Here is a 55,565-nt window from a genome sequence, read left to right on the forward strand (position 1 = left end):
CCACGGCGACAAGGCGACGACGCTCACCGTGAGCCACCTCGCGCCGACCATCCCCGAGACCGTGTACTTCGTCTATCAGATGACGTTCGCGATCATCACGCCGGCGCTCATTACCGGCGCGTTCGCCGACCGCATGAAGTTCTCGGCGATGCTCGTGTTCATGTCGTTGTGGTCGATCATCGTCTACTCGCCGATCGCGCACATGGTGTGGGAGCCGACCGGCTGGCTCGCGAGCGCAGGCATCCTCGACTTCGCGGGCGGCACGGTGGTGCACATCAACGCCGGCATCGCGGGTCTCGTGTGCTGTCTCGTGCTCGGCAAGCGCGTGGGCTATGGCCGTGAAGCCATGGCGCCGCACAACCTCGTGCTCACGCTGATCGGCGCGGCCATGCTGTGGGTGGGCTGGTTCGGCTTCAACGCGGGTTCGGCAGTCGCGGCAGACGGCCGTGCCGGCTTCGCGATGCTCACGACGCAAGTGGCCACCGCGTGCGCTGCGCTCGGCTGGATGTTCGCGGAGTGGATCGCCAAGGGCAAGCCTTCGGTGCTCGGCATCGCCTCGGGCGCCGTGGCGGGTCTCGTGGCCGTGACGCCGGCATCGGGTTTCGTCGGCGTGATGGGCGCGATCGTGATCGGCGTGGTTGCGGGCGTGGTCTGCTTCTGGTCGGCCACCTGGCTCAAGCACAAGTTCAACTACGACGACTCGCTCGACGCGTTCGGCGTGCACGGCATCGGCGGCATCATCGGCGCGCTCCTGACCGGCGTGTTCGCTGTGAAGGACATCGGCGGCGCGGACGGCAGCCTCATCCTCCAGGCCAAGGGCGTGCTCACGACCCTCGTCTACAGCGGCGTGGTGAGCTTCATCCTGCTCAAGGTGATCGACATGGTGATGGGCCTGCGTGTCTCCGAGGAGGAAGAGCGCGAAGGCCTCGACGTGGTGCTGCACGGCGAGCGCGTGGAGTAATAAGCGTGACGCGCGCTGCGGCGCGCGGTTCACAGTGTGCTTCGAAGCGCATTGTGCAGGTTTGCAGCCAGTTTGAAGTGGCAAGCAGTAACGAGTAGCACGGAGTACAGCGACTTGGGCCCGCCTTTATGGCGGGCCCTTTCTTTTTCCGGGCACTGGCGCCGGGCTTGCGGGAATAAGCCCGATTTCGTCTGCGTTAGCTTCAGTGTCCCTTCTTTTCGTGTGTCTCCATTGCGCGGGACCACGCGCGCGGTCCAGAATGGATATTCGATATGGATCGTACGGGACGCCCCGGTCAGGGACGCCAGGCTGGGGAGCCGTAGCCGGGGCCGGTGGGACGTCGAGTAACCCTATGGTCCGTAAGGGAAAAGCCGGCTTGCAACCGCTGCAATCGTCCCCAGATAAGCTCCCGGTTTTCCCTACCTCAATCAGCTTTTGTCTGCGAGTATTACCTTATGGTCCCGCATCTGGTTACGGCGTTGAACGGTCCGCTCCTCGAGCTCGAGCAGCGCATCCTTGACGCGACGCCGTCCATCGAGCGCTGGTTCCGCCTCGAATGGCAGGAGCACACGCCGCCGTTCTACTGTTCTGTGGACCTGCGCAACGCCGGCTTCAAGCTCGCGCCGGTCGACACCAATCTCTTTCCCGGCGCCTTCAACTGCCTGCCGCAGGAAGTGCTGCCGCTCGCCGTGCAGGCCGCCATGGCGGCCATCGAAAAGATCTGCCCGGACGCCAAGAACCTGCTCGTGATTCCCGAGATGCACACGCGCAACGCGTTCTATCTGGAGAATGTCGCGCGGCTCGCCACGATCATGCGCCAGGCCGGCCTGAATGTGCGCTTCGGCACGCTCGACGACACCATCGCCGGGCCGGTCACGATCTCGCTGGCGGATGGCCAGAAGATCGTGCTCGAGCCGCTCGAGCGCTCGCAGCGGCGCCTGGGTCTCAAGAACTTCGACCCGTGCTCGATCCTGCTGAACAACGACCTCTCGGGCGGCATTCCGCCGGTGCTCGAGAACCTGCACGAGCAATACCTGCTGCCGCCGCTGCACGCGGGCTGGGCGGTGCGCCGCAAGTCCACGCACTTCTCCTGCTATGACGACGTGGCAAAGAAGTTCGCGAAGATGGTCGGCGTCGATCCGTGGATGATCAATCCGTACTTCGCACACGTGGAGGGCGTCGACTTCGAGGCGCGCACGGGCGAGGAGAAACTCGCCGCCGCCATCGACGCGGTGCTCAAGAAGATCGCGAAGAAGTATCGCGAGTACGGCATCACCGAAAAGCCCTACGTGGTCATCAAGTCCGACGCCGGCACGGACGGCCGTGGCGTGATGACGGTGCACGACGCCTCCGAAGTCGCCGCGCTCACGAAGCGCGAACGTGCGAAGATGTCGGCCACGAAGGACGGGCTGGAGATGCGCGACGTGATCGTGCAGGAGGGCGTCTACACGTTCGAGCATATCGGCGACGAAGTGGCCGAGCCGGTCGTCTACATGATCGACCGCTACGTGGTGGGCGGCTTCTACCGCGCGCACGGCAGCCGCGAGCGCGACCAGAACCTGAACGCGCCGGGCATGCACTACGTGCCGCTCGGCTTCGAGCACACGGCGCTGCCGGACACGCGCGCGAAGCCAGGCGCCGCGCCGCCCAACCGCTTCTACATGTACGGCGTGGTCGCGCGTCTCGGGCTGCTGGCGGCGTCGGTCGAGCTGGAGAAGACCGACCCCGAGGCGATCCAGGTGTAAGCCGCGCGCGCACCGCTTTTCGCACAATTCAACGCAGCGCCCGCCCCGAGCGGGCGTTGCCGTCATAACACCAGGCATCCAGCAGGGACAAGGCAGGGACGATATGGACATTCTCTTCATCGCCGATCCGCTCGAGCGGTTCAAGATCTACAAGGACTCGACCTACGCGATGATGGCCGAGGCCGCGAAGCGCGGCCACACGCTGTTCGCGTGCGAGCCGCAGCATCTGGCCTGGGTGAGCCGGCGCGTCGAGGCCGACGTGCGGCGCTTCGAGATCGTCGGCGACACGGCGGACCTGCATCGCGAGACCTGGTTCAAGGCCACGCCCGACGCACGCGAGCTCACCGGCTTCGACGCGGTCATCATGCGCAAGGACCCGCCGTTCGACATGGAGTACGTCACCTCCACGTGGCTGCTCGAAATCGCCGAGCGCGCGGGCGCGAAGATCTTCAACAAGCCCCAGTCGATTCGCGATCACTCGGAAAAGCTCGCCATCGGCGAATTTCCGCAGTTCGTCGCGCCCACGCTCGTCACGCGCAGCGCGGCGCGCCTGCGCAAGTTCCACGAAGAGCACAAGGACGTGATCCTCAAGCCGCTCGACGGCATGGGCGGCATGGGCGTGTTCCGCGTGAAGGCGGACGGCATGAACCTCGGCTCGATCATCGAGATGCTGAGCCACGACGGCGCGCGCAGCGTGATGGCGCAGAAGTTCATCCCCGAGATCAAGGAGGGCGACAAGCGCATCTTGCTGATCGGCGGCGAGCCGGTGCCGTATTCGCTCGCGCGCATTCCGCAGGGCAACGAGGTGCGCGGCAACCTGGCGGCGGGCGGGCTGGGCGTCGCGCAGCCGCTCACCGCGCGTGACCTGGAGATCGCGAGAGCCCTCGGGCCGACGCTCGCGGCACGCGGCCTGCTGCTCGTGGGGCTCGATGCGATCGGCGACTGGCTCACCGAGGTCAACGTCACGAGCCCGACGTGCTTTCGCGAGATCATGGAGCAGACCGGCTTCGACGTGGCGGCGATGTTCGTCGACGCGCTGGAGCGCGCGGCGGCCTGAGCGCCGCGGGGTGGAGGGTGGGCTCGAATCACGCCTTGCCACACTTGATTCGAGCCGCTGCGGCGGCATTTAGCCGATGTGAAGGCGCAAATCCAGTGAGCAAATTCGCATGGTCTGCGCGAAAATGACCCTGCTACAATGCCGCGAGCCCGCGTTCCGGGCTGGCTGTCCGGCTTGCCGGAATGGCCGCGCGGCGCGTGTTCCGACCCTGCTGGCCCACGGCTGGCCGCAGGCTCGGCGCTGCCGGACGCGATCGATGGGTTCGGCACCGGCCGGGAAGGTCCCGGCATCAACTGAAGCCGCTATTTGCAGTCAGGCTGAAATGAAACTACCCCCACACGCCCTTTGGTCGCTGCGCCCCGAGCGGGTGTCGGCACTCCTGGGACGGCCCGGCGAGTACTGACATGGCAGGAATTCTGATCATCGCCCACGCACCGCTCGCCACCGCGCTGCGCGAGTGCATCGCCCATATCTACGGCGGCTGCCCTGCGCGCATCGGCGCGCTCGACGTGCTGCCCGATAGCGATCCCGTCGAAGTGGTTAACCAGGCCACGGCCGAAATCGAGCGTCTGCGCGAGGAGAACGGCGCGCTCGTGCTCACCGACATGTTCGGCGCCACGCCTTCGAATATCGCCGCCCGGCTCGCTACCGTGCCGCAGGTGCGCGTGCTGGCGGGCGTCAATCTGCCGATGCTCGTGCGCGCAGTCTGCTACCGCACGACGCCGCTCGACGTGTTGGTGGAAAAGGCGCTCGCAGGCGCGAGCAAGGGCGTTCAGGCGATCGGGCCGAGCACGCCGGCACCCGCCGAATGCGCTTGCGCGCCCACGCCGTGCGCCGAGGCGGCCGCCGATGCCGTGGCCAAGGCCGCAGCAGGCGCGGCGGGCGGGGTGGAGAGCGGCCAGGCCGCGGCCCTGCCGCTTGGCGCACTCAAGCCCGCTGGCGCGGCCTGAGTGGGCACTGAGCGGTCGCTGAGTGGGCCAAGCCGACGCATTGGCGGAGCGCGGCGATTTCACCGCCCGCGGATGCGCACAACGCCCTCGTACCGTAAAACGAACCGTTTGTATCACCGGCATCATCAACGCATCGACGCGGATGGACACGCAGCGCGCGTGTCCCGCGCGCGCGACGCACAATCACTGAGCATCACATCAACACACTGCGCCTGGATCGACGAACTATGCTGCAACAAGAAACGACCATCGTGAACAAACTCGGCCTGCATGCGCGTGCGTCGGCGAAGCTGACGCAGCTGGCGGGCAACTATCAGTCGGAAATCTGGATGAGCCGCAATGGTCGCCGGATCAACGCCAAGAGCATCATGGGCGTGATGATGCTGGCGGCAGGCATCGGCAGCACGGTGCTGATCGAAACCGAAGGCCCGGACGAAGGCGACGCCATGAGCGCGCTGCTCAAGCTCATCGCCGACAAGTTCGGCGAAGGCCAGTGAGCTTCGCGCTTCGGCGCGCGAGGCTCGCGCGGCGCTTGCCGCCGGCCTGACGCTTATTTGCCGTTACCGACGGCTGCCGCGGCATCGACTGCCGCGCCCGAACTCCATGACGCCGCGCTCGCCCGCGGCGTTTTCATTGCTGGATGCCGGGCGCGAGGCGTAAGGCGCAGTGCGGCGGCGCGAAAGCTCGCAATCCCTTATGGCAAGGGCCATCGGGCAACTATGGAGCAACCTCGGAGCAACTTCGCAGCGCTGCGGAATTTATAATGAAGCCCGGGGTCTGAGAGAGCGCATTGCAGCGGTTTGCCGCGGCATCACATAACCAGAGGAGGTGCGCGTGCCGTTCACGCTGCATGGAATTCCCGTATCACGCGGTATTGCCATCGGGCGAGCGTATCTGATCGCCCCGGCTGCGCTCGACGTCGACCATTATTTGATCGAGCCGCCGCAGATCGAAGGCGAAATCGAGCGCTTTCGCGCCGGGCTTGCGCTCGTCGAGCAGGAGCTCGATACGCTGCGCGCCGACCTCGCCGCCGACGCGCCCACCGAAATGGGCGCCTTTATCGACGTGCACCTCATGATCCTGAAAGACGTCATGCTCGTTCAGGAGACCATCGACCTCATCCGCACGCGCCGCTTTAACGTGGAATGGGCGCTCACCGAGCAGCTCGAGCGCCTCACGCGCCACTTCGACGACATCGAGGACGCCTACCTGCGCGAGCGCAAGGCCGACATCGAGCAAGTGGTCGAGCGCGTGCTGAAGGCGCTCGTGGGCGCCTCGCCTGCGACGCTGCACGGCGGCTGCGACGAGATGATCGTGGTCGCGCACGACATCGCGCCCGCCGACATGCTGCAGTTCAAGGGGCAGACGTTTCAGGGCTTCGTCACCGATCTGGGCGGGCGCACCTCGCACACGGCGATCGTCGCGCGCAGTCTCGGCATTCCGGCCGCCGTGGGCGTGCAGCAGGCGAGCGCGCTGATTCGCCAGGACGACCTCATCATCGTCGATGGCGACCACGGCGTCGTGATCGTCGACCCCGCGCCCATCGTGCTCGAGGAGTACACCTACCGCCAAAGCGAGATGGCGCTCGAGCGGCGCAAGCTGCAGCGCCTGAAGTTCTCGCCCACGCAAACATTGTGCGGTGCGAAGATCCAGCTCTACGCGAACATCGAGCTGCCCGAGGACGCCCAGGCGGCGCTCGACGCGGGCGCGACGGGCGTGGGCCTGTTTCGCACCGAGTTCCTGTTCATGAACCACAAGGACCAGTTGCCGGAGGAGGAAGAGCAGTTCGCCGCCTATCGCCGCGCAGCCGAGCTGATGAACGGGCTGCCCGTGACGATCCGCACGATCGACGTGGGCGCGGACAAGCCGCTCGACTCGATGAGCAGCGGCGACGGCTACGAAACCGCCGCCAACCCGGCGCTCGGCCTGCGCGCGATCCGCTGGAGTCTTTCCGAGCCGCAGATGTTCCTCACGCAGTTGCGCGCGATCCTGCGCGCGTCGGCGTTCGGCACGGTCAAGATCCTGATCCCGATGCTCGCGCACGCGCAGCAGATCGACCAGACGCTCGACCTGATTCGCGAAGCCAAGCGCCAGCTCGACGACGCGGGGCTCGCGTACGACCCGAACGTGCAGGTGGGCGCGATGATCGAGATCCCGGCGGCGGCGCTCGCGCTGCCGATGTTCCTGCGGCGCCTCGATTTCCTCTCGATCGGCACCAACGACCTGATCCAGTACACGCTCGCGATCGACCGCGCCGACAACGCCGTGGCCGATCTCTACGACCCGCTGCATCCGGCCGTGCTGCAGTTGATCTCGCATACGCTGCGCGAGGCGAAGCGCGTGGGCGTGCCGGTTTCGGTGTGCGGGGAGATGGCGGGCGATCCGCAGCTCACGCGCTTGCTGCTCGGCATGGGGCTCACCGAATTCTCGATGCATCCGAGCCAGTTGCTGGTGGTGAAGCAGGAGATCCTGCGCTCGCAACTCAAGGCGCTGGACAAGCCCGTGGCCGACGTGCTGGCCGCCTATGAGCCCGAGGAGCTGGAGGCGGCGCTCGGGCGGCTCGCGCACGCGTAGCGGGCTGTATCTAGCGTTTGCAAGCGCGGCAGGCGGCTTGCAACGATCGACAAGAAAAAGCCCCGGTGCGAACTGCACCGGGGCTTTTCACCATCTGGCGCCTGTAACGCGCTCAGGCGTGCCGCTCGCCGCAGACCGGGCAATCGGGCTGACGCGCCACGCGCATGGTGTTCCATTCCATGCGCAGCGAATCGAGCATCATCAGCCGGCCGACCAGCGGTGTGCCGATGCCGCCGATCACGCGCAGCGCCTCGGCGGCCTGCATCGCGCCGATGATGCCCACCGTGGGCGCGAAAACACCCATCGTCGCGCACGCCACTTCCTCGAAGGGCTGATCCTCGGGGAACACGCAGGCGTAGCAGGGCGAGGCCGCGTCGCGGAAATCGAAGGTGCTGATCTGCCCGTCGAAGCGCAGCGCCGCGCCCGAGACGAGTGGCACGCCGTGCCTCACGCACGCGCGGTTGATGGCGTGGCGCGTGGCGAAGTTGTCGGTGCAGTCGAGCACGACGCTTGCGCCCGGCACGTGTGCGTCGAGCCATGCATCGTCGATGCGAGCCTGCACGGCGTTGACCTTCACCTCGGGATTCAGGCGTGCGATCGCGGCGCGGCCCGACTCGACCTTCGCGTGACCCACCGACGCCGTCTCGTGCATGATCTGCCGCTGCAGGTTGGTGAGGTCGACGGTGTCGTTGTCCACGAGGGTGAGCGTGCCCACGCCCGAGGCCGCGAGATACATGGCCGCGGGCGAGCCGAGGCCGCCCGCGCCGATCACGAGCGCATGCGCGTCGAGAAAGCGCTGCTGCGCCTCAATGCCGATCTCGTCGACGAGGATATGGCGGGAATAGCGGAGGAGTTGGTCGTCGTTCATCGCGATGCCCACGGGGCTTGGGCGCTGCGATGGGCGTAAGAGCCGTGACGCGCGCCGTGAGTACAGAGTGCTTATTGTACTGGCGCGGGGAGCTTCGTTCTCGCGGCCCACGTTGGGCGGGCCGCGAGACGGGTGAGGGCGAGGCGGCTGACTGCAAACCGCGAGCAAGCGACGGGCAAGCTGCGCTCAGGCAGCTTGCCGGGTGCCCGCGTTACTTCGCCGGTGCGGAGGCCGCAGCGGGAGCGGAGGCCGCGGCGCCAGGCACCACCGAGGCCGACGGCTTCACGGCGATCGGCGCGGAAGCCGAGGTGGGCGGCTTCTGCTGCGCGAGACGGCGCTCCATCGGCGACTTCGATTCCGTCACCGGCTTGCCCTCGAGCTTGTTCAGCGCCTGCTGGAGCATGAAATCGTCCGGCGTGCCGAACTCGACGGGCTTGCGGTCGCGGTCCTTCTGGCGCTGCTCCGGCGTCTTCTTGTCGTTCTGCTCCTCGAGCTGGCGCAGCATGTCCATGCGCTCCTGCTCGCGCGCGTCCTGCTCCTTCTTCTCGTCCGGGTCCTGCGTGTTCGCGAGGTGGTTCTGGTAGTCCACTTCGCGCGTGACGAGTGCGTCGTCCGGATCGCCGTCGGCGTACTGGTCGACCGCAATGTCAGGACGGATGCCCTTGTTCTGGATCGAGCGGCCGCTCGGCGTGTAGTAATACGCCGTGGTCAGGCGCAGCGCCGTGTCGGCCGTCATCGGGCGCACGGTCTGCACCGAGCCCTTGCCGAAGGTCGTCTTGCCGACGATGAGCGCGCGCTTCTGGTCCTGCAGCGCGCCCGCCACAATTTCCGAGGCCGACGCCGAATAGGCGTTGGTCAGCACGATCATCGGCACGGTCTTGAACTCGGCCGCCTCGCCCTTGAGCGGGTCGCCGTCGAACGAAGGCAGGCGGTAGTTCTCATAGGTGTCGCGGTAGACCTGCTTGGAGTCCGGGATCTGGCCGTTCGTGGAGACCACGACCGAGTCCGGCGGCAGGAACGCGCCCGCCACGCCCACGGCGCTCTGCAAGAGCCCGCCGCCGTTGTTGCGCAGGTCGAGAATGAAGCCCTTGAGGTTCGGCTCCTGGCGTGCGATGTCCTGCAGCTTCGTGGCGAGGTCGGGGACCGTGCGCTCCTGGAAGCTCGTGATGCGCACGTACGCGTAGCCTGGCGCCAGGATCTTCGACTTCACGCTCTGCACCTTGATGATGGCGCGCGTGATGGTGAGCGGGAAGGTGCGGTCGTCGGTCTTGCGGAAGATCGTGAGCGTGACCTTCGTGCCCGGGTCGCCGCGCATCTGCTTGACGGCCTGGTCGAGCGTCATGCCGCGCACGGGCTTGTCGTTGATGCGCGTGATGAGGTCGCCCGGACGGATGCCGGCGCGAAACGCGGGCGTGTCCTCGATCGGCGAAATGACCTTGATCAAGCCGTCTTCCGACGAAATCTCGATGCCGAGCCCTGCGAAGCGGCCCTTGGTCTGCTCCTGGAGCTCTTGATAGTCGGTCTTGTCGAGATACGACGAGTGCGGGTCGAGGCTCGACACCATGCCCTTGATGGCGGCGGTGAGGAGCTTCTTGTCGTCGACCGGCGTGACGTACTCATGCTTGATCTGACCGAACACCTCGGCGAAGAGCCGGAGCTGGTCGAGCGGCAGCGGCTCGATCACGGTTTGCTGGGTTTGCTGCGCCGAGGCGGAAATCTGCAAGGTGGCAAATACGCCGGTCGCGAGGCCAGCTGCGATCAGGCCGATGTTTTTGAGGTTCTTTCGCATAGAGGTTGTTGCGTGCGGTCGAAAGGCGCGTTGCAGCGTCTAATGGAAAAGCGACGGACAAGTATAACTGCACACTTGGCCGCTCTGTGTATAAGGCGCGCTCGATCCCGGTGGAGGAAGCGCCCACGAGGGCAATTCGAGCGGGGAAGCGGGGACGAACGTTGCGGGTTCGACAGTCCGAACCCGCCTGGGTTCGCACGTTGTGTGCCGCAAAGCCTTGCTGGGCGCGGAGCTGGCGCGAAACTGGCGCTGCGCTGACCGCGGGTTGGCTGCGAGCTGATCGCGAACTGACCGCGAGCTGATCGATTTGTCAGCGAAGGTGGAGAAGTGGAAGGAGGGACACGCTATTAGCGCAATTGATGCGCGGATCACGCGCATCGTGCGCCTGATCCGCGACCTGAGCGCCGGCCCCGTGCGGCTGCTGGGGCTGGTGCTCAGGATGCAAAACGGGGATGGAAACGGGACGAGGAAGGGCTTAGCCCGCCTTCTTGCCCTGGTTCGCGACGGCGGCCTGCGCCTTCGCGATGGCATCGGCGTCGCCCAGATAGTAGTGCTTGAGGGGCTTGAGGTTCTCGTCGAGCTCGTAGACGAGCGGCACGCCGTTCGGGATGTTCAGGCCGACGATGTCCGAGTCCGAGATGTTGTCGAGATACTTCACGAGCGCGCGAATCGAGTTGCCGTGCGCGGCGATCACGATCTTCTTGCCCGACTTGATGGCCGGCGCGATCGACTCGTTCCACAGCGGCAGCACGCGCGCCACCGTGTCCTTCAGGCACTCGGTGAGCGGCAGCTCCTCGCGCGGGACCTTCGCGTAGCGCGGGTCGTCGTAGGCCGTGCGCGAGTCGGTGGCCTCGAGCGCGGGCGGCGGCGTGTCGTAGCTGCGGCGCCAGACCAGCACCTGCTCGTCGCCGTACTTCGCGGCGGTTTCCGCCTTGTTCAGGCCCGAGAGCGCACCGTAGTGACGCTCGTTCAGGCGCCACGAGTGGACCACGGGCAGGTACATCTGGTCCATCTGGTCCTGCACGTGCCAGAGCGTGCGGATCGCGCGCTTGAGCACCGACGTGTAGGCGATGTCGAACGAATAGCCGGACGCCTTGAGCAACTGGCCGGCCTGCTGGGCCTCGCGGTTGCCCTGCTCGGTCAGATCGACGTCGACCCAGCCGGTGAAGCGGTTTTCCTTGTTCCACGTCGATTCGCCGTGGCGGATGAGTACGAGTTTGAACATGAAGATGACGGTCGGTAGTGAAGGAAGCGGTAATCGGGGACGGGGTCCGTCTGGAATGCGGCCGCAGGCGCGCTGCTCATGTGGCTGCCTCGCGGCGACGGTCCGGCCCCGTGGGTCGCATGCCCGGCTGCACACCCGGGCTGGGGGGCGGCAACCTTGCGACAAACGGTTATTTTATAATGAGCGGATTGCCTGAATCAGTTTTCCCCCGATTTCTCTTTTTCCCGGCGGATCATCCGTGACGTTCTTTACTAATTACATCAACCTTGTACTCATCGCGATCGTCCTCATCTCGGGAGGGTTGCTACTGTGGCCGACGCTCAAGCGCGGCGGGCGCGGCGGCGTTTCCGCCGCCGAGGCGACGCAGCTCATCAACCGCCGCAACGCGGTGGTGATCGATCTGCGTTCCGCGGACGACTTTGCGAAGGGCCATCTGCCCGCCGCCCGCCATCTGGAATTCGGCGAGTTGCAGGCCAAGGTCGCCCAGTTCGTGAAGAACAAGAGCAACCCGGTTTTGCTGGTCTGCCAGACGGGCCAGCAGTCGCACAAGGCGCTGCGCGTCGTGAAGGATGCCGGTTTTGCCGAGGTCCACGTGCTGGACGGCGGCGTGAACGCCTGGCAGCAGGCCGGCATGCCGGTCGTGAAACAAGGAGCTTCGAAGTGAGCAAGGTAGTCATGTACAGCACCCAGGTGTGCCCGTATTGCCAGATGGCCGAACGTCTTTTAAAGTCGCGCGGCGTCGACCATGTGGAGAAGGTGCTGATCGACCGGGACCCCGCGCGGCGTGAAGAGATGATGACGCGCACCGGCCGGCGGACCGTGCCGCAGGTTTTCATCGGCGAGACGCACGTGGGCGGCTACGATGACCTCTCCGCGCTCGATCGCGCGGGCGGCCTGATGCCGCTGCTCGAAGCTGCAGCCTGAAGCGGTTCTGGCTGGCTCGACGTCGCGCTTTGGCGTCGTGCTTTGACGTAGTGCGTTGACGTTGTTTCAGGCGGCGCGTCGCTGCGCCGCAGTTTTTCGCCCGCGCGAGCCGGTAAGGGTCGCGCGGGCGCGTTGTCGTCTGTTGCTGCTCATTGCGGCTGCGCCGCGTTGCCTCGACATTGCGAGACGACGCGATACTGTGCGGTTGCAACTCAATTTAATCAGGAAGCCAAACACCATGTCTGACGAGAACAACCAGCCGTTCTTCAACATCCAGCGCATCTACCTCAAAGACCTGTCGCTAGAGCAGCCGAACTCGCCGGCCATCTTCCTCGAGCAGGACATGCCTTCGGTGGAAGTGGAAGTCGACGTGAAGGCCGAGCGTCTCGCGGAGTCGGTGTTCGAGATTCTCGTGACTGGCACGGTCACCGCAAAGGTCAAGGACAAGATCGCGTTCCTGATCGAAGCCAAGCAAGCTGGCATCTTCGACATCCGCAATATTCCGGCGGAACAGGTCGACCCGCTCGTCGGCATCGCCTGCCCGACCATCCTGTTCCCGTACCTGCGCTCGAACATCGCCGACGCCATCACGCGTGCGGGCTTCCCGCCGATCCATCTGGCCGAGATCAACTTCCAGGCGCTCTACGAGCAACGTCTGCAGCAAATCGCGCAGCAGCAGGAAGGCGCCAGCAGCGCAACGCATTGATTGAGCGCTGAAACGAAACCACCGGTGCGGAGTATCGGAATGAAAGTCGCCGTTCTCGGCGCCGGAGCGTGGGGCACCGCGCTGGCAGGGCACCTGGCCCAGGCGCATGACACGGTGTTGTGGGCGCGCGATGCCGCGCTCGTCAACGCAATGCGCCAGACGCACGAGAACGCCCGCTATCTCGCGGGCGTCTCGCTGCCGAAAAAGCTCCACTACGAAACAGATCTTGCCGCCGCGCTCGACCATGCGTCGGGCGAGGCGGATCTCGTCGTGCTCGGCACGCCGGTGGCGGGTCTGCGCGACATGCTGCGCACCATGCGCGGCATGAGCCGCTCGCCCGCGCACTTCGTGTGGCTCTGCAAGGGCTTCGAAGCCGACTCACAACTGATGCCGCATCAGGTCGTGGCGGCCGAGCTGCCCGGGCACAAGAGCAACGGCGTGCTCTCGGGGCCGAGCTTCGCGCGCGAGGTGGGCGAGGGCCTGCCTGTCGCGCTCACCATTGCGAGCCCGTCGGCCGACTGCCGCGAGCGTACGCTCGCCGCGTTCCATCACCGCGCGATGCGCATCTACACCGGCGACGACATCGTGGGCGTGGAAGTGGGCGGCGCGGTCAAGAACGTGCTCGCGATCGCGACCGGCATTTCCGATGGACTCGGCCTCGGCCTGAACGCGCGCGCCGCGCTCATCACGCGCGGTCTTGCGGAGATGACGCGCCTGGGCGTGACGCTCGGCGGGCGCGCGGAGACCTTCACCGGCCTTACGGGCTTGGGTGACCTCATCCTCACCGCCACGGGCGACCTCTCGCGCAACCGCACCGTGGGCAAGCAGCTCGCGAGCGGGCGCACGCTCGACGACATCCTCGGTGCGCTCGGCCATGTGGCCGAAGGCGTGCGCTGCGCGCGCGCCGTGCTCGCCATCGCGCGAGAGCACAATATCGAAATGCCGATCACCCAGGCGGTATGTGCCGTGCTGTTCGACGGCGTGGCTTCGCGCGATGCCGTGAGCGCCCTGCTCAGGCGCGACGCGAAGGCGGAGTAAGTGCTAAACCGCTAACCCCGATCGACAGCTAAAGCGCAAACTCCGTATCGCAAGGAGGACCGTCATGCTCACCATCGGAAACTGCCGCATCGAAGCGCAAGTCGTCGACATCACGACACTGCACGTCGATGCCATCGTGAACGCCGCGAACACGTCGCTGCTCGGCGGCGGCGGCGTTGACGGCGCGATCCATCGCGCGGCCGGCCCGGATCTGCTGCGCGAATGCCAAACGCTGAACGGCTGCCCGACCGGCGACGCGAAGCTCACCGCCGGCTACCGGCTTCCCGCAAAACACGTGATTCACACCGTCGGGCCCGTCTGGAACGGCGGCGCGCGCGACGAGGCGTCTTTGCTCGCGTCGTGCTACCGGTGCTCGCTCGAATGTGCGCGCGCGGCCGCCGTGAAGAGCATTGCGTTTCCGGCGATCAGTTGCGGCGTTTATCGCTTTCCCCCTGACGAGGCAGTGAAGATCGCGGTACAGACCGTGATCGACGCGCTGAGTGCCGATCCGTCGCTCGAGCGCGTCGTGTTCGCCTGCTTCGACGACGCGATGCTCGCGCGCTACGAGCGCGAGTTGAGTGCGCGCGCTTCCGGCTGACGCGTCCGCGCGCGTATTCGCGCACATTCGCGCCTCGTTGGCCCTTCCTTCATTTGCCTGTTTTGCCTATTACTCGCCGCCTTCGAAGCCGGCCTGTCGCCACGCCTCGAACACCACGACGGCCACCGTGTTGGACAGATTGAGGCTGCGGTTGCCCGGCCGCATCGGCAGGCGCACGCGCTGTGCCGGCACGAAACGCTCGAGCACGGCGTCGGGCAGCCCGCGCGTTTCCGCGCCGAACACGAACCAGTCGCCGGGCAAGAACGCGTGATCGTGAAAGCGTCCCGAGCCGCGCGTCGTGAACGCGAACATGCGCAACGGATCGGGCGTCTCGGCGGCGATGAAGGCATCCCAGTCGCGATGCACGTGCATCTGGGCGTACTCGTGGTAGTCGAGGCCCGCGCGGCGCATTTTCGTGTCGTCGAGTGGGAACCCGAGCGGCTCGATCAGATGCAGCCGCGCGCCCGTGTTCGCGCACAGGCGGATCACGTTGCCGGTGTTCGGCGGAATTTCCGGTTCGACGAGAACGACGTTGAACATGACGATGAAAGTCCTGAAAAAGCAGTAAAAACGAGAAAGAGGCGTTCAGTCTTTCGGCGTGCGCAGCGCGACGAAATTCGTCACGCGCCGTGCGCCGGCTGCCTTGAGCGTATGCGCGAGCGCGTCGAGCGTTGCGCCCGAGGTCATCACGTCGTCGACCACGCCGACATGCAGGCCGGAAAGACCATGGCTCGCGCGTGTGAGCGCGAACGCGCGGCCCACGTTGCGGCGGCGCGTCTCGCGATCGAGCTTCGATTGCGCCGCCGTATGCTGCGTGCGGCGCACCAGCGTGGCGTCGGCACGCGTGCCGAGCGTGCGGGCGAGCGGCCTCGCGATCTCCCACGCCTGGTTGTAGCCGCGCTCGATCAGGCGCTCGCGCGAGAGCGGCACCGGCACGATGAGCACGGGCGCGTCGGCATTATCGAGAACGTCGGCCGCCGCTTGCGCGAGACGCCGCGCGAACTCCTCGCCGAGCGCGAGCCGGGCGCGAAACTTCAGGCCGAGCACGAGGGCATCGAGCGGTGCGCGATAGTCCGCAAGCGCGAACGTGGCGTCGAAAGCGGGTGGCGCTTTCACGCAAGCGTCACATCGGTAGCGATCGTGCGCGTGCCGCATCGCGCGACGCATGCCCGACAGCGGCAGCGCGCAAACGCTGCAACGCAGGCGCGCCTCGTTCCAGTACGCCGCATCGCAAGCCGCACACAGCACGGCGCGCACATCGTTGTGCACATTGCGACTTTGACGCGACAAATTGCCGCATAATGGGCACAGATCAGGCAGCACGAACTGGGCGAGCCGCGGCCAATGTGCCCTTACGCTCCGATGGACGCGCGCCGCTGCGTGCCGCATGGCTTGCAGTCTTGCCGGGTGTTTGACCGCAAGATTTGCGCGCCGCGAGGCGGACGACTGGCTTGACGCCGAAGTGGGGGGCGGTGCGCTCTGCTGCGGCATCGAAGGACGGCCCGAAGCGGGTTCGGGGCTCGCGACTGAAAGGATGGGAGTGAGCGAGTATACTTCGCAGACTTCGCCAATACGACCGACATGTCTCCGTCTCACACAAGACCCGGCCGTCCGGCCTACGATTCCCGCTATCTGCGACGGATTTTCGACCGTCGCGCGGCGACGTTCGATGGAGTCGCGTTCTTGCCGCGCGAAATCGCTCAACGCATGCGCGAGCGCCTCGAGTACATCAAGGTGAGTCCAGCGAGCGTGCTCGACATGGGCTGCGGGCCCGGCGACGATCTCCCCAATCTGCGCGAGCGCTTTCCCGAAGCGCCCGTATTCGGCACCGACCTCTCTTTCGCGATGCTCGAGCGCGCCCGTGCGCACGACGCCGGCGACACGAGCTGGCGGCGCTTTCTTCCTGCCTCCATCGGCCGTGCGCTCGGCGCACGCGGTCCGCGTTTCGCGCAGGCCGACTTCGCCGAGCTGCCGTTTGCACACGGCGCGTTCGAGTTGCTCTGGTCCAATCTCGCCTTGCATTGGCATCCGCGTCCCGACCTCGTGTTCGGCGAGTGGCAGCGCGTGCTCAAGGTCAATGGCCTGCTCATGTTCAGCACGCTCGGCCCCGACACGCTCAAGGAACTGCGCGGCGCGTGGGCCGAAGTCGAAGCGGCGCACGGCGTGCCCACGCGGCCCCACGTAATCGATTTCGTCGACATGCACGATCTCGGCGACATGCTCGTCGAGAACGGCTTCGAGATTCCCGTGATGGACCAGGAGACGCTCACCGTCACCTACAAGACGCCTGAGAAGCTGCTCGCCGATGTGCGCCGCTGGGGCGCTTACCCGTTTAACCGCGCCTTCTCGCACGAAGGCAATGAAGGCGATGAGGCCGATGGGCTCGCATCGCGGCGTCTCTATCGCGCGCTCGCGGCTGCGCTCGAGGCACGCCGTTTGAAGGACGGGCCGAACGCCGGTACGATTCCCCTCACCTTCGAAATCATCTACGGCCATGCGTGGAAAGCCGTGCCGCGCACGACGGCGGAAGGCCACGGCATTGTGCGCATCGAAGATATCGGGCGCGGTCCGGCAAGGAATCGCTAACGTGGTAAGGGGGCTTTCGTTATGCCTGAAATTAGCGCCTGAAAAGCCCTCGAAAAATTATCGAAAAATCGCGCAAAGCCACGCCAGTATTGGGTTTTCGGCAGATTGCAGCTTGCTTGTGAGTGCTTGAGATCACGCCTATAATGCGTCGGTTGCTGCGATTGATTGCCGTCCCCAAATCTGACGCAGCAAGTCCAGATCTCCCGCAGTTGTGTAAGGCGTGAAGCGGCGATAGTCTGAACAAGTTGCGTTGGGGGGAGCGAGCGATGCAGACGTCTGATCTGCTGGCGAGTCCGGAGCCGGTCCTGAAAGACTGGATCATGAAGCGCAACTGTTCGGTTTCGCCCAGGCAATTCGTGTTGTTCTATGTATCGCTGGCGCTGGTATCCATCGCGATCGCCGTTCTGTTGTTGATCCGCGGCGCCTGGCTGGTATTGCCGTTCACCGGCATCGATCTGTTGGTAGTAGGGGGCGCCTTTGTCATATACGCGCGCCATGCTGTCGATTACGAACGTATCAAGCTTTATCCGAACCGGCTGGTGATCGAGCAGATGAGCGCCGACGCGCTCACGCAGTTCGAATTCAATCCCCGCTGGGTCCGGGTCGAACCGGGCGCGACCCCACGCGACCCGGTGCGTCTCGTGGCTCGCGGCCAGGCGGTCGCAGTCGGGTTGCATTTGCCGCAGTATCGGCGTGCGCAGTTCGCGCGGGAACTGCGCACGTGGCTCGCGCGCGCCGGTTGAGACTCGGCGCGTGGCAGGGGCTGGTTCAGAGTGCGAGTCATCATTCGACGCGCACCCAGGGCGTAACCTGGTTGCAGAACCTTCCTGCGGGGTCGAGGGTTTGAATGGAAATTATGGGTAAGGAAGCTATGAAAACAATCAAGCGAGCCCTACAGGGCGTGCTGGCGTGCAGCGGACTCCTCGTCGCCGGCGCGGCACTCGCAGTCGGAGACAGTCCGGGCGGCCCAGCGGTGAATGAAATCAATTTTCAGCCGCCCGTCACGCGCATCGCAGAAGAGCTTTACAACCTGCACATGATGATGCTGTTGTTGTGCACCGTGATTTTTATCGGTGTATTCGGCGTCATGTTCTATTCGATCTACGCGCACCGTAAATCGAAGGGCCACAAGGCCGCGCATTTCCACGAGAGCACGACCGTCGAAATCATCTGGACGATCGTGCCGTTCGTCATCGTCGTGCTGATGGCGCTGCCGGCCACCAAGGCCGTCGTGGCCATGAAGGACACGACCAACGCCGACCTCACCGTGAAAGTCACCGGCTACCAGTGGAAATGGGGCTACGACTACGTGAAGGGGCCGGGCGAGGGCATCAGCTTCCTCTCGACGCTTACGACGCCGCGCGCGCAAGTGAACGGCCAGGCGCCGATCACCGACACCTATTTGCAGGAAGTCGATAACCCGCTCGTCGTGCCGGTCAACAAGAAGATTCGCATCATCACCACCGCCAACGACGTCGTGCACTCGTGGTACGTGCCCGCGTTCGGCGTGAAGCAGGATGCGATTCCGGGCTTCGTGCGCGACACGTGGTTCAAGGCCGAGAAGGTGGGCACGTTTCGCGGCTTCTGTACCGAGCTGTGCGGCAAGGAGCACGCGTTCATGCCGGTCGTGGTCGAGGTGCTCTCCGACGACGACTATGCGAAGTGGGTGGACACGCAGAAGGCGAAGATGGCCTCTGCGAACGACGACCCCAACAAGACCTACACGCTGGCTGAGCTCAAGGAGCGCGGTGAGAAGGTGTACACCTCGAACTGCGCGGTGTGTCACCAGCCCAACGGCAAGGGTGCGGGCGCGTTCCCGGCGCTCGACGGCAGCAAGATCGCCAACGGTCCGATCGCCGAGCACGTGAGCATCGTCCTGCACGGCAAGGCGGCGATGCCTGCCTGGGCGCCTACGCTGAACGACGTCGAGATCGCTTCGGTCATCACGTTCGAGCGCAACGCGTGGGGCAACCATACCGGCGACGTGCTGCAACCGCGCCAGGTCATCGATGCGCGCAACGGCAAAATGCCCGAGGGCGGCGACCATACGGCGGGCGCGGGCGCTGCGCCGGCAAGCGGCGCCGATCAGGCAGCCGCGGCCAGCGGCGCGAGCGCAGCGGCGCCCGCCGCGGCCAGCGGCGCAGAGCAGGCTTCGGGCGCGGCGCAAAGCACAGCAGCGGCTGCACCTGGCGCAGCGGCGCTGCCGGCCAGCATCTACTTCGAAGTCGGCAAGAGCACGCTGCCCGCCGACGCGAAAGACGCAATCCAGGCGGCAGCCGACTATGCGAAGGCGCATCCCGACGCGAAGTTTGCGCTCTCGGGCTTCACCGACGCGAGCGGCAAGGCCGACGCCAATGCGGAGCTCGCCAAGCATCGCGCGCAGGCTGTGCGCGACGCGCTGAAGGCGGCGGGCATCGCCGAGGATCACATCATTCTGAAGAAGCCGGAGACGGTCACCGGTGGCGCCGATGCGAAGGAAGCCCGGCGCGTGGAGATCAGTCCGGCAGCCTGAACAGGTTGAACCGAGCCGGTGCGCGAGAAGCAGGAACGTGGCGCGCAACGAGCAGGCAAGAAAAAGACGCAGTCAAGCAGGCCAACGCTGCAGTAAGAGACGCAAAGCAATTCGCTTCAGGAGAGACTCATGTCTAGCATCGGACACGATGTAGCCGGCGGGCACGGTCACGTGCACGGCGATCACGCCCACGAGACCCCCCACGGCTGGCGGCGCTGGCTGTTCGCCACCAACCACAAGGACATCGGAACGCTGTATCTGATTTTTTCGTTCGTGATGTTCCTGTCGGGCGGTGTGATGGCGCTCGCCATCCGTGCCGAGCTGTTCGAGCCCGGGCTGCAGATCATGCGCCCCGAGTTCTTCAATCAGCTCACCACGATGCACGGCTTGATCATGGTGTTCGGCGCGATCATGCCGGCCTTCGTGGGCTTCGCGAACTGGATGGTGCCGCTGCAGGTTGGCGCATCGGACATGGCCTTCGCGCGCATGAACAACTTCAGCTTCTGGCTGCTGCCGGCCGCCGCGTGCCTGCTGGTCGGCTCGTTCTTCTCGCCCGGCGGCGCGACCGCCGCGGGCTGGACGCTCTATGCGCCGCTTTCCACGCAGATGGGCCCGGGCATGGACTTCGCGATCTTCGCGCTGCACATGATGGGTGCGTCGTCGATCATGGGCGGCATCAACATCGTCGTGACGATCCTGAATATGCGCGCGCCCGGCATGACGCTCATGAAGATGCCGATGTTCGCGTGGACGTGGCTGATCACCGCCTACCTGCTGATTGCCGTGATGCCGGTGCTCGCGGGCGCGATCACGATGCTGCTGTTCGACCGCCACTTCGGCACGAGCTTCTTCAACGCGGCAGGCGGCGGCGACCCGGTCATGTACCAGCACATCTTCTGGTTCTTCGGCCACCCCGAGGTCTACATCATGATCTTGCCGGCGTTCGGGATCGTTTCGCAGGTGATTCCGGCGTTCTCGCGCAAGCCGCTGTTCGGCTATAGCTCGATGGTGTACGCCACGGCGTCGATCGCGATTCTCTCGTTCATGGTCTGGGCGCACCACATGTTCGCGACCGGCATGCCGGTCACGGGCCAGCTGTTCTTCATGTACGCGACCATGCTGATCGCGGTGCCCACGGGCGTGAAGGTGTTCAACTGGGTGGCCACGATGTGGCGCGGCTCGCTCACGTTCGAAACGCCGATGCTGTGGGCGGTGGGCTTCTTGATCGTGTTCACGTTCGGCGGTCTGTCGGGCCTGATGCTCGCAATGGCGCCGCTCGACATCCAGTATCACGGCACCTACTTCGTCGTCGCGCACTTCCATTACGTGCTGGTGGCGGGGTCGCTCTTTGCGTTGTTCTCAGGGTGGTATTACTGGTCACCAAAATGGACCGGCTGGATGTACAACGAGATGCGCGGCAAGATCCACTTCTGGTGCTCGCTGTTCTTCTTCAACCTCGCGTTCCTGCCGATGCACTTCGTTGGCCTCGCTGGCATGCCGCGTCGCTATGCCGACTATCCGGCCCAGTTCACCGACTGGAACCAGGTGATCACGATCGGCGCATTCGGCTTCGGCCTCTCGCAGGTGTACTTCCTGTTCTTCGTGGCGCTGCCGGCCTACCGTGGCGGCGGCGAGCTCGAAAAGGCCGGCGACAAGCCGTGGGACGGCGCAACCGGCCTCGAGTGGACCGTGCCGAGCCCGGCGCCGTTCCACACCTTCGAAAATCCGCCGACGGTCGAATAAGCCATCGGTCCTGGGTGTCCGGCCGCGCCGGCCGGGCACCGATGAAAGTCGCGGCTGCGCATGATGCTCAGCATGGCGTTGTAGACATGAGGGCGATCACGAGCATGAGCACGCAACCCGCGGCCACTGGCAACACCAGCAACACTGGCAACGCAAGCATGACCCGGAATCCACAAAAAAGACGTACGCCCGAACAGATCCGAGCGGGCAACCTGCGGCTCGGCCTCATTTTGCTGGCCATCGTCGCCGTCTTTTTTCTGGGTGCCGTTGTGAAGCAGGTGTATTTCGGCGGCCTGGCGCAGTGAAGCCATTGGCAGTGAGGCGCAACGCAACGGCGTGAGCGCTGCTGTTCGTACGAGGAAGTCCGATGTCTACGCAGCACTCTCGCAGCGATCGCGCGTTCAACCGCTCGATGCTTATCAAGCTCGTCGTTGTCGCGTTCTTGATGTTCGGTTTCGGTTTCGCGCTCATCCCGATGTATCGCGCGATCTGCCAGTTCAGCGGCGTCAACAACCTCGTGAAGCGCGACGCCTCCGAGAGCGAGGTGCGCAACACACAGGTGGACATGACGCGCACGATCTCGGTGGAGTTCGACGCGAACGCACGCGGGCTGCTCGGTTTCAAGCCTGAGCAGACGAGCCTCGACGTGCATCCGGGCGAAGTCATGACGGTGATGTACGACATTTCGAACAACGAAGGACGCACGATCGACGCGCAGGCGATCCCGAGCTACGCGCCGAAGCAGGCCACGGAGTACTTCCGCAAGATCGAGTGCTTTTGCTTCACGCAGCAGACCTTGAAGGCGAACGAGACGAAGCGCATGCCGGTGGTGTTCGTGATCGATCCGAAGCTGCCGAAGGATGTGAAGACGATCACGTTGTCGTACACGTTCTTCGAGCTGAACAAGCCTGCGGCACAAACGGCGCCGAAGCAGTCGGCCGGCGCATGAGATGAGTGAGGCGTGACGCCAGTGAGACGACGCGCATGAGCGGCAACGACATGAAGGGCGAGAACGGCGGCGCAAATCAGGGCGCCGGCGCGGCAAAGCAAAAGAAGAGCGGCGTGCTGCAACTGGCGAAAGCGGTGGCGTGGTCGTTCCTCGGCATACGCAAGCGTGCCGACCTCGAATCGGACGCCGCGCAGTTGCATCCGCTGGCGCTGATCGCGGCGGGGCTCATCGGCGCGGTGCTGTTCATCGTCGTGCTGCTCTTGATCGTGCACGCGGTGGTGGGATAAGCGGGGCGCAGCGATGAGGACGCTTGCTCTCGCACCCGAGAACGAATAACGAAGACAGACCGCCGGCAGAAGTCGGCAAAAGCCGGCACTGTCCGGAGCAACTGGAAATTGGAGAATCAGGCATGAGCGGCCAAAACGATAGCCCGTACTACTTCATTCCGCACCCGTCGCGGCATCCGATCAGCGCGTCCATTGGTCTGCTGATCATGCTCTCGTCGCTCGCCTCGTGGATCAACGGCGAATCGTGGGGGCCGATCGGCGTGGCCGCGGGTCTGCTGTGGCTGCTCTTCACGCTCTGGCACTGGTTCGGCGACGCCATCTCCGAATCGGAAGGCGGGATGTATGGCAAGCGCGTCGACTCGTCGTATCGCTGGAGCATGAGCTGGTTCATCTTCTCCGAAGTGATGTTCTTCGGCGCGTTCTTCGGTGCGCTTTTCTACGCGCGCCAGATCGCACTGCATCAGCTCGGCAGTCTCGACTACAAGCTGATCTGGCCGGACTTCACGGCGGTGTGGCCGAACAACGGTCCGGCAGCGCTCGTCTCGCACTTCCGCTCGATGACGCCCTGGCCCGTGCCGACCATCAACACGGCGCTGCTGCTCTCCTCGGGCGCGACGCTCACGGTTGCTCACCATGCACTGCGCGACGATCACCGCAAAAAGGCCATCGCGTGGCTCGCCGGGACGATCGTGCTGGGCCTGTGCTTCCTGTGCCTGCAGGCCTTCGAGTACATTCACGCGTACAACGAACTGAATCTCACGCTGGCTTCGGGCATCTACGGTTCGACGTTCTTCCTGCTCACCGGCTTCCACGGCTTTCACGTGTTCCTCGGCGGCACGATGCTCACCGTGGTGATGGTCCGGCTGATTCGCGGCCACTTCACGGCGGAGCACCACTTCGCATTCGAAGGCGCCGCATGGTACTGGCACTTCGTGGACGTGGTCTGGCTCGGCCTCTACGTGGTCGTGTACTGGCTCTAAGCCAGTGTAAGGCGCACGATGCGGGCATTCGCGCGGCATGCGATTGCCGCAGCGCAGCGAGCATAAAAAAAGGCGCCGCGCCGACGATGTCGGAGCGGCGCCTTGGCTTTTGCGGGACTCGATGATGCGGGGTGCGAAGCGGCCGGACGCTGCTGCGAAGGCCCGATCGCCCGAACGCGGGCGCCGCGCTCAGCGGCCGTAAGGAATCCCGGTGGACTGGATCCAGCCCATCCAGTGCGCAAAGAGGATGAAGAGGAACAGCGAGATGGACAGCCCGACGCGTGTCGCGAGCGACCAGACCATCCGCTTGGTGCGGCCCCGGTCGTGCATCATGAAGTAAAGCGCGGAGATCATGCTCGTGATGATCAGCGCAAACGCAATGGGGACAAGTATGTGCATGAAGTTCACGGAAGTTGGCACGCCTGAAATCGCCTGTCTCATTATCGCACCGTGCTCCGTGGCACGGGATTCGGCCATTCGAATGCGCCGCATCGGATGGGCCCGATGAAGATCCGGCTCGTTCCCGCACTGCTCATCCTGGTCGTGATGGCCGTGACCATCCGCCTGGGCTTCTGGCAACGCGATCGCGCCCATCAAAAGGAAGCGTTGCAGGCGCAGATCACGCGCTACGAGAACGCGAGCCCGCAGACGGTGGGCGCCGCGGCGGTGGCCCTGAAGGACATCGAGTTCCATCGCGTGCGGGCACAAGGCACATTCATGCCCGAGCGCGTGGTGTATCTCGACAATCGTCCCTATAACGACCAGCCGGGCTTTTACGTGGTGATGCCGCTTAAACTGGAAGGCGGCGGCTACGTGCTCGTGAACCGCGGCTGGCTACCGCGCAACATCGAGGACCGGGAGCGGATCGCGCCCTATCTGACACCCACGGGCCCGGTCGAAGTCGAGGGCATTGCGCGCGCGGATGCCTCGCGTGCCTTCGAGCTGGGTGCGGGCGGCTCTGCAGCGCATCAGAAGATACGGCAGAATCTCGGCGTCGCTTCCTACGCGGCGGAAACCGGACTGCCGCTGCAGCCCTTCGTGATCCAGCAAACGGGCTTCGTGCCGGCCTTCAAGGACGGCCTCGTGCGCGACTGGCCCGTGCCGGTCGCGGACGTCGAACGCAACTACGGCTACATGCTCCAGTGGTGGGGCATGGCGGCCGCGGCGCTCGGATTCGGCCTCTACGCGGCCCGCCGGGCTGCGACAAAAGAGCGCAGTGAAGGGCGTGGGCAGGAGCCGGCGCACAGCACGAAGGACGCCTGACGATCGATGGGCTTTGGGCCGATCGCGCCGCCGGGCGGTTCATCAGGCGCAAAAATTCGCTGCGACTTGGCAGCGCATGGATAACTGGAAGCGACAGAAACGAGGTTCACGCAGTGTCGACGCATTCTCCCGATTCATCGCAGGTTTCGCGCAGCGCAACGCTGCAGAAGGGCGCAACGACCAGGGGCGCTCCCCAGAACGGCGCGCCGCTGAAGGGCGCTCCGCCAAAGGGCTCGTGGCAGCGCGGCCGCTGGATGTTGCTGCTGATCGCGCTGATGTGCGGCGCGCCGATCGCGATTTCCTATTTCACGTACTACGTGATCAAGCCGAAGGGCGGCACGACGAGCTACGGCACGCTGATCGAGCCGCAGCGCACGATTCCATCCGCGCTGATGGTGACCGGCGACGACGGCCGCGAAGTGCCGCTCGCCTCGCTCAAGGGCCGCTGGCTGATGATCTCGGTGGACGGCGGCGCGTGCGACGAGTCCTGTGTGAAGAAGCTCTACTTCATGCGCCAGGTGCGCGCGACGCAGGGCCAGGAGCGCGAGCGCATCATCATGGTCTGGCTGCGCAGCGACGACGCCAGCGTGCCGGCCGCCTTGAAGACCGCCTATCCGGATACGCGCATGCTGCGCGCCGATCCGGCCTCGGTGGCCGCCTGGCTGCCCGCCACGGACACGACGAGGGACACGAATCACATCTACATGGTCGATCCCAACGGCAACCTGATGATGCGGTTCCCGGCGCAGCCGGATCCGTCGAAGATCAAACAAGACGTGACCAAACTCCTCAAGTGGTCGCGTATCGGTTAAGGTGCGCAGCGCGAGTCTGACAGAGAAGAGTAAGAGTGATGTTTATCCTGGAGCTGGGCCTGATCGGCCTGTGCATCGCGTTGCTGCCGCTGTCGTGGGTCTGGGTGAAGGCCGACGACGACAAGTTCCGCAAGCTCGTGTGGCTCACGACCTTCATGACGCTCGACCTCGTGATGTTCGGCGGCTTCACGCGCCTCACCGATTCGGGCCTCGGGTGCCCCGATTGGCCGGGCTGCTACGGGACTTCGTCGCCGTTCATCGCGCATGCGCAGATCGCGGCCGCCCATCTCGCGATGCCGAGCGGCCCCGTGAGCATGACGAAGGCGTGGATCGAGATGATTCACCGCTATTTCGCGATGGCCATCGGCGTCCTGATCATTGCGCAGACGGCGATCGCCTGGCGCGCGCGCATCAAGCGCATGCCGCTGCACGTCTCGCCGTGGTGGCCCACGGCGCTGCTCGGCCTGATCGTCGTGCAGGGCGTATTCGGCGCGTGGACGGTCACGATGAAGCTGCAGCCCATCATCGTCACCACGCACCTCATGCTCGGCCTGACGCTGCTTGGAGCACTCGCGTGGCTCGCTGCGCGCATGACGCCGCTGCCGACGTTCGAGCCCGACGCCGCGCGCTGGCGCGTGGCCGCGCTTGTGGCGCTCGTGCTGCTCGTGGCGCAGATCGCGCTGGGCGGCTGGGTGAGCACGAACTACGCGGTGCTCGCCTGCACGGACTTTCCGACCTGCAACGGCGCGTGGATCCCGCCGATGGACTTCCACCACGGTTTCCACCTCTGGCGCGCGCTCGGCATGGACGGCAACGGCGACGTGATCACCCAGAACGCACTCGTCGCGATCCACTGGACGCACCGCACGTTCGCGTTCGCCGTGATCGCATATCTGGTATGGTTCGCCCTCAAGTTGCGTCGCTACGCTTCGCTGCGCCGCCCCGCTAACTGGGTCCTGATCGTGATCGCGATCCAGTTTTTGACCGGACTATCGAACATCGTGCTGCAGTGGCCGCTGCCTGTGGCAGTTGCGCACAACGGTGGCGCGGCGATCCTGTTGCTTTTGGTCGTCGTGCTAAACTTTCGAATTGCTTGTAGCCGCCCCGGCCGCGCTGTGCTCCCTGCGCGCGACACCGCAGCGGTGTGACCCCGCCCTATGGAAAGTACAACTCTCCCCCAAACACCCGGCAGCCGGATTTCGCAGTATCTCGCGCTCACGAAGCCCCGCGTCACCCAATTGGCCGTGTTTTGCGCGGTCATCGGCATGTTCCTCGCCGTGCCGGGCATGGTGCCCTGGAAACAGCTGGTCGGCGGCACTGTCGGCATCTGGCTGACGGCCGGCGCAGCCTTCGCGATCAACTGCCTCGTCGAGCAAAAGGTGGATGCGCGCATGCGTCGCACCGCATGGCGTCCTTCGGCGCGCGGCGAGATCACCAGCGTGCAGATCCTGCTGTTCTCCGCGGTGATCGGCGGCATCGGCATGTGGACGCTCTATACGTTCACCAACCCGCTCACCATGTGGCTCACGTTCGCGACCTTCATCGGCTACGCGATCATCTACACGCTGCTGCTCAAGCCCGCCACGCCCCAGAACATCGTGATCGGCGGCGCCTCGGGCGCGATGCCGCCGGCGCTTGGCTGGGCGGCCGTCACGGGCCACGTGCCGGGCGACGCCTGGATTCTGGTGCTCATCATCTTCGTGTGGACGCCGCCGCACTTCTGGTCGCTCGCGCTCTATCGCCGAAAGGACTACGAAAACGCCGGCCTGCCGATGCTGCCCAACACGCACGGCGAGAAGTACACGCGCCTGCACATCCTGCTCTACACCGTGATCCTGTTCGCGGTCACGCTGATGCCCTATATCTCGGGCATGAGCGGCATGCTGTATCTCGTCGCAGCCGTCCTGCTCGGCGCGGTGTTCCTCGCTTACGCGTGGAAGATCTATCTCGAGTATTCGGACGCGCTCGCACGCAAGACTTTCCGCTACTCGATCGTTTACCTCTCGGTGCTGTTCGCCGCGCTGCTCGTCGATCACTACGTGCACGCGCTCATCGGGATGTAACGGTATGGCTCGCTCCTTGTTCGCACGCGCGGCGCGTGCCGCGCGTGTCTCACTCATTGCCCTCGCGGCGGCGGGCGCGCTCGGCGGCACGATGGCACTCGTTGGCTGCGGCCAGCAGCCGCCGTCGTTCTCGAACCTCGACATCACCGGCAACACGCAGTTCGGCAAGGACTTCTCGCTGCCTGACGCGAGCGGCAAGATGCGCTCGCTCGCCGACTTCAAGGGCAAGGTGGTCGTGCTGTTCTTCGGCTACACGCATTGTCCGGACGTGTGCCCGACCACCATGGCCGAGCTTTCGCAGGCGCTCCAGCAACTGGGTCCCGATGCCGCGAAGCGCGTGCAGGTGCTCTTCGTGAGCGTCGATCCCGAGCGTGACAGCGCCGAGATCCTGAGCCAGTACGTGAGCGCGTTCAACCCCACCTTCATTGCGCTGCGTCCCGCCGACGAGGCGCAACTCAAGCAGATCACGAAGGACTTCCGCGTCTACTACGCGAAGGTGCCCGGCAATACGCCCGGCAGCTACACGATGGATCACACCGCCGCGAGCTACGTGTTCGACACCACCGGCAAGCTGCGCCTGTTTGCGCGCGACGGGCAGGGCGTCACGCCCTGGCTCCACGATCTGAAGATCCTGCTCGCCTCGAACGACTAAGGTCGCTTGGGCCGCACCTGGGCCTGGCAGGTCATTCAGGCTGCTCAGGTCGGACCACCGACGCACCGTGGTTCGCCGAAGGCGTGGACCCAAGCTGGCCCCCCTCTCACTGGCGCACGCTGGTATACCCGTATGCGATTTCTTTATTTCGCGCGACGGGTGCCATATGAGACCATTTATGGCTTCCCGGCTGGCGGCACACAATGCCGCTGCAGCCGGGACATGACAGTAACAAACACGCAACAAGCGGAAACATCATCTCCATGCAGCGCAGAAATCTGATTAAAGCTCTCCTCGCCGGCGTCGCCGCCACCACGCTCGCAGCCAGCTTCGGCGCCCACGCCGACGACAAGGTCATCAAGGTCGGTACTGTTTCCGGTCCGGACGCCCAGGTTTGGACCGTGGTCCAGAAGGTCGCCAAGCGCGAAGGCCTGAACGTCAAGGTCATCGAATTCAACGACTACGTGCAGCCGAACGCGGCGCTCGACTCGGGCGACCTCGACGCCAACAGCTTCCAGACGGGACCGTACCTCGACAGCCAGGTCAAGCAGCGCGGCTACAAGCTCGTGAACGCGGGCCTCACGTACATCTCGCCGATCGGCGTGTACTCGAAGAAGCTCAAGTCGCTGAACGACCTGCCGCAAGGCGCGAAGGTCGCGGTGCCGAACGATCCGTCGAACGAGAACCGCGCGCTGCTGCTCCTGCAGAACAAGGGCGTGATCAAGCTGCGCGCCGGCGCGGGCACGAACGGCAATAACGCGACGCCGCTCGACGTCGCGGAGAATCCGAAGAAGGTGAAGCTCGTCGAACTGGACGCCGCGCAACTGCCGCGCGCGCTCGGCGACGTGGACGCCGCCGTGATCAACACGAACTACGCGCTGGCAGCGGGCCTGCAGCCGACCAAGGACGCGATCGCGCTGGAAGACATCCACAGCCCGTACGCGAACCTGATCGCCGTGCGCGCCCAGGACAAGGACAAGCCGTGGGTGAAGAAGCTGGTCGCGGCTTATCAGTCGGAAGACGTGCGCCAGTTCATCAAGAACGAGTTCAAGGGCTCGATGATTCCGTCGTTCTAAGCGACGCAGAATCCTCGCTTCCGATCGCAGCGCGCGGCGAACAAGCCGCGCCCGCTGGCGATCCAGCAAATGAAAAGCCGCTTCCTGTAAGCGGCTTTTTTGCGCCTGCGGCGTGGCCGGGCCGGCGCTACGACGGGTGTCGCGCGGTGCGAGGCCCGCTAATGCCAGGCTCGCAGCGGCACCGTCATCCCAGCAGCTTCTGCACGAGTTCCATCGCGTCGATCAACTGTTCCTGCTCGGCGATCGAGAGCGTCGCGAGCAAGCCCATCACACCGCCGACCGCCGCCGCGGCAAGCGATGCGCAAGCGGCTCGCCCCGCTTCGGTCAGGCTCAGGAGCGTCTGGCGCGCGTCGGCTTCCGAGGCCCGCCGCGAGATCAGTTGCTGGCGCTCGAATCCGGTGAGGATCCGGCTCAGATAGCCGGAATCGAGCGCCAGGTCGCGTGCGAGTGCCGCAGCGGTGTCCGTGCGGCCGCTCTCCAGCTCACGCAGGATGCGAATCTCGGTCAATGAAAACGAGGTGCACGGAAGTTCGTTGTGTCGCTCGCCAAGAAATTTCCGATAGAAGCGATTGAACTGCAGGACGGCCTCGGCGCGCCGTTTCATCGCGGAATCGTTTGACAACCCTGTACCCCGTCGTCATTTGTTGATGTTGGTCAGGTGCCACTATATGGGATGTCAGGGTGCCGCGATATCGTCGTTGTTTCTCTGAAACGGGCCGGTGGTTCTGATCTGGTATCGCTTTGGTCTTTCCAATTTGTGCTCTGAGAGGCGGTGTGGTCTCTCAAAAAGAGCCCACAGGTATCTCTCCAGGGAAAGTACCGATACCCGGCGTACTGCCCACAGCGCCCTTTAATGTTGCGTAATTCATTGATTATTATGGAAATTGTGCCAATCAGGATGCGGCTATCGCGCATGTTGACTGGTATTATTGTGGTTATATAATGGGCTCAAATTCGCGCAGGGTAGAGACCGCGACGGCAACGTCGAAAGTGTCAGATGACCTGCCCTGAAGCCCCCCGATCTGTCCAACCGCTGGCCGGAGTTCCATGGAAACCCGTTGGTCTGCCCTGATGCCCGATGCGCGCAACGTCACGCCGCTCTATCTGCAGCTGGCGCGCAATCTTGCGACGGCCATTCATTGCGGCGTCTGGTCGGCGGGCGAGGCGCTGCCTTCGGAGCGCACGCTCTCGGACGCCATCGGCGTGTCGCGCATCACGGCGCGCAAGGCCATCGAGCTGCTGGTCGAGCAGGGGCTGATCCGGCGCGCACGCGGCGCGGGCAGCTTTATCACGCCGCGCGTGGAAGATCCGCTCTCGCGTCTGACAGGTTTCACGAAAAAGATGGAGCAGCGTGGCTTCACGCCGGACTCGGTGTGGCTGGAACGCGAGGTGCGCGCGGCACACCGCGAGGAGATCGTGCAGCTTGGGCTTTCGCCGGGCGCCTCGGTCGCGAGTTTGCGGCGCCTGCGCCGCGCGGACGGCATCGTGATGGCCGTCGAGCACTCGGCGCTGCCCGCGTCCATCGTGCCGGACCCGCATGCCATCGACGGCTCGCTCTATGCGTATCTCGAGGGGCGCGGCGTGCCGGTCGTGCGCGCGCTCCAGCACTTCCGCGCGGTCAACGCGACAGGCGAAATCGCGACGCTGATGGGTGTGGAGCCGCGCGCGGCGCTGCTCGTGATCACGCGCGTGGGCTTTTCGCGCGACCAGCACGCCATCGAGCTCACCGACACCTATTGCCGCGACGGCTTTTACGACTTCGTCGCGGAGCTCAGGCAATGAACGGAGTAACGAAGGCGGCTCGCCGGAACGGAACGCCGCGCCACGAATCTCTCATGCACGTCACCGTCACGACTCATCGCGCACCCCATTTTCTCGTGAGCAAAATCGGAAGAATCTCATGCTGAGCGGAAACATTCTCACCCCTGGTGGCTGGATCAACGGCACGCTGACGTTCGAAAACGGACGTATCACGTCGATCGAGGGCGAGTCCGTCGATCCGGCGAAGAACGACGAGCCCTACATCCTGCCGGGCTTCATCGACCTGCACGTGCACGGCGGCGGCGGCGCCGACGTCATGGAAGCGGGCGACGCCATCGAAACCATCGCGCGCACCCATGCGCGCTACGGCACGACGAGCCTGCTCGCCACCACCATGACCGCGCCGCGCGATGAACTCATGAGCGTGGTCGCGGGCTTGGGCGACGTGGCGCGCCGGCGCACGCCGGGCGGCGCGCGGGTGCTGGGCGTGCATCTGGAAGGGCCGTACATCAATCCGGGCAAGCTCGGCGCGCAACCCGACGCGGCCGTGTCCGCCGTGCTCGACGAAGTCCTCAAGTATCTGTCGATCGCGCCGATCCGCGTGGTGACCGTGGCTCCGGAAATCGCGGGCCATATCGAGATCATCGGCGAGATGGCTGCACGCGGCGTGCGCGTGCAGCTCGGCCACTCGCTCGCGACCTACGACGATGCCGTCGCCGCGCTCAAGCATGGCGCACGTGGTTTCACGCACCTCTTCAATGCGATGTCGCCGCTGCACCATCGCAATCCGGGTCTCGTCGGCGCGGCGCTCGCCCACGCGGAGTACGCGGAGATCATCCCCGACCTGCTGCACGTGCATCCGGGCGCGATCCGCGCGGCGCTGCGCGCCATTCCGCGCCTCTACGTCGTGACCGACAGCACCTCGGCCACCGGCATGCCCGATGGCGAATACCGACTCGGCAGCCAGCACGTGACCAAATGCCTCGGCGGCGTGCGTCTTGCAGATGGCACGCTCGCCGGCAGCACCCTCACCATGGACCAGGCCTTGCGCAATCTCGTTTCGCTCGGCCTGCCCATCGCAGATGTTTCCGCGCGCCTGTCGCGCTACGCGGCCGACTATCTCGGCATCGAAGACCGTGGCCGCCTCACGCGCGGCGCATGGGCCGATGTCAACGTGTTCGACCGTGAACTCACGCTTACCGCGACCTACGTCGAAGGAGAATCGATTGTCGAATATGCTTAAAGAAGCGCTGGCCTCGGCTGGCGTCGTCGCCGCGCAGCTCGCGGACACCTCGCGTGTTCAGGCGCTCGCCCGCGCGCTCGAGGCCGAGCCGCGCCACGTCGCGCTCACGGTTGCGCGCGGTAGCTCGGACCACGCGGCGAGCTATTTCGCCTCGCTGACCATGAGCCGCATCGGCGTGCCGGTGGCCTCGATTCCCATGTCGATCGCGACGCTGCAACAGGCGCCATTGCGCGTGAAGGGCCAGTTTGCCCTTGCTTTTTCCCAATCGGGCAGGAGTCCTGACCTTGTCGCCACGATGCGCGCACTGCACGACGCGGGCGCGCTCACGGCGGCCATGGTCAACGTGGGCGGCTCGCCGCTCGCCGAAGCCGCGGGCAACGAACTGCCGCTGCTGGCGGGTCCCGAACTGAGTGTCGCGGCCACCAAGAGCTATATCGCGATGCTCGCGATGTCGGCGCAACTCGTGGCGTTCTGGCAGCGCGACGCCGCGTTCCTCGACGCCGTGCGCGCACTGCCCGCGGCGCTCGATCGTGCTGGCGCGCTCGACTGGTCGAAGGCCGTGGACGAGCTGCGCGACGTCTCGCAGATGATCGTGATCGGCCGCGGCCCGGGTCTTGCCATCGCGCAGGAAGCGGCGCTCAAGCTCAAGGAGACCTCGGGCATCCAGGCCGAAGCGTTCTCCAGCGCCGAAGTGCGCCACGGCCCGATGGAGCTGATCGACCGCGACTATCCGCTGCTCGTGTTCGCACCGCGCGGACCGGAGCAGGCGGGCCTCGTGCAGTTGGCGCGCGACATGCAAAAGCGCGGCGCGCGCGTGCTGCTGGCGGCGCCCGCCGACGTGCCGGAGGCCACGCTGCCGCTCGTGACGACGGCCGACCCGACGCTCGATCCGATCGCCGCCATTCTTTCGTTCTACGTGATGGCGGCAAGCCTTGCCGCCGCGCGCGGCCGCAACCCGGACGAGCCGCGCTACCTGAACAAAGTCACCGAAACCCACTAGATTGGAACGCTGATGGAACGCATCCAGGAGTCCCGCCTGATGAGCCCGGACAATGCTGCCAAGGGTCGTATTGAATTGACCGCGCCGCTGACCGGTCCGGTCGTGCCGCTCGCCTCCGTGCCCGATCCGGTGTTTTCGGAAGGCCTGTTCGGCGACGGTATCGGCATCGATCCGCTGGTCGGCCGGCTCGTCTCGCCGTGCGACGGCACGGTCATGCACCTCGCGCGCACCGGCCACGCCGTCACGCTGCAGACCGCCGAAGGCGCGCAAGTGCTCGTGCATATCGGCATCGACACGGTCGAGCTGAGCGGCAAGGGCTTTACGCCGAAGGTCGAGCAGGGCGCCCAGGTGCGCCGCGGCGACCTGCTGATCGAATTCGATCTCGACGTGGTGGCGTGCAACGCGCCCAGCCTCGTCTCCGTGATCGCGGTGGCGAACTCCGATGCGTTCGAAGTGGTCGAGCGCGCGGGCTACACGAGCCGTGTCGAGGCGGGCGAGACGCCGCTCCTCGTGTTGCGTGCGCGTGACGGCGCCGCGCCCCCGGCCGGCGTCGCCGAGGTGGTCACCAACGAAGTGCGCCGCAGCGTGACGCTCACGCATGCGGGCGGGCTCCATGCGCGCCCCGCGGCGCGTGCGCGCGAATCGGTGCGCGGGATCGATGCGCGCGTGGAAGTGCGCTTCGGCGAGCGCAAGGCCGCCATCGAAAGCGTGGTGGGCCTGCTTGGGCTCGGCGCGGGCGAGGGCGCGACCATCGAACTGGTCGGCTTGGGCCGCGAGGCGCAGAAGGCTGTCGATGCCGTCGCCAACGAGCTCCTGCGCGAAGCGCCGGGCGAAGGCGGAGAGGCGCCCGCGCGGCAACTGTCGCCGGCGCCGGTGACTGCCGCCGTGGCCAGTGCGGCAGGCGCTAGTGTCGCCGCGCAGCCGGCCGCGCTGGGTGTGTCGGGTGCGCCTGGCACGCTGATCGGCGTGTGTGCGGCGCCTGGCGTGGCCGTCGGCAAGCTGGTGCGCTGGGACGACGCCGAACTCGAGCCGTCCGAGCTCGCGAGCGGCCCGTCGTCGGCGGAGAGCCGCCTGCTCGACAAGGCCGTCGCGTCCGTCGACGGCGAGCTGGACGCCTCCGTGCGTGCGGCCTCGCAGCGCGGTGCGATCGGCGAAGCGGGCATCTTCCAGATGCATCGCGTGCTGCTCGAAGATCCGACGCTCATCGACGCCGCGCGCGACCTCATCAGCCTCGGCAAGAGCGCGGGCTTTGCGTGGCGCGCCTCGATCCGCGAGCAGATCGCGGTGCTCGGCAAGGTGGACGACCCGCTGCTCGCGGAGCGCGCCGCCGATCTGCGGGACCTCGAAAAGCGCGTGCTGCGCGCGCTTGCGAACGCGAGCGGCGCAGGCAACGCGATGGGCGCGGCCCAGCGCGAGCTGCCTGAAGAAGCCGTGCTTGCCGCCGACGAATTCACGCCCTCCGACCTCGCCTCGCTCGACCGCAAGCGTGTTACCGCGCTCGTGATGGCGCGTGGCGGCGCGACCTCGCATGCTGCGATCATCGCGCGCCAGGCGGGCATTCCGGCAATCGTCGCGCTCGGCGATGCCTTGCACAAGATCGAAGAAGGCACCCAGGTGGTGGTGGACGCGGGCGCTGGCAGCCTCGCTTTCGCGCCGAGCACGCAGGACGTCGAACGCGCCCGTGCCGAAAAGCAGCGCCTTGCCGGCGTGCGCGAGGCGAACCGGCGTACGTCGCATGAGGCCGCGGCCACGCGCGACGGCCATGCGGTCGAAGTCGCGGCGAACATCGCGACGCTCGAGGATGCGCGCACCGCCGTGGAAAACGGCGCGGATTCCGTGGGCCTCCTGCGCACCGAGCTCATGTTCATCCATCGCCAGGCGGCGCCTACGGTGGACGAGCATCGCGAGGGCTACCAGGCGATCGCCGAAGCGCTGGGTGGTCGCACGGCGATCATCCGCACGCTCGACGTGGGCGCGGACAAGGAAGTCGACTATCTGACGCTGCCGCCCGAGCCGAACCCCGCGTTGGGCTTGCGCGGCATCCGCCTTGCCCAGGTGCGTCCCGATCTGCTCGACGACCAGTTGCGCGGGCTGCTCGCGGTCGAGCCCATGGGCGCCGTGCGCATCCTGCTGCCGATGGTCACCGACGTGGGCGAACTCGTGCGCCTGCGCGAGCGCATCGACACGTTCGCACGCGAAGCGGGCCGCACTGGCCGCATCGAGGTGGGCGTGATGATCGAGGTGCCCTCGGCGGCGCTGCTGGCCGACCAGCTCGCGCGCCACGCCGATTTCCTCTCGATCGGCACCAACGATCTCACGCAATACACGCTCGCGATGGACCGCTGCCAGCCCGATCTGGCGACGCAGGCCGACGGCCTGCATCCCGCCGTGCTGCGCCTCGTCTCCGTGGCGGTGGAGGGCGCGAGCAAGCATGGCAAGTGGGTTGGCGTGTGCGGCGCGCTGGCGGGCGACCCGCTCGCGGTGCCGCTGCTCATCGGCCTGGGCGTCACCGAGCTGTCGGTCGATCCGGTTTCCGTGCCGTCGATCAAGGCGCGCGTGCGCAAGCTCGATTACAGCCAGTGCCGCGAGCGCGCGTTCGAGGTCCTCGCGCTGGAGTCGGCGCAGGCGGTGCGCGCAGCGAGCCGCGCGCACTGGCCGCTCGATTGATTGCTCGCTTGATCTGCTGAGTGGCTGAGCAATTGGCCACTCGCTTCACCGGGTAGTTGATAGCACCACAATCATTCGGTTTCCTTGATAACCACACACCGGCGGGCGCAGCGATCGCGCGCCGGCTTCTCTCACCTCACTTTCGTCACGCAAGAGACAGAGACTGGAGGCAGTTCAATGGATGGCAATCCGTTTCTCAAGATTCAGAGCCTCGGCCGCGCGCTGATGCTTCCGATCGCAGTGCTGCCGGTGGCCGGCATTCTGCTGCGCTTCGGGCAGGCCGACATGCTCAACATCAAGATCATCGCCGACGCAGGCGGCGCGATCTTCGACAACCTGCCGCTCTTGTTCGCAATCGGCATCGCGGTGGGTTTCGCGAAGGACAACAACGGCGTGGCGGCGCTCGCGGGCGCGCTCGGCTACCTGGTCGAGACCGCCGTGATGAAGGACATCAACGACAAGCTCAACATGGGCGTGCTCTCGGGCGTGGTGGCCGGTGTCGTGGCGGGCATGCTGTACAACCGCTTCAAGGACATCAAGCTGCCCGAGTTCCTTGCCTTCTTCGGCGGCAAGCGCTTCGTGCCGATCGTGACCGGGCTCGCGTGCTTGCTGCTTGGCATCGTGTTCGGCTATGCATGGGGACCCGTGCAGCACGTGATCGACACGGCGGGTCATTGGCTGACCACGGCGGGGGCGATCGGCACGTTCGTCTACGGTCTGCTGAACCGGCTGCTGCTCGTGACTGGCCTGCATCACATCCTGAACTCTCTCGTGTGGTTCGTGTTCGGCTCGTTCACGCCCGCCGCCGGCGGCGCGGCCGTGACCGGCGACCTGCACCGCTTCTTCGCTGGCGACCCCACGGCGGGCAGCTTCATGGCCGGCTTCTTCCCGGTGATGATGTTCGGCCTGCCGGCCGCGTGTCTCGCGATGCTGCACGAGGCGCCCAAGGAGCGCCGCGCGATGGTGGGCGGCTTGCTGCTCTCGATGGCGCTCACTTCGTTCCTCACGGGCGTGACCGAGCCGATCGAGTTCACGTTCATGTTCCTCGCGCCGGTGCTCTACGGCATCCACGCCGTGCTCACGGGCCTGTCGCTCGCCATCTGCTCGCTGCTCGGCATCAAGCTCGGCTTCACGTTCTCGGCGGGCGCGATCGACTATGTGCTGAACTACGGCCTCTCCACGCACGGCTGGGAAGCGATTCCGCTAGGCATCGCCTACGCGGTGGTCTACTACGCGCTGTTCCGCTTCTTCATCCGCCGCTTCAATCTGCCGACGCCGGGCCGCGAAGCCTCGGCCGGCGACACGGAAATCGCCTCGTCGATGTCGGGCGTGCAAGTGCCGGTGGGTGGCGCGGCCGCTGCCACGTCGCTGTCGCGTGCGGCGCGCTATATCGATGCGCTCGGCGGCGCGGCCAACCTGAAGGTGGTCGATGCGTGCACGACGCGTCTGCGTCTCACGGTGGCGGACCCGGCGCATGTGTCGGAGCCGGCGCTGAAGGCAATCGGCGCGCGTGGCGTGCTCAAGCGCGGTGGCGAGAGCGTGCAGGTCATCATCGGGCCGGAAGCCGACATGATCGCCGACGAGATCCGTCGCGAGATTGCCAGCGGCCGCCCGGCGGCAGCGGCGGCCAAGGCAGTGCCGGTGGCGCAGCCTGCGTCACAGTCCGCGTCACAATCAGTCTCGCAGTCTGCCGCTCAGCCGGTGCAGGCAGCCGGTCCGCTCGACCCGAATCCGTCGCGCTGGCTGGCGGTGCTGGGCGGCGCGGCGAACATTGTGTCGCTCGATGCGGTCGCGGTCACGCGCTTGCGCGTGATCCTGCGCGACCCCGCGGCAGTTGACCGTGCGCAGCTTGGTGCGCTCGATGTGGCCTGGGTGTCGGCGGATACGCTGCATATCGTCGTGGGCGACGCGGCGCAGCGTTATGCGCGCGAGCTTGCGTTGCAGGCGGCCTGAGCGGTCCCTTGTTGCGAAGAAAAAACCGGCGCTAGCGCCGGTTTTTTTCATATCTCGTGTGTTTGCACGCCGCCCGCCCGAAGCCTTACTTCCCGCTATCGCCGGCGTCCATTTTGCGCTGCTGATCGAGCCACATCACATTGATGATGCCGAAGCCGAGCGCCACGCCAATGCCCAGTATCCAGGTGAAGTACCACATGATTTCCACTCCTGCGTAAATGGCGATGCAGCCCGGCGTGCCGGGCTGGATGACTCGGTCAATACAACGAATTGCGCTTGTCCTCGACGGCTTCGAGGGTCACCTTGCCGCGCATGATCCGATACGCCCAGGTGGTGTAGGCGAGCACGATCGGCAGGAAGATGATCACGGCCACCAGCATGATTTCGAGCGTGGTCTTGCTGGAGGTGGAGTCCCACACCGTGAGGCTCGAACGCGGGTCCAGCGAAGACGGCATGATGAACGGAAACATCGAGAAGCCCGCCGTGAGAATCACGCCGATGATCAAGAGCGCGGTGCCGAGGAAGGCCGTCTTTTCGAGCCGCGAGCCGGCCAGCACGAATGCGATCGCGCCACCAAGGATGCCGAGAATCGGCGCAACCGCCATCCACGGATAGAGCCCGTAGTTGCTGATCCACAGGCCTGTGCCAGGTTCGACGCTCTTGAGCAGCGGGTTCGCGACGGAGTCGTACGGCGCGGGCGTCGTGATCGTATAGCCGCCGATCAGCGTCGCCACGAGTGCGCCCGCCACCACGAAGAACACGACCGCAAGCGCCGAGGCAATGCGCAGCGCCTTCGACGCGCGTGCGGCCACCACGCCTTCGCTCTTCAACTTCACGAACGCGGCGCCGTGCGCGGTGAGCATGGTGAGGCTGACGAGCCCGCACAGGATCGCGAACGGATTGAGCAGCGCGAAGAAGCTGCCGTGATACGTCACGCGCAGATCGGAGTCATAGCTGAACGGCACGCCTTCGAGCAGGTTGCCGAACGCCACGCCGAACACGAGCGCCGGCACGAAGCCGCCGATGAAGAGCGCCCAGTCCCATGCGTTGCGCCACTTCGGGTTCTCGCGCTTGCCTCGGTAGTCGAAGCCCACGGGCCGGAAGAAGAGGGCGAAGAGCACGAGCAGCATCGCGAAGTAGAAGCCCGAGAACGACGCCGCATAGACGAGCGGCCAGGCGGCGAACATCGCGCCACCCGCGGTGATGAGCCAGACCTGGTTGCCTTCCCAGGTGGCGCCGACCGTGTTGATGACAATGCGGCGCTCCGCATCGGTCTTGCCGATGAAGGGCAGCAGCACGGCGGCGCCCATGTCGAAGCCGTCGGTGAGCGAGAAGCCGATCAAGAGCACGCCGATCAGCGCCCACCAGATCACTTTGAGCGTTGCGTAGTCCATGGTGTGGTTCCTGTGTGTTTCCTGTGCGTTTCTTGCGACACGTTCGTGGCCTGCATCACGAGACGCGATTGCCACTCGCTGCGGTCGTCACACCCTGCTCGTGGAAGTAGCGTCCCGTATTCAGCGACGACGGGCCGAGGCGCGCGTACTTGAACATCAGCGTGATCTCGATGATGAAGAGCGCCGTGTAAAACACCACGAAGCCCGCGAGGCTCAGCCACACGTCGCCGGGCGCGAGGCTCGACGCCGAAAGATGCGTGGGCAGCACTTCGGCGATGGTCCACGGCTGGCGGCCGAGCTCCGCGACGACCCAGCCGAATTCCGCGGCAAGCCACGGCAGCGGAATCGCCCACACCACCCAGCTCAGGAACCAGCGGCGGTTGTCCTTGAGCAGCGAGCGCTGCGCGCAGAACCAGAACGCGAGTACGAAGGTCGCGAGGAACAGCATGCCGAGGCCCACCATCACGCGAAACGACCAGAACACCGGGGCGACGGGCGGAATCGAGTGCTTCGCGGCGGCCTTGATCTGCGCGGGCGTCGCGTCGACCACGTTCGGCGCGAACTGCTTGAGGAGCAGGCCGTAGCCGAGGTCGGCCTTATGTGCCTCGAATACGTCGCGCGTGGCCGTGTCGGCGCTGCCTTCCTTCATCTTTTGCAGCGCGGCGTAGGCGAGCATGCCGTTCTGGATCCGCACCTCTGCGCGGCCCATCAGATCCTTCAGGCCGATCACCGGCTCGTCGATCGAGCGCGTGGCGATGATGCCCATCAGGTAGGGAATGCGGATAGCGTAGTCGGTGCGCTCTTCCTGCTGGTTAGGGATGCCGAACAGCGTGAACGGGGCCGGCGCGGGTGCCGTGTCCCATTCGGCCTCGATGGCGGCGAGCTTGATCTGCTGGACCTCGCCCGTGCGATAGCCCGATTCGTCGCCGAGCACGATCACGCAAAGCGTGGACGCGAGACCGAAGCCCGCGGCAATCGCGAACGAGCGCAGCGCGAAGTCCACGTCGCGGCGGCGCAGCAGATACCACGACGAAATGCCGAGCACGAACATCGACGCCGTCACGTAGCCGGCGGACACCGTGTGCACGAACTTCACCTGGGCGACCGGGTTGAAGATCACCTGGAAGAGGCTCGTGAGCTCCATGCGCATGGTTTCGTAGTTGAACGCGGCGCCCACGGGGTTCTGCATCCAGCCGTTGGCGACGAGAATCCACAGCGCGGAAAGGTTCGAGCCGAGCGCGACGAAGAACGTCGTAAGCAGGTGGCCGCCCTTCGACATGCGGTTCCAGCCGAAGAAGAACAGGCCCACGAAGGTCGACTCGAGGAAGAACGCGGCCAGCCCCTCAACGGCGAGCGGCACGCCGAAGATATCGCCCACGTAGTGCGAGTAGTACGACCAGTTCGTGCCGAACTGGAATTCCATCGTGAGACCGGTGGTGACGCCCATCACGAAATTGATCGCGAAGAGCTTGCCCCAGAACTGCGTCATGTCCTTGTAGATCGGCTTGCCGGTCATCACGTAGACCGATTCCATGATGACGAGGAGCCACGACAGACCCAGCGTGAGCGGCACGAACAGGAAGTGATAGAGCGCGGTGACCGCGAACTGCAGGCGCGATAGATCGACGGTTTCGCTAATTGGCATGGTGCGGGTCCCCTTGGGGTGGATTTGCGCCGGGCGGGCTAGCTCCGGGCGGGCTAGCCTCGGGCGGCACGGGCACGGAGAGGAGGGCCTGTGCGACCGCCGCTGGCGGCATGGTCATGTTCTCGGCCTGCGGATGATTGAAGAATGCGTATTTGAGCGCCATCAGCAGCACGAGCTTGAAGGCAAGGACGAGAACGATGTCGCGGCCGAAGGTCGGGCCGCGTGCCCACTGCAGGAAGCGCGCGCGCAACAACGGTCGTGCTCGCGCAAACTGGCCGGAAGTCGAGTTCATGACGATGTCAGATTAGGGCTGCATCACACATGAAATCATCTTACGAAGTAATGGGAAAAGGCGGCGCGAAGGTGTACGAATTACTGTTGGCCAAAAAAGAAAAGCCCCACTCTCGGTAAGAGTGGGGCTATGCGGGAAGCGCTTGTTGGCGGCCTGGCGGCCGCGCGGTGCGACTGATGTCTTAGGCGTAGTCGGCCAGCGCCGTGCGCATCTTCTTCATGGCGCTCGCTTCGATCTGGCGAATGCGCTCGGCCGAGACGCCGAACTCCTCGGCCAGTTCGTGCAGCGTCGAGCCGCCCGAGCCGTCGTCTTCGACGTTCAGCCAGCGCGCCTCGATGATGCGGCGGCTGCGCGCGTCGAGAGCCTCCAGCGCGCTCGCAATGCCGTCCGACTGCAGACGGTCGCGCTGACGCGAGGCGATCACGGCGGTCGGCTCGTTGTGCGAGTCGGCGAGCCAGGCGATCGGGGCGAACGATTCTTCGCCGTCGTCGGTCTGGCCTTCGAGCGCGATATCCGAACCCGACAGACGTGTTTCCATCTCCACGACTTCTTCGCGCTTCACATTCAGTTCCTGCGCGAGGCCTTCAATTTCCTCGGGCGTGAACGACTGCAGGCCCTGCTTGTGGCTGCGCAGATTGAAGAACAGCTTGCGTTGCGCCTTGGTCGTGGCGACCTTCACCATGCGCCAGTTGCGCAGGATGTACTCATGAATCTCCGCCTTGATCCAGTGCATGGCGTACGACACGAGACGTACATTCTGCTCGGGGTCAAAGCGCTTCACAGCCTTCATCAGGCCGATATTGCCTTCCTGGATCAGGTCGGCATGCGGCAGACCGTAGCCCAGATAATTGCGCGCGATCGACACCACGAGTCGCAGGTGCGATAGCACGAGGCGGCGCGCGCCTTCGAGATTGTTTTCCTGGCGATACTCGGTCGCGAACTGGCGCTCCTCTTGCGGCGTCAACATCGGGATCCGGTTCACGGCCTGAATGTAGGCGTCGATGTTGCCCAGTTGGCCAGGCAGCATGGAAGCGTTCGCGAGCGCCAGTACACCCGAACCTCCGGCCTTGGCCGTCGACGGGCTAAGCATATTCGGAAGGGTCATGGTCATTGCGTTGCTCACGTAGCGAACTCCTCAGGAATCTTGCAAAAGTCAGACATCGACTCCACGGTGGATGTTAGCACTCTGAATTGGTGAGTGCTAATACTTCGAGTCTGTAGGGACTTCAAGGTTCCGTAATCCCTATCGAAATATTTGTTTCGATAGATTTCAGCGAAACACTGAGAGGCAAGCTGGACGGGGCTTGCCGCCCGTCGCGGTCCCGCACACACCTGCGGGCCGAAGGAATACTCTAGAACGAGGCCGTCATCCGGGACAGATACGGAGGAAAAAGGGGATGGACTGAACGGGGTTACGGGCGGCTGGCGCCTCGCGACGATGCGCTGGTACCGGACCCGAATTTCGACGCCCGGATCTGTCTAATAGACATTGGATCGAGCCAAAAGTGCTGCGATGCGACATTCGGGCACGGCCGGTTAGGCGCGGCCGGCTAGGCGCGGCCGGCTAGGCGCGGCCGGTCAGACGCAGCCGACGAGGCGTACTTTGCCATGCCTTCGACGTGCATCTGTGTCGTCGAACGCTCATATGGGGGCGATCCGTTTGATCGCAAGTATCCATGCGTCGAAACCTGGTATAAATTTCAGCGAGGCGCGTGCGATAAATCTTCGGTGCGAGTCGGCGCGATGACGTGGACTTGTGCGCAAGGGGCTCTAGCAATGATTGCAAAAGTAATCGATGCGATTCGTGGGCTGGAGCGCGAGCGGTTTCGCGCGATGGTGGATGGCGACGGCTCGTCGCTGGATCAACTCCTGTCCGACCACGCCACCTTCATCCACACGAACGGCAAACGCGAGACCAAACAGCAGTTCATCGACGCGATCACGGCGGGGCGCCGCCGCTACCGCCAGATCGAGATCCAGTCGCAGGACGTGCTGCCGGTGGGGCGCGAGACCTGCGTGATCTCGGGCCGCGCGCTGATCGAGATGGAAGCCAACAATGGCGCGCTGCTCTATCCCATTGCTTATACGGCGATTCAGACGCAGGAGGATGGCCACTGGCGTCTGCTCGCGTGGCAGGCGACACGTTGCGCGATCGAGTGACGACCGGTAGGTCCACTCGCCGATATCGCCTGGTGGGCGTATCGGGCGCACGCCGGCGGCCCGTCTTGCCGCCGGCGCTCAACGGCGCCGCTTGTCGACCAGAGTTGGCACTTTAGTGCCTTACTCTGGTCCCATGCTTCGCGGTCGACCAGAGTTGGTGCAAAGCTCCTTACTCTGGTCCCATGCAAAGCTTTGGTGCTGCTTCCACTAAACCGCTTCTCTCACTGTGCCGCCGCGCTTACGCGCGGCGGTGTCACTTCGCGCACGTTCGCGTGCGCAATTGTCTGATCAAGCCGCCGCGCGCTGGTCGACTTGCGGCCAGGCGGCGCGGTTGACCGCGCTCACCATGGCGGCGATGGTCGCATGCGCGGCGTCGTCGGCGACCCCAACGCCATGGCGCAGCGGCTGAGCGTCCACCCGGCAGCCGACGAAGACCGCCGTGGCGCCCTGCGCCGTGCCCAGCGTTTCGAGCGACGTGACTTCGATACCAACGCCCGCGGCCGCCGCGATTGCCACGGCCACGGCCCGCGCATGCGCTTCGTCGATTTGCGCCGCCGCCGGCATGGCGACCTCGCGGCCCTCCCAGCGCACCCGTCCCGCACCTGCGTGCGCGGCCGGCCCGCGCGTCTCGAGGTATTCGCGCGAGAAGAGCGCGCAAATTGCGTCGCCCGAGATCTCTTCGCCCGAGCCGTCGGTGACCGTCTGCACGGCGTGGCTGAATTCGATCTGCACGCGGCGCGGCGGCGTGAAGCCCATGCCGCGCTCGAGCAGCCAGGTGGCGCCGCCCTTGCCCGACTGGCTGTTCACGCGAATCACCGCGTCATAGCTGCGGCCGAGATCGGCGGGATCGATCGGGAGATAGGGCACTTCCCAGAGCGCATCCGCTTTTTGCTGCGCGAAGCCCTTGCGGATCGCGTCCTGGTGCGAGCCCGAGAATGCCGTGAACACGAGGTCGCCCGCATACGGGTGGCGCGGATGCACGGGCAGCTGGTTGCAACGCTCGACCACGCGGCGCACGGCGTCGATATCGGAAAAGTCGAGGCCCGGGTCGATGCCCTGCGTGTAGAGATTCATCGCGAGCGTGACGAGGTCGACATTGCCGGTGCGCTCGCCGTTGCCGAACAGGCACCCTTCGATGCGGTCCGCGCCAGCGAGCAACGCCATTTCGGCGGCGGCCACGGCCGTGCCGCGATCGTTGTGCGGATGCACCGAGAGCACGATGCTGTCGCGGTACGCGAGGTTGCGGTCCATCCACTCGATCTGGTCGGCGTAGACGTTGGGCATCGCGGCTTCGACGGTGGCCGGCAGGTTCACGATCATCTTGTGATCGCGCGTCGGGCGCCAGGTCTGGGCCACGGCGTCACAGACTTCGCGCGCGAACGAGAGCTCGGTCATGCTGAAGGTTTCCGGCGAGTACTGGTAGATCCAGTGCGTGCCGGGGCGCGCGTCGGCGTACTGGCGGATGAGGCGCGTGCCTTCGACCGCGAGCGCCTTGACTTCGTCTTTCGACTGCCCGAACACGATCTTGCGGAACGACGGGCAGATCGCGTTGTAGAGGTGCACGATCGCGCGCGGCGCGCCTTCGAGCGCTTCGAACGTGCGGCCGATGAGCTCCTCGCGCGATTGCACGAGCACTTCGATCGTCACGTCTTCCGGAATGCGCCTTTCCTCGATCAGCTTGCGCACGAAATCGAAGTCGGTTTGCGACGCCGACGGAAAGCCGACTTCGATTTCCTTGAAGCCGATTCCCACCAGCATCTCGAAGAACTCGAGCTTCTGCTCGATGCTCATCGGCTCGATCAGCGACTGGTTGCCGTCGCGCAGGTCGGTGCTCATCCAGATGGGCGCGTGTTCGACAGTGCGCGTGGGCCATCGGCGGCCGTTCAAGCGGATGGCGGGGAAAGGGCGGTACTTCTCGGCGGGATTACGCAACATGACATGCCTCGTTCTTCGGGGTGTCGTTTGCGATGGCGGTCGGCAGCGGGCGGCTGGCTTGCTGACGACGAGGCACGATGCGCACAACTTCGGGCGAACGGGCGGCAACCACGGACGCGAAGAAGATGGCCACGGTGACGGCGGTAACCGGCGCGGCAAAAGCGGACATGAACGAAGCCCATGCAACGTGCATTTTGACCCTCGCGACTCGTCCGAACGGTAAACGGACGAATGCAGACGACTGGTTGTGGAGAAACTGCGGTTTGGGGTACTGCGAGAACTGCTTGGGAGGACTGCCGACCGGAGAGGTGGTCGCGCAGCGCTACGCCTGGCTTACGCTAGACGTAGCGATAGGGCCGCTAGGCGGCCTGAGGTAATTCGGAGGGGGTTCGGAAAGGAACGCATTTGTCCAATGTAAGTCAGGACTGGCGCATTTGTCAACAGCGGTGCCAACAGCGAATGCGTGCTCTTGTGTCGCGAAGATGCGTGCAGATGAACGCCGTTACGCGCGCTTCGCGATGCGCTTGATCGTCTCGACCTGGCGGGCGATGGCCTCGGGGACCGGCGCGTCGCCGCGCAGCACGGCCTCGATCCAGGCCGCTGTCGTGGGGGCGTCGCGGCCTTCGGGCAGATCGATTTCGGGGCTGTCCGGCGACGAGCGTACCGGCTCGATCAACGTCTCGCAGATGCCGTCGTGCAGCCAGTCCACCTGCACCTGGCGGCGCGTGTCGGCGACGGCTTCGCCTTCGGTGCCGCGCGCGAGCAGCGCCCCGCCCACAGCGGCCTCCGGGTGCGCCGCAAAGAGTGCGCTCAGGCTCTCGCGATAGGGCGGATGCGTGTAGTTCACGAGCCGCAGGCCGGGGGGCTGCGCGAACGGCTGCAACAGCTTGACGAGCGTGTGCGTGGAGTTGCGCACGCCCATGCGCCGGCGCAGCGACAACAGGCGCGCAAGCTTGGGCGCGAGCGTTTCGATCGACGTGAACGCCACGCGGCGCTCGGCGAGCTGCGCCTCGATCGCAGCGTGGTCGCTCGCGCCAGGCAGGTTCAGCGCAGCGAAGATTTCCGCGCTCGTCACGCGGCCCGGATCGACGACGACGCCGTGCACGAGCGTCGGCACGCCTTCGCACGCGAGCAGCAAAGCGAGCAGCGGCACGAGGTTCGGCTGCTTGCGCGCGCCGTTGTAGCTCGGGATCGACACCGGGCGGTACGCGCCCTCGGCCACCACGATGGGCGCGAACGACGCATGGGCGGCCGCGAGCATGGCGGCGAGTTCATCGGCGGTTTCGCCCTTGAGCCGGTAGGCGAGCAGCACCGCGCCCAGTTCGAGTTCGGGCACGCGGCCGTCGAGCATCGCCGCATAGAGCGTATGCGTGTCTTCGGACGACAGCGAACGCGCGCCGTGCGGCCCGCGGCCGATTTCCTTGATGAAGCGGGCGCAGGAGAAAGTATCTGTGGAGTCGGGGGCGTTCATGGCGGCGTGAGTGTGGTGCAGGCGGCACGCAGCGCGATGGCGGCGTGTTGAGCGGCAACAAGGCCGCTTTCGTCGGCGTATCGGCGTTTTGGCCTGGATTCTGGGATACGGGAAGTATCGCACGAGCGCCGCGGCGCACTGCCACCGCTGCGCGTTAAACTCGCGTTCTACCTCGCGCATGCTGCGCCGCTGCGGCCGCGCGCCTTGCTCGCTTGCCGCGCGCTTCCGGCGGCGCGTGGACCATCACAAAGACGGAGAACCCGATGACATACGCATTTGACCCGGCACCACAAGCCGCAGTGCCCGTGGCCGGCAGCGCCGCGCGCTTTCCGGTGCGCCGCATCTACTGCGTCGGCCGTAACTATGAGGCGCACGCGCGCGAGATGGGTCACGATCCGGACCGCGAGCCGCCGTTCTTTTTCGCCAAGCCCGCCGACGCGCTGCTCTACGTCGCGCCCGGCACGACCGCCGAATTCCCGTATCCCGCGCGGTCGCAGAACGTCCACTTCGAAATGGAGCTGGTCGCCGCGATCGGCAAGGGCGGCAAGAACATTCCCGTCGAGCGCGCGCTCGACCACGTGTTCGGCTACGCGCTCGGCCTCGACATGACGCGCCGCGACCTGCAAGCCGAAGCGAAGAAGCTCGGCCGCCCATGGGACACCGCGAAGGGCTTCGACCACTCCGCTCCCATCGGTCCGATCCATCCCGTCGCGCAAGTCGGCCAGTTGGCTAGCGGCGCGATCTGGCTCACGGTGAACGGCGAGGAGAAGCAGCGCTCGGACATCTCGCAGATGATCTGGCCGGTCGCCGACACCATCGCATTTCTCTCGACGCTCTTCGAGCTGAAGGCGGGCGACCTGATTTACACGGGCACGCCAGAGGGCGTCGGTGCGGTCAAGCCCGGCGACGTGATGAAGGGCGGCGTGGACGGCATCGGCGAATTTGCCGTGCGCGTGGCGTAAGAGCACCGCTAGAGGAGCATGAGGGGAGCATGAAGCTTTACAGCTATTTCCGCAGTTCGGCGTCGTATCGCGTGCGTATCGCGCTGAATTTGAAGAACCTGCCGTACGAGTACGTGCCGGTGCATCTGGTGCGCGAGGGCGGCGAGCAACTGAAGCCCGCGTACCGCAAGGTCAATCCCGATGCGATCGTGCCGACGTTCATCGACGATGAGGACCATACGATCCAGCAATCGCTCGCGATCATCGAGTATCTCGAAGAGACGCATCCGGAGCCGCCGCTGTTGCCGAAGTCGCCCGCCGATCGCGCGCACGTGCGCTCGATCGCGCTGCAGATCGCGTGCGAGATTCATCCGGTCGACAACCTGCGCGTGCTGAGATACCTGAAGCACACCTTGGGCGTGGACGATGCGGCCAAGGATGCCTGGTACCGGCACTGGATCGAAACCGGGTTCACCACGCTGGAGGAGCGCCTTGCGAACGATCCGCGCACGGGCAAGCTCTGTTATGGCGATACGCCTACGCTTGCCGACCTGTGCCTCGTGCCGCAGATTTACAACGCGCATCGCTTCAAGATCGATACGATGCGCTATCCGACCATCCAGCGCATTCACGACTACGCCGTGCAACTCGACGCGTTCGTGCGCGCGGCGCCAGGTGTGCAGCCGGACGCGGAGTGAGCCGGGGTGGACCGGGTGGATGTTAGGCCCGTGAGCGCCTGAAAAAAATGGCGTCGTCCTCGCGAACGACGCCATTTTTGTTTGCGCCTGCGAGCGCGATCAGTTCCCGAGCAGTGCGTCGGCGAATTCTTCGGCCACGAACGGCTGCAGGTCCTCGACCTTCTCGCCCACGCCGATGAAATACACCGGAATCGGGCGCTGGCGCGCGATGGCGGCGAGGATGCCGCCCTTCGCGGTGCCGTCGAGCTTCGTGACGATGAGGCCGGTCAGGCCGAGCGCGTCGTCGAACACCTTCACCTGGGTGAGCGCGTTCTGGCCCGTGTTCGCGTCGATCACGAGCAGCACTTCGTGCGGCGCGCCCTCGAGCGCCTTGCCGATCACGCGCTTGACCTTCTTGAGCTCGTCCATGAGGTGCAGCTGCGTGGGCAGGCGGCCGGCCGTGTCGGCCATCACCACATTGATGCCGCGCGCGCGCGCCGCGCTCACCGCGTCGAAGATCACGGCGGCCGGGTCGCCGCTTTCCTGCTGCACGACCGTCACGTTGTTGCGCTCGCCCCAGATCGTGAGCTGCTCGCGCGCGGCGGCACGGAAGGTGTCGCCGGCGGCCAGCAGCACGCTCTGGTCGAAGCTCTGCAGATGCTTGGCGAGCTTGCCGATACTCGTGGTCTTGCCCGCGCCGTTCACGCCCGCGATCATCATCACGAGCGGCTGCGCGCGGCCCAGCATGAGCGATTTTTCGAGCGGCTCGAGCAGGTCGATGAGCAACTGGCGCAGCGCGTCCTTCACTTGCTGGGCGTCGGTCAGGCGCTCTGCGCGCACCTTCTGGCGCAGCGTTTCCAGCAGGTGCTCGGTGGCGTCGACGCCCGCGTCGGACATCAGCAGCGCGGTTTCGAGCTCCTCGTAGAGGTCGTCGTCGATCTTCGCGTTGACGAAGATGCTCTGAATGTTCGAGCTCGTCTTCGAAAGTCCCGACTTCAGGCGCGAGAGCCACGACTGCTTCGCGTTGGCGTCGGGCGCGGGCGGCGGGACGATCTCGACGGTTTCGAGCTCGCTTTCCACGGTTTGTGGCGCGGCGGCGCTCACCGGAGCGGGAATGTGCGCAGCGGTTGCGGCAGGCTCGGACGCGGAAGACTCTGCGCCCGCTTCATCGGGCGCGGCCTGCGAGTCCGCGTCGGTTTCGGCCGGCTCGTTCCCGGCGCCCTTCGAACCCCGGAGTCGTTTAAAGAAACTGAACATGGTCTGGTGTGAGGAAAGCGCGCTGCGGTCTGACCGAGGGACGGTCATCGACGTAGCTCAAGCGGGCAACGCGTGAAAAACACGTCATTTTATCAGGCGCCCCCGGGCGCGTCGTTGGGGCAGGCGTGCGGTATCCATCCCAGCGCGCGCTCGACCCTGTGGTAACGTTCGCGCATTGGCCGGTGCGGCGCTTGCGCGCACGGCAGGTTGTGCCATGCCTGCGGTCGTCCAGGCGGCGAGCGCTGGCGCATAACAGTACCGATTCACTCAGCAAAAAACGCATGCCCCGTTCATCCTCCCCGCGCCCCCAGGGCGCTCGCGCAGTTCGTGGTGCGCAATCCGGCTTGCCGTCTGGCTCGCCGTCCGGCCGCGCCGGCGGCACGCACACGATCCGCATCATTGGTGGCGACTGGAAGCGCACGCCGCTGCCGGTGCTCGATCTCGAGGGCCTGCGGCCCACGCCCGACCGCGTGCGCGAGACGCTTTTCAACTGGCTCGGCCAGCGCCTCGACGGCCTGCGCTGCCTCGACCTGTTCGCGGGCAGTGGCGCGCTCGGCTTCGAAGCGGCGTCGCGTGGCGCGGCGCGCGTGGTGATGGTCGAGCGCAACGCGCGCGCGGCTGCCCAGTTGCGTGCGAACCAGGCGCACCTCGCCGCCCGCACGATCGAGGTCGCCGAAGCCGATGCGCTGCGCCTCGCCGCCAATCTCGCGCCGGGCTCGTTCGACGTCGTGTTCCTCGATCCGCCGTTCGGCGATGCCGCGCTGCTCGCGCGCTCGCTCGAGTTGGCCGCGCCGCTCGTCGCAGCCGATGGCTGGCTCTACGTGGAGTCGGGCGAGGCCGTGAATCCCGCGACGCAGCCCGCGCTGGCGGGCTGGAGCGTGGTGCGCGAGGGCAAGGCGGGGGCGGTTCGCTATCATTTGCTGCAGCGCGAAAATGAGGAATAATGCGCGTTCGATAAAGAAGCGGCGGGCGGCTTCAGGCGCCACGCAGGCACTCGCGCATGCGGCGCATGAGCCGCACATTGCGCCCCATTTCTGTTGAGAGGAGAAGCCTCATGGTAGTCGCCGTGTACCCCGGTACGTTCGATCCGCTCACGCGCGGTCACGAAGATCTCGTGCGGCGCGCGTCGAGCATTTTCGACACGCTGGTGGTCGGTGTCGCCGACAGCCGCAACAAGAAGCCGTTCTTCTCGCTCGAGGAGCGGCTCGAGATTGCGCACGAGGTGCTCGGCCACTATCCGAACGTTCAGGTGATGAGCTTCAAGGGCCTGCTCAAGGATTTCGTGCGCAACAACAACGCGCGCGTGATCGTGCGCGGCCTGCGTGCCGTGTCGGACTTCGAATATGAGTTTCAGATGGCCGGCATGAACCGCTACCTGCTGCCCGACGTCGAGACGATGTTCATGACGCCGTCGGATCAATATCAGTTCATTTCGGGCACGATCGTGCGCGAAATCGCCCAGTTGGGCGGCGATGTCAGCAAGTTCGTGTTCCCTTCGGTGGAAAAGCGGCTGCAGGACAAGGTGGCCTCGCTCGGCGGCCCGGCCTGAGCCAGGCTCGAGCGGCGTGCGCCGCCCTGTGCGGCGCCGTTTTCTTCCCTTTCTGACGCGGCGGCAGGCTTCGAAGGCCCGGCAAGGCGCGGGCTGCGGCGCTATAATGTATTGTTTTTGAAGGGAAACGTGAGAGCAGCATGGCCCTGATGATTACCGACGAGTGCATCAATTGCGACGTCTGCGAGCCCGAGTGCCCGAACGACGCAATTTCGATGGGCCCCGAAATCTACGTGATCGACCCGAAGAAGTGCACCGAATGCGTTGGCCACTTCGACGAACCGCAGTGCATCCAGGTCTGCCCGGTCGAGTGCATTCCGAAAAATCCGGAACATGTGGAGTCGCACGAGCAGTTGATGGAGAAGTATCGCGCGCTCGTGGCGGCGAAGAACGCTTGAAACGCAGGCTGGCCTCGCGCCCATGCGGAAACAAGAAACGCGCCTCGATGGGGCGCGTTTTTGTTTGATTCGGGTCTTTTAGCCGACGATGACCTTCAAGGCTTTGACGAGCGTATCGCATTCGTCGTCGGTGCCGACCGAGATGCGCAGGTGCTGGTTCACGAGCGGCGCGTTGAAGTGGCGCACGAAGATCTCTTTCTCGCGCAGCTTCGCGGCGAGTTGCGCGGCGTCGTGTGCCGGATGCTTCGCGAACACGAAATTGGCCGCCGACGGCACGACCTCGAAGCCTAGCGCCTCGAGCGAAGCCGTCAGCCGCTCACGGCTCTCCATGACGCGTCTGCGCGTGGTTTCCAGCCACTCGGCGTCCTCGTAGGCCGCCGTCGCCGCGGCTTGCGCGAGGCGGTCGAGCGGATACGAGTTGAAGCTGTCCTTCACGCGGTTGAGCGCGTCGATCAGATCGGCGTGGCCGAACGCGAAGCCCACGCGCATGCCCGCGAGCGAGCGCGACTTCGACGTCGTGTGCACCACGAGCAGGTTCGGGTAGCGGTCGATCAGCGCGATCGCCGACTGCGCGCCGAAATCCACATAGGCCTCATCCACGACCACGACCGAGCCGGCGTTCGCCGCCACGAGGCGCTCGACATCTGCGAGCGGCAGCGCGTGGCCGGTGGGCGCGTTGGGATTCGGGAAGATCACGCCGCCGTTCGTCGCACCGTTCGCCGGCAGATAATCGTCGACGCGGATCGCGAACTGCGCGTCGAGCGGCACCGTGCGGTACTCGACGTCGTAAAGGCGCGCGTAGGTCGGATAGAAGCTGTACGTGATATCGGGAAAGAGGATCGGCTTGTCGTGCTTGAGCAGCGCCTGGAATGCGTGCGCGAGCACTTCGTCGGAGCCGTTGCCCACGAACACTTGATCCGTGCGGATGCCGTGATGCGCGGCCACTGCGGCGCGCAGGCGCCTGGCGACCGGGTCCGGATAGCGGCGCAGCGACTCGGCAGTCTCGCCGAGTTCGGCGCGGATCGCTTCGAGCACGCGCGGGGAGGGCGGATACGGGTTCTCGTTGGTGTTGAGCTTCACCGGCTTCGCGAGCGCGGGCTGCTCGCCCGGCACATAAGGCACGAGGCGGTGGACGATGTCACTCCAGTAACGACTCAAGACGCTCTCCTTTGTCGACCGGAGTTAGTGCTTTAGCACTTACTCCGGTCCCATGCTTCGCGGTCGACCGGAGTTAATGCTTCAACACTTACTCCGGTCCCATGCTTCGCGGTCGACCGGAGTTAATGCTTTAGCACTTACTCCGGTCCCATGCTTCGCGGTCGACCGGAGTTAATGCTTCAACACTTACTCCGGTCCCATGCTTCGCGGTCGACCGGAGTTAATGCTTCAACACGTACTCCGGTCCCATGCTTCGATATGGCCTGCTGACGATGCACGCGACGTACGCGCGCGAAGATCAGCCGTTGCGATGCAGTTGCATGACGGCGCGCTCGGGCTCGCCCTTCACGAAGATGGGCATGACGGCGAGCGCGCGCTCGATCGACGCGTCGATCACATCCTGCTCTTCGCGGCGCGGCGGCTTGAGCACGAAGTTCGCGACGTCGGGCTTGGCACCCGCGCGCGCGCCTTCGGGAATCAGGTCACGTGGATGCCCGATGCCGATGCGCAAGCGCCAGTATTGCTGCGTCGTCAGATGCGCGGAAATGTCCTTCAGGCCGTTGTGGCCGCCGCTGCCGCCGCCGAGCTTGAGCTTGACGGTGCCGGGCGGCAGGTCGAGCTCGTCGTGCGCGACAAGGATCTCGTCGGGCAGGATCTTGAAGAAGCTCGCAAGCGCGACGACCGACTGGCCCGAGCGGTTCATATAGGTCTGCGGCTTGAGCAGATGCACTTCCACACCGTAGAGGCGCGCCTTCGCATAGTGGCCGTGGAAGCGCCGCTCGTCGCGCAGCGTCGTGCCGGCATCGCGCGCGAGTTGGTCCACGAGCCAGAAGCCCGCGTTATGGCGCGTTGCCGTGTATTCGGCGCCCGGATTGCCGAGCCCGACGATCAACCTGATCATTGTGGTGTTCCGCCTGCAGAATTCGTTGAAGCAACCGCCAAGTGTACGAAAAAACTGCGAAAAAAAACCCGCCGGGGCGAACCGCGGCGGGTCACGTCGTCCGTTTCATTGAAACGGATCGAGAGGATCAGCTTTTTTGCTGTAAAGCCGGTTGCAAAGCCGCGGCGCTTATTCAGCTGCCGGTGCTTCTTCGCCTTCAGCTGCCGCCTGGGCGCCAGCCGGCACGGGTGCCGATGCGACCACTGGGTTATCGGCTTCAACGTGCGCGACCAGCGTCACGCCTGCGGGCAGCGTGATGTCCTTGGCGTGCAGCGACTGACCAGCTTCGATCTTCGCGAGGTCGACTTCGAGGAATTCCGGCAGTGCGCCCGGCAGGCACACCACTTCGATTTCGGCGAGGACGTGCGAGATGATCGCGCCACCCAGCTTGACGGCCGGGTTGGTTTCCTGGTTCATGAAGTGCAGGGGCACCTTCGTGTGGATCTTCTTGTTCGGATCGACACGCTGGAAGTCCACGTGCAGCACGAGCTGACGGAACGGGTGGTATTGCACGTCGCGCAGCAGGACTTGCTGCGACTTGCCGGCCACTTCGAGGTCGAGAATCGACGAGTGGAAGGCTTCTTTCTTCAGGGCGTGCCACAGCGCGTTGTGGTCGAGCTCGACCAGTTGCGGCTCGGCGCCGAAACCGTAGACGATGCCCGGCGTCTTGCCAGCATTGCGCAGGCGGCGGCTCGCACCCGTACCTTGCAGATTGCGTTCGAAAGCGATGACTTTCATGATGTTCTCAGTTATTGCACTGCCCGCGACCAGGCAGTCAGTAAAACGGGGCCGTTCAGGCATTATTTCTGCCAAAAGGCCCCAGCGATACGGCGCAAACCTTCGTCCGCTTGCGCCGATTACACCAAAGCGCGGCATCCTTGCGAATGCCGCGCTTTGGCGCGAATCTCTTTAGCTTTCAGCGAACAGCGACATCACCGAGTCGCCGCGGCGGATACGCGAGAACGTTTCTGCCAGCAGACCTGCGCTCGTGAGCGAACGGACCTTCGCGCACGCGCGGGCTTCAGCGCCCAGCGGAATCGTGTCGGTCACGACCAGCTCGTCGAGCGCCGAGGCGGCGATGCGCTCGCCTGCGCCACCCGAAAGAACCGGGTGCGTGGCGTATGCAAACACCTTCTTCGCGCCGCGTTCCTTGAGCACTTGCGCTGCCTTGCAGAGCGTGCCGGCGGTGTCGACCATGTCGTCCATGATCACGCAGGTGCGGCCTTCGACTTCACCGATGATGTTCATCACTTCGGCGACGTTCGCCTTAGGACGACGCTTGTCGATGATCGCGAGATCGCAGTTCAGCTGCTTGGCGAGCGCACGGGCGCGCACCACGCCGCCGACGTCCGGCGAAACGACCAGCAGGTTCTCGTAGTTCTGCTTGCGCAGATCGCCGAGCAGCACGGGCGTTGCGTAGATGTTGTCGACGGGAATATCGAAGAAACCCTGGATCTGGTCAGCGTGCAGATCCATCGTAATGATCCGCTCGACGCCCGCGATTTCCAGCATGTTCGCCACGACCTTCGCCGAGATGGCGACGCGCGCCGAACGGGGGCGGCGGTCTTGACGGGCATAGCCGAAGTAGGGGATGGCTGCGGTGATCCGGCCTGCGGATGCGCGCTTGAGCGCATCGACCATGATCATCAGTTCCATCAGATTGTCGTTGGTCGGCGCGCAGGTCGACTGGAGGACGAAGACGTCCTTGCCGCGCACGTTTTCCTGGATTTCGACTTGGATCTCACCGTCGGAGAAGCGGCTAACCA

General features: G+C 65.3%; 56 protein-coding genes (1 of these 56 running past the window's edge). 36 read left to right on the forward strand and 20 right to left on the reverse strand.

Annotation, left to right across the window (positions count from 1 at the left end):
• From EYW47_RS17365 to ptsP (EYW47_RS17390), 6 genes are all read left to right on the forward strand, one after another.
• The coding region (locus EYW47_RS17365) for an ammonium transporter (RefSeq protein WP_133196086.1) at positions 1–961 on the forward strand (961 nt) is incomplete at its 5' end.
• Positions 962–1,416: 455 nt separating this feature from the next.
• Complete coding sequence (gene gshA / locus EYW47_RS17370) at positions 1,417–2,706, forward strand: glutamate--cysteine ligase (RefSeq protein ID WP_133196087.1); 1,290 nt, start codon at positions 1,417–1,419, stop codon at positions 2,704–2,706.
• 103 nt (positions 2,707–2,809) lie between these two features.
• Positions 2,810–3,763, forward strand: a complete 954-nt coding sequence (gene gshB / locus EYW47_RS17375) for a glutathione synthase (RefSeq protein WP_133196088.1) — start codon at positions 2,810–2,812, stop codon at positions 3,761–3,763.
• Positions 3,764–4,167: 404 nt separating this feature from the next.
• Entirely contained in the window at positions 4,168–4,713 is a 546-nt protein-coding gene (locus EYW47_RS17380) for a PTS sugar transporter subunit IIA (RefSeq protein ID WP_133196089.1), read from the forward strand.
• A 227-nt stretch (positions 4,714–4,940) separates the two neighbouring features.
• A complete protein-coding gene (locus EYW47_RS17385) occupies positions 4,941–5,210 on the forward strand; it encodes an HPr family phosphocarrier protein (RefSeq protein ID WP_028220027.1) in 270 nt (89 codons plus the stop codon).
• A gap of 337 nt (positions 5,211–5,547) precedes the next feature.
• A complete protein-coding gene (ptsP, locus tag EYW47_RS17390) occupies positions 5,548–7,287 on the forward strand; it encodes a phosphoenolpyruvate--protein phosphotransferase (RefSeq protein WP_133196090.1) in 1,740 nt (579 codons plus the stop codon).
• 112 nt (positions 7,288–7,399) lie between these two features.
• Here the strand turns inward: ptsP (EYW47_RS17390) and EYW47_RS17395 are convergent, their stop codons facing one another.
• From EYW47_RS17395 to gpmA, 3 genes are all read right to left on the reverse strand, one after another.
• Positions 7,400–8,155: a HesA/MoeB/ThiF family protein gene (locus EYW47_RS17395; RefSeq protein WP_133196091.1), complete on the reverse strand. Its 756-nt coding sequence runs from the start codon at positions 8,153–8,155 to the stop codon at positions 7,400–7,402.
• 211 nt (positions 8,156–8,366) lie between these two features.
• Positions 8,367–9,944 carry a S41 family peptidase gene (locus tag EYW47_RS17400; RefSeq protein ID WP_133196092.1) on the reverse strand — a complete coding sequence of 526 codons (1,578 nt, stop codon included), beginning with the start codon at positions 9,942–9,944 and terminating at the stop codon, positions 8,367–8,369.
• A 475-nt stretch (positions 9,945–10,419) separates the two neighbouring features.
• Positions 10,420–11,169, reverse strand: a complete 750-nt coding sequence (gene gpmA / locus EYW47_RS17405) for a 2,3-diphosphoglycerate-dependent phosphoglycerate mutase (RefSeq protein WP_133196093.1) — start codon at positions 11,167–11,169, stop codon at positions 10,420–10,422.
• 238 nt (positions 11,170–11,407) lie between these two features.
• On the opposite strand from gpmA, the gene EYW47_RS17410 reads away from it, so the two are divergent.
• The 5 genes from EYW47_RS17410 to EYW47_RS17430 all read left to right on the forward strand — a co-directional run bounded on the left by EYW47_RS17410 (position 11,408) and on the right by EYW47_RS17430 (position 14,435).
• Positions 11,408–11,833 (forward strand): rhodanese-like domain-containing protein, encoded by a 426-nt coding sequence (locus tag EYW47_RS17410; protein ID WP_028220022.1) that lies wholly within the window; start codon positions 11,408–11,410, stop codon positions 11,831–11,833.
• On the forward strand, positions 11,830–12,093 hold the full coding sequence (gene grxC, locus EYW47_RS17415) for a glutaredoxin 3 (protein ID WP_028220021.1): 264 nt from the start codon (positions 11,830–11,832) through the stop codon (positions 12,091–12,093). Before EYW47_RS17410 ends, grxC begins: the two co-directional genes overlap by 4 nt.
• A gap of 238 nt (positions 12,094–12,331) precedes the next feature.
• Positions 12,332–12,799 (forward strand): protein-export chaperone SecB, encoded by a 468-nt coding sequence (gene secB / locus EYW47_RS17420; protein WP_133196094.1) that lies wholly within the window; start codon positions 12,332–12,334, stop codon positions 12,797–12,799.
• A 39-nt stretch (positions 12,800–12,838) separates the two neighbouring features.
• On the forward strand, positions 12,839–13,837 hold the full coding sequence (locus EYW47_RS17425) for an NAD(P)H-dependent glycerol-3-phosphate dehydrogenase (protein WP_133196095.1): 999 nt from the start codon (positions 12,839–12,841) through the stop codon (positions 13,835–13,837).
• A 64-nt stretch (positions 13,838–13,901) separates the two neighbouring features.
• Positions 13,902–14,435, forward strand: coding sequence for an O-acetyl-ADP-ribose deacetylase (locus EYW47_RS17430; RefSeq protein WP_133196096.1), 534 nt, complete (start codon positions 13,902–13,904; stop codon positions 14,433–14,435).
• Positions 14,436–14,504: 69 nt separating this feature from the next.
• Here EYW47_RS17430 and trmL read toward each other — a convergent pair whose 3' ends face one another.
• Complete coding sequence (gene trmL / locus EYW47_RS17435) at positions 14,505–14,975, reverse strand: tRNA (uridine(34)/cytosine(34)/5-carboxymethylaminomethyluridine(34)-2'-O)-methyltransferase TrmL (RefSeq protein ID WP_133196097.1); 471 nt, start codon at positions 14,973–14,975, stop codon at positions 14,505–14,507.
• Between the two features lie 45 nt (positions 14,976–15,020).
• Complete coding sequence (locus EYW47_RS17440; RefSeq protein WP_133196098.1) at positions 15,021–15,824, reverse strand: ComF family protein; 804 nt, start codon at positions 15,822–15,824, stop codon at positions 15,021–15,023.
• A gap of 192 nt (positions 15,825–16,016) precedes the next feature.
• On the opposite strand from EYW47_RS17440, the gene EYW47_RS17445 reads away from it, so the two are divergent.
• The 8 genes from EYW47_RS17445 to EYW47_RS17480 all read left to right on the forward strand — a co-directional run bounded on the left by EYW47_RS17445 (position 16,017) and on the right by EYW47_RS17480 (position 23,492).
• Positions 16,017–17,021, forward strand: coding sequence for a methyltransferase domain-containing protein (locus tag EYW47_RS17445; RefSeq protein WP_133196099.1), 1,005 nt, complete (start codon positions 16,017–16,019; stop codon positions 17,019–17,021).
• A 266-nt stretch (positions 17,022–17,287) separates the two neighbouring features.
• Positions 17,288–17,764, forward strand: a complete 477-nt coding sequence (locus EYW47_RS17450; RefSeq protein ID WP_133196100.1) for a DUF2244 domain-containing protein — start codon at positions 17,288–17,290, stop codon at positions 17,762–17,764.
• Between the two features lie 104 nt (positions 17,765–17,868).
• Positions 17,869–19,533, forward strand: a complete 1,665-nt coding sequence (gene coxB, locus EYW47_RS17455; protein WP_133196101.1) for a cytochrome c oxidase subunit II — start codon at positions 17,869–17,871, stop codon at positions 19,531–19,533.
• Between the two features lie 129 nt (positions 19,534–19,662).
• Positions 19,663–21,276 carry a cytochrome c oxidase subunit I gene (ctaD, locus tag EYW47_RS17460; RefSeq protein WP_133196102.1) on the forward strand — a complete coding sequence of 538 codons (1,614 nt, stop codon included), beginning with the start codon at positions 19,663–19,665 and terminating at the stop codon, positions 21,274–21,276.
• Positions 21,277–21,434: 158 nt separating this feature from the next.
• A complete protein-coding gene (locus EYW47_RS17465) occupies positions 21,435–21,581 on the forward strand; it encodes a cytochrome oxidase small assembly protein (RefSeq protein ID WP_133196312.1) in 147 nt (48 codons plus the stop codon).
• 62 nt (positions 21,582–21,643) lie between these two features.
• Entirely contained in the window at positions 21,644–22,225 is a 582-nt protein-coding gene (locus EYW47_RS17470; protein ID WP_133196103.1) for a cytochrome c oxidase assembly protein, read from the forward strand.
• Positions 22,226–22,260: 35 nt separating this feature from the next.
• Complete coding sequence (locus EYW47_RS17475; protein WP_377785254.1) at positions 22,261–22,512, forward strand: DUF2970 domain-containing protein; 252 nt, start codon at positions 22,261–22,263, stop codon at positions 22,510–22,512.
• Between the two features lie 122 nt (positions 22,513–22,634).
• Positions 22,635–23,492 (forward strand): cytochrome c oxidase subunit 3, encoded by an 858-nt coding sequence (locus EYW47_RS17480; RefSeq protein WP_133196104.1) that lies wholly within the window; start codon positions 22,635–22,637, stop codon positions 23,490–23,492.
• A 189-nt stretch (positions 23,493–23,681) separates the two neighbouring features.
• On the opposite strand, the gene EYW47_RS17485 is transcribed toward EYW47_RS17480, so the two are convergent.
• Positions 23,682–23,891: a twin transmembrane helix small protein gene (locus tag EYW47_RS17485; RefSeq protein ID WP_028220007.1), complete on the reverse strand. Its 210-nt coding sequence runs from the start codon at positions 23,889–23,891 to the stop codon at positions 23,682–23,684.
• A gap of 105 nt (positions 23,892–23,996) precedes the next feature.
• Between EYW47_RS17485 and EYW47_RS17490 the strand changes: the two genes are divergently transcribed.
• The 6 genes from EYW47_RS17490 to EYW47_RS17515 all read left to right on the forward strand — a co-directional run bounded on the left by EYW47_RS17490 (position 23,997) and on the right by EYW47_RS17515 (position 29,358).
• A complete protein-coding gene (locus EYW47_RS17490) occupies positions 23,997–24,755 on the forward strand; it encodes an SURF1 family protein (RefSeq protein WP_133196105.1) in 759 nt (252 codons plus the stop codon).
• A 161-nt stretch (positions 24,756–24,916) separates the two neighbouring features.
• Complete coding sequence (locus tag EYW47_RS17495) at positions 24,917–25,567, forward strand: SCO family protein (protein ID WP_133196314.1); 651 nt, start codon at positions 24,917–24,919, stop codon at positions 25,565–25,567.
• 38 nt (positions 25,568–25,605) lie between these two features.
• Positions 25,606–26,715 carry a COX15/CtaA family protein gene (locus EYW47_RS17500; protein WP_133196315.1) on the forward strand — a complete coding sequence of 370 codons (1,110 nt, stop codon included), beginning with the start codon at positions 25,606–25,608 and terminating at the stop codon, positions 26,713–26,715.
• Between the two features lie 9 nt (positions 26,716–26,724).
• A complete protein-coding gene (cyoE, locus tag EYW47_RS17505) occupies positions 26,725–27,630 on the forward strand; it encodes a heme o synthase (protein WP_133196106.1) in 906 nt (301 codons plus the stop codon).
• A gap of 4 nt (positions 27,631–27,634) precedes the next feature.
• On the forward strand, positions 27,635–28,282 hold the full coding sequence (locus tag EYW47_RS17510; RefSeq protein WP_133196107.1) for an SCO family protein: 648 nt from the start codon (positions 27,635–27,637) through the stop codon (positions 28,280–28,282).
• 263 nt (positions 28,283–28,545) lie between these two features.
• Positions 28,546–29,358, forward strand: coding sequence for a MetQ/NlpA family ABC transporter substrate-binding protein (locus EYW47_RS17515; protein WP_133196108.1), 813 nt, complete (start codon positions 28,546–28,548; stop codon positions 29,356–29,358).
• A 184-nt stretch (positions 29,359–29,542) separates the two neighbouring features.
• On the opposite strand, the gene EYW47_RS17520 is transcribed toward EYW47_RS17515, so the two are convergent.
• Complete coding sequence (locus EYW47_RS17520) at positions 29,543–29,962, reverse strand: MarR family winged helix-turn-helix transcriptional regulator (RefSeq protein ID WP_133196109.1); 420 nt, start codon at positions 29,960–29,962, stop codon at positions 29,543–29,545.
• A 443-nt stretch (positions 29,963–30,405) separates the two neighbouring features.
• On the opposite strand from EYW47_RS17520, the gene EYW47_RS17525 reads away from it, so the two are divergent.
• The 5 genes from EYW47_RS17525 to nagE all read left to right on the forward strand — a co-directional run bounded on the left by EYW47_RS17525 (position 30,406) and on the right by nagE (position 37,982).
• Entirely contained in the window at positions 30,406–31,140 is a 735-nt protein-coding gene (locus EYW47_RS17525; RefSeq protein ID WP_133196110.1) for a GntR family transcriptional regulator, read from the forward strand.
• Between the two features lie 118 nt (positions 31,141–31,258).
• A complete protein-coding gene (gene nagA, locus EYW47_RS17530) occupies positions 31,259–32,362 on the forward strand; it encodes an N-acetylglucosamine-6-phosphate deacetylase (RefSeq protein ID WP_133196111.1) in 1,104 nt (367 codons plus the stop codon).
• Complete coding sequence (locus EYW47_RS17535) at positions 32,355–33,362, forward strand: SIS domain-containing protein (protein WP_133196316.1); 1,008 nt, start codon at positions 32,355–32,357, stop codon at positions 33,360–33,362. Before nagA ends, EYW47_RS17535 begins: the two co-directional genes overlap by 8 nt.
• 12 nt (positions 33,363–33,374) lie before the next feature.
• Positions 33,375–36,029, forward strand: a complete 2,655-nt coding sequence (gene ptsP, locus EYW47_RS17540) for a phosphoenolpyruvate--protein phosphotransferase (RefSeq protein ID WP_133196112.1) — start codon at positions 33,375–33,377, stop codon at positions 36,027–36,029.
• 177 nt (positions 36,030–36,206) lie between these two features.
• Positions 36,207–37,982: an N-acetylglucosamine-specific PTS transporter subunit IIBC gene (gene nagE / locus EYW47_RS17545; RefSeq protein ID WP_133196113.1), complete on the forward strand. Its 1,776-nt coding sequence runs from the start codon at positions 36,207–36,209 to the stop codon at positions 37,980–37,982.
• 85 nt (positions 37,983–38,067) lie between these two features.
• On the opposite strand, the gene cydX is transcribed toward nagE, so the two are convergent.
• The 5 genes from cydX to rpoH form a co-directional block, all read right to left on the reverse strand.
• Positions 38,068–38,181, reverse strand: a complete 114-nt coding sequence (gene cydX / locus EYW47_RS17550) for a cytochrome bd-I oxidase subunit CydX (RefSeq protein WP_133196114.1) — start codon at positions 38,179–38,181, stop codon at positions 38,068–38,070.
• Positions 38,182–38,239: 58 nt separating this feature from the next.
• Positions 38,240–39,376 (reverse strand): cytochrome d ubiquinol oxidase subunit II, encoded by a 1,137-nt coding sequence (gene cydB, locus EYW47_RS17555; protein WP_133196115.1) that lies wholly within the window; start codon positions 39,374–39,376, stop codon positions 38,240–38,242.
• 55 nt (positions 39,377–39,431) lie between these two features.
• Positions 39,432–41,021, reverse strand: a complete 1,590-nt coding sequence (locus EYW47_RS17560) for a cytochrome ubiquinol oxidase subunit I (RefSeq protein ID WP_133196116.1) — start codon at positions 41,019–41,021, stop codon at positions 39,432–39,434.
• Entirely contained in the window at positions 41,011–41,313 is a 303-nt protein-coding gene (gene cydP / locus EYW47_RS17565; RefSeq protein WP_133196117.1) for a cytochrome oxidase putative small subunit CydP, read from the reverse strand. Before cydP ends, EYW47_RS17560 begins: the two co-directional genes overlap by 11 nt.
• A 181-nt stretch (positions 41,314–41,494) precedes the next feature.
• Positions 41,495–42,436, reverse strand: coding sequence for an RNA polymerase sigma factor RpoH (gene rpoH / locus EYW47_RS17570; RefSeq protein WP_133196118.1), 942 nt, complete (start codon positions 42,434–42,436; stop codon positions 41,495–41,497).
• Between the two features lie 653 nt (positions 42,437–43,089).
• Between rpoH and EYW47_RS17575 the strand changes: the two genes are divergently transcribed.
• Positions 43,090–43,473: a nuclear transport factor 2 family protein gene (locus EYW47_RS17575; protein WP_133196119.1), complete on the forward strand. Its 384-nt coding sequence runs from the start codon at positions 43,090–43,092 to the stop codon at positions 43,471–43,473.
• Positions 43,474–43,761: 288 nt separating this feature from the next.
• On the opposite strand, the gene leuA is transcribed toward EYW47_RS17575, so the two are convergent.
• The 3 genes from leuA to ybiB all read right to left on the reverse strand — a co-directional run bounded on the left by leuA (position 43,762) and on the right by ybiB (position 46,879).
• A complete protein-coding gene (gene leuA / locus EYW47_RS17580; RefSeq protein ID WP_133196120.1) occupies positions 43,762–45,408 on the reverse strand; it encodes a 2-isopropylmalate synthase in 1,647 nt (548 codons plus the stop codon).
• Entirely contained in the window at positions 45,398–45,601 is a 204-nt protein-coding gene (locus tag EYW47_RS17585; RefSeq protein WP_133196121.1) for a hypothetical protein, read from the reverse strand. The genes leuA and EYW47_RS17585 overlap by 11 nt, the downstream gene beginning before the upstream one ends.
• Positions 45,602–45,910: 309 nt before the next feature.
• Positions 45,911–46,879, reverse strand: a complete 969-nt coding sequence (gene ybiB, locus EYW47_RS17590) for a DNA-binding protein YbiB (protein ID WP_133196122.1) — start codon at positions 46,877–46,879, stop codon at positions 45,911–45,913.
• Positions 46,880–47,142: 263 nt separating this feature from the next.
• Between ybiB and EYW47_RS17595 the strand changes: the two genes are divergently transcribed.
• Both EYW47_RS17595 and maiA read left to right on the forward strand, forming a co-directional pair.
• Positions 47,143–47,841 (forward strand): fumarylacetoacetate hydrolase family protein, encoded by a 699-nt coding sequence (locus tag EYW47_RS17595; RefSeq protein WP_133196123.1) that lies wholly within the window; start codon positions 47,143–47,145, stop codon positions 47,839–47,841.
• A 29-nt stretch (positions 47,842–47,870) separates the two neighbouring features.
• On the forward strand, positions 47,871–48,518 hold the full coding sequence (maiA, locus tag EYW47_RS17600) for a maleylacetoacetate isomerase (protein WP_133196124.1): 648 nt from the start codon (positions 47,871–47,873) through the stop codon (positions 48,516–48,518).
• A gap of 99 nt (positions 48,519–48,617) precedes the next feature.
• Here maiA and ftsY read toward each other — a convergent pair whose 3' ends face one another.
• Complete coding sequence (ftsY, locus tag EYW47_RS17605; RefSeq protein WP_133196125.1) at positions 48,618–49,754, reverse strand: signal recognition particle-docking protein FtsY; 1,137 nt, start codon at positions 49,752–49,754, stop codon at positions 48,618–48,620.
• A 281-nt stretch (positions 49,755–50,035) separates the two neighbouring features.
• Between ftsY and rsmD the strand changes: the two genes are divergently transcribed.
• The 3 genes from rsmD to EYW47_RS17620 all read left to right on the forward strand — a co-directional run bounded on the left by rsmD (position 50,036) and on the right by EYW47_RS17620 (position 51,701).
• Positions 50,036–50,698 (forward strand): 16S rRNA (guanine(966)-N(2))-methyltransferase RsmD, encoded by a 663-nt coding sequence (gene rsmD / locus EYW47_RS17610; RefSeq protein WP_133196126.1) that lies wholly within the window; start codon positions 50,036–50,038, stop codon positions 50,696–50,698.
• A 110-nt stretch (positions 50,699–50,808) separates the two neighbouring features.
• Positions 50,809–51,303, forward strand: coding sequence for a pantetheine-phosphate adenylyltransferase (gene coaD / locus EYW47_RS17615; protein WP_133196127.1), 495 nt, complete (start codon positions 50,809–50,811; stop codon positions 51,301–51,303).
• A 140-nt stretch (positions 51,304–51,443) separates the two neighbouring features.
• The gene (locus tag EYW47_RS17620; RefSeq protein WP_028219983.1) at positions 51,444–51,701 is read left to right on the forward strand and encodes a YfhL family 4Fe-4S dicluster ferredoxin; all 258 of its coding nucleotides are present in this window, start codon (positions 51,444–51,446) and stop codon (positions 51,699–51,701) included.
• A gap of 78 nt (positions 51,702–51,779) precedes the next feature.
• On the opposite strand, the gene hisC is transcribed toward EYW47_RS17620, so the two are convergent.
• From hisC to EYW47_RS17640, 4 genes are all read right to left on the reverse strand, one after another.
• Positions 51,780–52,859: a histidinol-phosphate transaminase gene (gene hisC / locus EYW47_RS17625; RefSeq protein WP_133196128.1), complete on the reverse strand. Its 1,080-nt coding sequence runs from the start codon at positions 52,857–52,859 to the stop codon at positions 51,780–51,782.
• Between the two features lie 298 nt (positions 52,860–53,157).
• Entirely contained in the window at positions 53,158–53,760 is a 603-nt protein-coding gene (gene pth, locus EYW47_RS17630) for an aminoacyl-tRNA hydrolase (RefSeq protein WP_133196129.1), read from the reverse strand.
• Positions 53,761–53,928: 168 nt separating this feature from the next.
• On the reverse strand, positions 53,929–54,537 hold the full coding sequence (locus tag EYW47_RS17635) for a 50S ribosomal protein L25/general stress protein Ctc (protein ID WP_133196130.1): 609 nt from the start codon (positions 54,535–54,537) through the stop codon (positions 53,929–53,931).
• A gap of 171 nt (positions 54,538–54,708) precedes the next feature.
• On the reverse strand, positions 54,709–55,565 hold the 3' portion of the coding sequence (locus EYW47_RS17640; RefSeq protein ID WP_133196317.1) for a ribose-phosphate pyrophosphokinase. 100 nt of this gene lie beyond the right edge of the window; 857 of the gene's 957 nt are visible here — the last part of the coding sequence; its start codon lies beyond the right edge, outside the window — the gene reads right to left on this strand; it ends in the stop codon at positions 54,709–54,711.

Origin of the sequence: Paraburkholderia silviterrae, from assembly GCF_004353915.1 — a bacterium.
Lineage (GTDB): Bacteria > Pseudomonadota > Gammaproteobacteria > Burkholderiales > Burkholderiaceae > Paraburkholderia > Paraburkholderia silviterrae.

Excerpts from the sequence above, each read along its gene's own strand:
- maiA (WP_133196124.1), top strand. The coding sequence starts at position 47,871 with ATGAAGCTTTACAGCTATTTCCGCAGTTCGGCGTCGTATCGCGTGCGT.
- EYW47_RS17510 (WP_133196107.1), top strand. The coding sequence starts at position 27,635 with ATGGCTCGCTCCTTGTTCGCACGCGCGGCGCGTGCCGCGCGTGTCTCA.
- EYW47_RS17380 (WP_133196089.1), top strand. The coding sequence starts at position 4,168 with ATGGCAGGAATTCTGATCATCGCCCACGCACCGCTCGCCACCGCGCTG.
- ctaD (WP_133196102.1), top strand. The coding sequence starts at position 19,663 with ATGTCTAGCATCGGACACGATGTAGCCGGCGGGCACGGTCACGTGCAC.
- cydP (WP_133196117.1), bottom strand. The coding sequence starts at position 41,313 with ATGAACTCGACTTCCGGCCAGTTTGCGCGAGCACGACCGTTGTTGCGC.
- EYW47_RS17475 (WP_377785254.1), top strand. The coding sequence starts at position 22,261 with ATGAGCGGCAACGACATGAAGGGCGAGAACGGCGGCGCAAATCAGGGC.
- EYW47_RS17480 (WP_133196104.1), top strand. The coding sequence starts at position 22,635 with ATGAGCGGCCAAAACGATAGCCCGTACTACTTCATTCCGCACCCGTCG.
- cydX (WP_133196114.1), bottom strand. The coding sequence starts at position 38,181 with ATGTGGTACTTCACCTGGATACTGGGCATTGGCGTGGCGCTCGGCTTC.
- EYW47_RS17560 (WP_133196116.1), bottom strand. The coding sequence starts at position 41,021 with ATGCCAATTAGCGAAACCGTCGATCTATCGCGCCTGCAGTTCGCGGTC.
- EYW47_RS17470 (WP_133196103.1), top strand. The coding sequence starts at position 21,644 with ATGTCTACGCAGCACTCTCGCAGCGATCGCGCGTTCAACCGCTCGATG.
- EYW47_RS17465 (WP_133196312.1), top strand. The coding sequence starts at position 21,435 with ATGACCCGGAATCCACAAAAAAGACGTACGCCCGAACAGATCCGAGCG.
- EYW47_RS17500 (WP_133196315.1), top strand. The coding sequence starts at position 25,606 with ATGTTTATCCTGGAGCTGGGCCTGATCGGCCTGTGCATCGCGTTGCTG.
- pth (WP_133196129.1), bottom strand. The coding sequence starts at position 53,760 with ATGATCAGGTTGATCGTCGGGCTCGGCAATCCGGGCGCCGAATACACG.
- EYW47_RS17485 (WP_028220007.1), bottom strand. The coding sequence starts at position 23,891 with ATGCACATACTTGTCCCCATTGCGTTTGCGCTGATCATCACGAGCATG.
- EYW47_RS17450 (WP_133196100.1), top strand. The coding sequence starts at position 17,288 with ATGCAGACGTCTGATCTGCTGGCGAGTCCGGAGCCGGTCCTGAAAGAC.
- EYW47_RS17635 (WP_133196130.1), bottom strand. The coding sequence starts at position 54,537 with ATGAAAGTCATCGCTTTCGAACGCAATCTGCAAGGTACGGGTGCGAGC.
- gshB (WP_133196088.1), top strand. The coding sequence starts at position 2,810 with ATGGACATTCTCTTCATCGCCGATCCGCTCGAGCGGTTCAAGATCTAC.
- EYW47_RS17620 (WP_028219983.1), top strand. The coding sequence starts at position 51,444 with ATGGCCCTGATGATTACCGACGAGTGCATCAATTGCGACGTCTGCGAG.
- ftsY (WP_133196125.1), bottom strand. The coding sequence starts at position 49,754 with ATGTTCAGTTTCTTTAAACGACTCCGGGGTTCGAAGGGCGCCGGGAAC.
- ybiB (WP_133196122.1), bottom strand. The coding sequence starts at position 46,879 with ATGAACGCCCCCGACTCCACAGATACTTTCTCCTGCGCCCGCTTCATC.
- ptsP (WP_133196112.1), top strand. The coding sequence starts at position 33,375 with ATGGAACGCATCCAGGAGTCCCGCCTGATGAGCCCGGACAATGCTGCC.
- EYW47_RS17515 (WP_133196108.1), top strand. The coding sequence starts at position 28,546 with ATGCAGCGCAGAAATCTGATTAAAGCTCTCCTCGCCGGCGTCGCCGCC.
- secB (WP_133196094.1), top strand. The coding sequence starts at position 12,332 with ATGTCTGACGAGAACAACCAGCCGTTCTTCAACATCCAGCGCATCTAC.
- EYW47_RS17425 (WP_133196095.1), top strand. The coding sequence starts at position 12,839 with ATGAAAGTCGCCGTTCTCGGCGCCGGAGCGTGGGGCACCGCGCTGGCA.
- coxB (WP_133196101.1), top strand. The coding sequence starts at position 17,869 with ATGGAAATTATGGGTAAGGAAGCTATGAAAACAATCAAGCGAGCCCTA.
- EYW47_RS17585 (WP_133196121.1), bottom strand. The coding sequence starts at position 45,601 with ATGCACGTTGCATGGGCTTCGTTCATGTCCGCTTTTGCCGCGCCGGTT.
- cyoE (WP_133196106.1), top strand. The coding sequence starts at position 26,725 with ATGGAAAGTACAACTCTCCCCCAAACACCCGGCAGCCGGATTTCGCAG.
- EYW47_RS17520 (WP_133196109.1), bottom strand. The coding sequence starts at position 29,962 with ATGAAACGGCGCGCCGAGGCCGTCCTGCAGTTCAATCGCTTCTATCGG.
- EYW47_RS17400 (WP_133196092.1), bottom strand. The coding sequence starts at position 9,944 with ATGCGAAAGAACCTCAAAAACATCGGCCTGATCGCAGCTGGCCTCGCG.
- nagA (WP_133196111.1), top strand. The coding sequence starts at position 31,259 with ATGCTGAGCGGAAACATTCTCACCCCTGGTGGCTGGATCAACGGCACG.
- cydB (WP_133196115.1), bottom strand. The coding sequence starts at position 39,376 with ATGGACTACGCAACGCTCAAAGTGATCTGGTGGGCGCTGATCGGCGTG.
- leuA (WP_133196120.1), bottom strand. The coding sequence starts at position 45,408 with ATGTTGCGTAATCCCGCCGAGAAGTACCGCCCTTTCCCCGCCATCCGC.
- EYW47_RS17445 (WP_133196099.1), top strand. The coding sequence starts at position 16,017 with ATGTCTCCGTCTCACACAAGACCCGGCCGTCCGGCCTACGATTCCCGC.
- coaD (WP_133196127.1), top strand. The coding sequence starts at position 50,809 with ATGGTAGTCGCCGTGTACCCCGGTACGTTCGATCCGCTCACGCGCGGT.
- rsmD (WP_133196126.1), top strand. The coding sequence starts at position 50,036 with ATGCCCCGTTCATCCTCCCCGCGCCCCCAGGGCGCTCGCGCAGTTCGT.
- EYW47_RS17385 (WP_028220027.1), top strand. The coding sequence starts at position 4,941 with ATGCTGCAACAAGAAACGACCATCGTGAACAAACTCGGCCTGCATGCG.
- EYW47_RS17535 (WP_133196316.1), top strand. The coding sequence starts at position 32,355 with ATGCTTAAAGAAGCGCTGGCCTCGGCTGGCGTCGTCGCCGCGCAGCTC.
- gpmA (WP_133196093.1), bottom strand. The coding sequence starts at position 11,169 with ATGTTCAAACTCGTACTCATCCGCCACGGCGAATCGACGTGGAACAAG.
- EYW47_RS17525 (WP_133196110.1), top strand. The coding sequence starts at position 30,406 with ATGGAAACCCGTTGGTCTGCCCTGATGCCCGATGCGCGCAACGTCACG.
- EYW47_RS17575 (WP_133196119.1), top strand. The coding sequence starts at position 43,090 with ATGATTGCAAAAGTAATCGATGCGATTCGTGGGCTGGAGCGCGAGCGG.
- EYW47_RS17595 (WP_133196123.1), top strand. The coding sequence starts at position 47,143 with ATGACATACGCATTTGACCCGGCACCACAAGCCGCAGTGCCCGTGGCC.
- EYW47_RS17395 (WP_133196091.1), bottom strand. The coding sequence starts at position 8,155 with ATGAACGACGACCAACTCCTCCGCTATTCCCGCCATATCCTCGTCGAC.
- EYW47_RS17440 (WP_133196098.1), bottom strand. The coding sequence starts at position 15,824 with ATGCGGCACGCAGCGGCGCGCGTCCATCGGAGCGTAAGGGCACATTGG.
- EYW47_RS17430 (WP_133196096.1), top strand. The coding sequence starts at position 13,902 with ATGCTCACCATCGGAAACTGCCGCATCGAAGCGCAAGTCGTCGACATC.
- EYW47_RS17490 (WP_133196105.1), top strand. The coding sequence starts at position 23,997 with ATGAAGATCCGGCTCGTTCCCGCACTGCTCATCCTGGTCGTGATGGCC.
- gshA (WP_133196087.1), top strand. The coding sequence starts at position 1,417 with ATGGTCCCGCATCTGGTTACGGCGTTGAACGGTCCGCTCCTCGAGCTC.
- nagE (WP_133196113.1), top strand. The coding sequence starts at position 36,207 with ATGGATGGCAATCCGTTTCTCAAGATTCAGAGCCTCGGCCGCGCGCTG.
- trmL (WP_133196097.1), bottom strand. The coding sequence starts at position 14,975 with ATGTTCAACGTCGTTCTCGTCGAACCGGAAATTCCGCCGAACACCGGC.